Source organism: Acinetobacter sp. YH12041, from assembly GCF_013419975.1.
Classification (GTDB): domain Bacteria; phylum Pseudomonadota; class Gammaproteobacteria; order Pseudomonadales; family Moraxellaceae; genus Acinetobacter.
In genome coordinates this window covers 1-57,671 of record NZ_VOZC01000015.1, presented here as the reverse complement: position 1 = coordinate 57,671, position 57,671 = coordinate 1, and the positions used below count along the sequence as shown (strand labels likewise).

52 protein-coding genes and 1 rRNA gene (1 of these 53 running past the window's edge) are annotated in these 57,671 nt (G+C 44.7%); 22 read left to right on the top strand and 31 right to left on the bottom strand.

Translation table 11 applies throughout. The annotated features are described in order from the left end of the window. Nucleotides 1-534 carry the 3' portion of a tRNA glutamyl-Q(34) synthetase GluQRS gene (gene gluQRS, locus FTU00_RS11780; protein WP_180179755.1) on the top strand. It extends 387 nt beyond the left edge of the window, so only the last 534 of its 921 coding nucleotides appear in the window; the start codon falls outside the window, past its left edge; its stop codon occupies nucleotides 532-534. A gap of 56 nt (nucleotides 535-590) precedes the next feature. Continuing rightward, on the top strand, nucleotides 591-851 hold the full coding sequence (locus tag FTU00_RS11775) for a zinc ribbon domain-containing protein (protein WP_159124363.1): 261 nt from the start codon (nucleotides 591-593) through the stop codon (nucleotides 849-851). On the opposite strand, the gene ftsW is transcribed toward FTU00_RS11775, so the two are convergent. The 5 genes from ftsW to FTU00_RS11750 form a co-directional block, all read right to left on the bottom strand. Then, a complete protein-coding gene (gene ftsW / locus FTU00_RS11770; protein WP_004787257.1) occupies nucleotides 840-2,036 on the bottom strand; it encodes a putative lipid II flippase FtsW in 1,197 nt (398 codons plus the stop codon). The genes FTU00_RS11775 and ftsW overlap by 12 nt on opposite strands. 20 nt (nucleotides 2,037-2,056) lie before the next feature. Beyond that, complete coding sequence (gene murD / locus FTU00_RS11765; protein ID WP_180179754.1) at nucleotides 2,057-3,403, bottom strand: UDP-N-acetylmuramoyl-L-alanine--D-glutamate ligase; 1,347 nt, start codon at nucleotides 3,401-3,403, stop codon at nucleotides 2,057-2,059. A 378-nt stretch (nucleotides 3,404-3,781) separates the two neighbouring features. Further along, nucleotides 3,782-4,033 (bottom strand): DUF6587 family protein, encoded by a 252-nt coding sequence (locus FTU00_RS11760; protein WP_180179753.1) that lies wholly within the window; start codon nucleotides 4,031-4,033, stop codon nucleotides 3,782-3,784. 57 nt (nucleotides 4,034-4,090) lie between these two features. Further along, entirely contained in the window at nucleotides 4,091-5,947 is a 1,857-nt protein-coding gene (locus FTU00_RS11755; RefSeq protein ID WP_180003813.1) for a ferrous iron transporter B, read from the bottom strand. Continuing rightward, nucleotides 5,944-6,204, bottom strand: a complete 261-nt coding sequence (locus FTU00_RS11750) for a FeoA family protein (RefSeq protein ID WP_004787267.1) — start codon at nucleotides 6,202-6,204, stop codon at nucleotides 5,944-5,946. Before FTU00_RS11750 ends, FTU00_RS11755 begins: the two co-directional genes overlap by 4 nt. Before the next feature lie 176 nt (nucleotides 6,205-6,380). Here FTU00_RS11750 and xerD point away from each other — a divergent pair, with 176 nt between their 5' ends. From xerD to thrC, 4 genes are all read left to right on the top strand, one after another. Then, nucleotides 6,381-7,298 (top strand): site-specific tyrosine recombinase XerD, encoded by a 918-nt coding sequence (gene xerD, locus FTU00_RS11745; protein WP_159124366.1) that lies wholly within the window; start codon nucleotides 6,381-6,383, stop codon nucleotides 7,296-7,298. Between the two features lie 99 nt (nucleotides 7,299-7,397). Continuing rightward, nucleotides 7,398-8,210: a DsbC family protein gene (locus tag FTU00_RS11740; protein ID WP_180179752.1), complete on the top strand. Its 813-nt coding sequence runs from the start codon at nucleotides 7,398-7,400 to the stop codon at nucleotides 8,208-8,210. Nucleotides 8,211-8,337: 127 nt separating this feature from the next. Next, a complete protein-coding gene (locus FTU00_RS11735) occupies nucleotides 8,338-9,642 on the top strand; it encodes a homoserine dehydrogenase (RefSeq protein WP_005233480.1) in 1,305 nt (434 codons plus the stop codon). 57 nt (nucleotides 9,643-9,699) lie between these two features. Continuing rightward, nucleotides 9,700-10,839 carry a threonine synthase gene (gene thrC / locus FTU00_RS11730; RefSeq protein WP_180070115.1) on the top strand — a complete coding sequence of 380 codons (1,140 nt, stop codon included), beginning with the start codon at nucleotides 9,700-9,702 and terminating at the stop codon, nucleotides 10,837-10,839. A gap of 59 nt (nucleotides 10,840-10,898) precedes the next feature. On the opposite strand, the gene FTU00_RS11725 is transcribed toward thrC, so the two are convergent. Further along, the gene (locus tag FTU00_RS11725) at nucleotides 10,899-11,951 is read right to left on the bottom strand and encodes a serine hydrolase (protein WP_180179751.1); all 1,053 of its coding nucleotides are present in this window, start codon (nucleotides 11,949-11,951) and stop codon (nucleotides 10,899-10,901) included. Between the two features lie 216 nt (nucleotides 11,952-12,167). On the opposite strand from FTU00_RS11725, the gene FTU00_RS11720 reads away from it, so the two are divergent. From FTU00_RS11720 to FTU00_RS11710, 3 genes are read left to right on the top strand one after another with little or no spacing between them, the layout of a single operon-like run. Further along, on the top strand, nucleotides 12,168-12,803 hold the full coding sequence (locus FTU00_RS11720; RefSeq protein WP_005233474.1) for a response regulator: 636 nt from the start codon (nucleotides 12,168-12,170) through the stop codon (nucleotides 12,801-12,803). A 27-nt stretch (nucleotides 12,804-12,830) separates the two neighbouring features. Next, on the top strand, nucleotides 12,831-14,396 hold the full coding sequence (locus FTU00_RS11715) for a PAS domain-containing sensor histidine kinase (protein WP_180179750.1): 1,566 nt from the start codon (nucleotides 12,831-12,833) through the stop codon (nucleotides 14,394-14,396). Between the two features lie 17 nt (nucleotides 14,397-14,413). Next, nucleotides 14,414-15,835: a sigma-54-dependent transcriptional regulator gene (locus FTU00_RS11710; RefSeq protein ID WP_373684718.1), complete on the top strand. Its 1,422-nt coding sequence runs from the start codon at nucleotides 14,414-14,416 to the stop codon at nucleotides 15,833-15,835. Here the strand turns inward: FTU00_RS11710 and FTU00_RS11705 are convergent, their stop codons facing one another. From FTU00_RS11705 to lptF, 4 genes are all read right to left on the bottom strand, one after another. Continuing rightward, on the bottom strand, nucleotides 15,836-17,008 hold the full coding sequence (locus FTU00_RS11705) for a S41 family peptidase (RefSeq protein ID WP_180179749.1): 1,173 nt from the start codon (nucleotides 17,006-17,008) through the stop codon (nucleotides 15,836-15,838). A gap of 23 nt (nucleotides 17,009-17,031) precedes the next feature. Further along, nucleotides 17,032-18,579: a 2,3-bisphosphoglycerate-independent phosphoglycerate mutase gene (gene gpmI, locus FTU00_RS11700; protein WP_180015005.1), complete on the bottom strand. Its 1,548-nt coding sequence runs from the start codon at nucleotides 18,577-18,579 to the stop codon at nucleotides 17,032-17,034. Nucleotides 18,580-18,703: 124 nt separating this feature from the next. Beyond that, nucleotides 18,704-19,774 (bottom strand): LPS export ABC transporter permease LptG, encoded by a 1,071-nt coding sequence (gene lptG, locus FTU00_RS11695; RefSeq protein WP_180179748.1) that lies wholly within the window; start codon nucleotides 19,772-19,774, stop codon nucleotides 18,704-18,706. Nucleotides 19,775-19,776: 2 nt separating this feature from the next. After that, nucleotides 19,777-20,877 carry an LPS export ABC transporter permease LptF gene (gene lptF / locus FTU00_RS11690; protein WP_034703425.1) on the bottom strand — a complete coding sequence of 367 codons (1,101 nt, stop codon included), beginning with the start codon at nucleotides 20,875-20,877 and terminating at the stop codon, nucleotides 19,777-19,779. Nucleotides 20,878-21,033: 156 nt separating this feature from the next. Here lptF and FTU00_RS11685 point away from each other — a divergent pair, with 156 nt between their 5' ends. From FTU00_RS11685 to FTU00_RS11675, 3 genes are read left to right on the top strand one after another with little or no spacing between them, the layout of a single operon-like run. Further along, nucleotides 21,034-22,482 carry a leucyl aminopeptidase gene (locus FTU00_RS11685; RefSeq protein WP_180179747.1) on the top strand — a complete coding sequence of 483 codons (1,449 nt, stop codon included), beginning with the start codon at nucleotides 21,034-21,036 and terminating at the stop codon, nucleotides 22,480-22,482. Next, nucleotides 22,475-22,882: a DNA polymerase III subunit chi gene (locus FTU00_RS11680; RefSeq protein ID WP_004787296.1), complete on the top strand. Its 408-nt coding sequence runs from the start codon at nucleotides 22,475-22,477 to the stop codon at nucleotides 22,880-22,882. Before FTU00_RS11685 ends, FTU00_RS11680 begins: the two co-directional genes overlap by 8 nt. A gap of 26 nt (nucleotides 22,883-22,908) precedes the next feature. After that, nucleotides 22,909-23,523 (top strand): hypothetical protein, encoded by a 615-nt coding sequence (locus FTU00_RS11675; RefSeq protein WP_180179746.1) that lies wholly within the window; start codon nucleotides 22,909-22,911, stop codon nucleotides 23,521-23,523. A 102-nt stretch (nucleotides 23,524-23,625) separates the two neighbouring features. Here the strand turns inward: FTU00_RS11675 and FTU00_RS11670 are convergent, their stop codons facing one another. The 7 genes from FTU00_RS11670 to glnK form a co-directional block, all read right to left on the bottom strand. Beyond that, nucleotides 23,626-24,171: a VTT domain-containing protein gene (locus FTU00_RS11670; RefSeq protein ID WP_180179745.1), complete on the bottom strand. Its 546-nt coding sequence runs from the start codon at nucleotides 24,169-24,171 to the stop codon at nucleotides 23,626-23,628. 109 nt (nucleotides 24,172-24,280) lie between these two features. Then, nucleotides 24,281-24,940 (bottom strand): riboflavin synthase, encoded by a 660-nt coding sequence (locus tag FTU00_RS11665; RefSeq protein ID WP_180179744.1) that lies wholly within the window; start codon nucleotides 24,938-24,940, stop codon nucleotides 24,281-24,283. Between the two features lie 23 nt (nucleotides 24,941-24,963). Next, the gene (locus FTU00_RS11660; protein WP_004787305.1) at nucleotides 24,964-26,256 is read right to left on the bottom strand and encodes a DNA adenine methylase; all 1,293 of its coding nucleotides are present in this window, start codon (nucleotides 26,254-26,256) and stop codon (nucleotides 24,964-24,966) included. Next, complete coding sequence (ribD, locus tag FTU00_RS11655) at nucleotides 26,253-27,341, bottom strand: bifunctional diaminohydroxyphosphoribosylaminopyrimidine deaminase/5-amino-6-(5-phosphoribosylamino)uracil reductase RibD (protein ID WP_180179743.1); 1,089 nt, start codon at nucleotides 27,339-27,341, stop codon at nucleotides 26,253-26,255. Before ribD ends, FTU00_RS11660 begins: the two co-directional genes overlap by 4 nt. A 2-nt stretch (nucleotides 27,342-27,343) precedes the next feature. Continuing rightward, entirely contained in the window at nucleotides 27,344-27,811 is a 468-nt protein-coding gene (gene nrdR, locus FTU00_RS11650; RefSeq protein ID WP_004787309.1) for a transcriptional regulator NrdR, read from the bottom strand. A gap of 139 nt (nucleotides 27,812-27,950) precedes the next feature. Beyond that, nucleotides 27,951-29,366, bottom strand: a complete 1,416-nt coding sequence (locus FTU00_RS11645) for an ammonium transporter (RefSeq protein ID WP_180179742.1) — start codon at nucleotides 29,364-29,366, stop codon at nucleotides 27,951-27,953. Between the two features lie 60 nt (nucleotides 29,367-29,426). Further along, nucleotides 29,427-29,765 carry a P-II family nitrogen regulator gene (glnK, locus tag FTU00_RS11640; protein ID WP_004650081.1) on the bottom strand — a complete coding sequence of 113 codons (339 nt, stop codon included), beginning with the start codon at nucleotides 29,763-29,765 and terminating at the stop codon, nucleotides 29,427-29,429. Between the two features lie 278 nt (nucleotides 29,766-30,043). Here glnK and FTU00_RS11635 point away from each other — a divergent pair, with 278 nt between their 5' ends. After that, nucleotides 30,044-30,271 carry an accessory factor UbiK family protein gene (locus FTU00_RS11635; RefSeq protein ID WP_034703445.1) on the top strand — a complete coding sequence of 76 codons (228 nt, stop codon included), beginning with the start codon at nucleotides 30,044-30,046 and terminating at the stop codon, nucleotides 30,269-30,271. Between the two features lie 65 nt (nucleotides 30,272-30,336). Beyond that, nucleotides 30,337-31,827 (top strand): YifB family Mg chelatase-like AAA ATPase, encoded by a 1,491-nt coding sequence (locus FTU00_RS11630; protein ID WP_180179741.1) that lies wholly within the window; start codon nucleotides 30,337-30,339, stop codon nucleotides 31,825-31,827. Between the two features lie 47 nt (nucleotides 31,828-31,874). Here FTU00_RS11630 and FTU00_RS11625 read toward each other — a convergent pair whose 3' ends face one another. Further along, nucleotides 31,875-32,603: a TorF family putative porin gene (locus tag FTU00_RS11625; protein ID WP_180179740.1), complete on the bottom strand. Its 729-nt coding sequence runs from the start codon at nucleotides 32,601-32,603 to the stop codon at nucleotides 31,875-31,877. An 870-nt stretch (nucleotides 32,604-33,473) separates the two neighbouring features. Here FTU00_RS11625 and FTU00_RS11620 point away from each other — a divergent pair. Then, entirely contained in the window at nucleotides 33,474-34,826 is a 1,353-nt protein-coding gene (locus FTU00_RS11620) for an OprD family outer membrane porin (RefSeq protein ID WP_180011319.1), read from the top strand. A 101-nt stretch (nucleotides 34,827-34,927) separates the two neighbouring features. Here FTU00_RS11620 and ppa read toward each other — a convergent pair whose 3' ends face one another. After that, complete coding sequence (gene ppa, locus FTU00_RS11615) at nucleotides 34,928-35,464, bottom strand: inorganic diphosphatase (protein WP_005233448.1); 537 nt, start codon at nucleotides 35,462-35,464, stop codon at nucleotides 34,928-34,930. Nucleotides 35,465-35,584: 120 nt separating this feature from the next. Then, nucleotides 35,585-35,983, bottom strand: a complete 399-nt coding sequence (locus tag FTU00_RS11610) for an MAPEG family protein (RefSeq protein ID WP_004787362.1) — start codon at nucleotides 35,981-35,983, stop codon at nucleotides 35,585-35,587. 100 nt (nucleotides 35,984-36,083) lie between these two features. Between FTU00_RS11610 and FTU00_RS11605 the strand changes: the two genes are divergently transcribed. Next, nucleotides 36,084-36,470 carry a hypothetical protein gene (locus tag FTU00_RS11605; RefSeq protein ID WP_034703874.1) on the top strand — a complete coding sequence of 129 codons (387 nt, stop codon included), beginning with the start codon at nucleotides 36,084-36,086 and terminating at the stop codon, nucleotides 36,468-36,470. A 36-nt stretch (nucleotides 36,471-36,506) separates the two neighbouring features. Here the strand turns inward: FTU00_RS11605 and FTU00_RS11600 are convergent, their stop codons facing one another. From FTU00_RS11600 to FTU00_RS11575, 6 genes are all read right to left on the bottom strand, one after another. Beyond that, nucleotides 36,507-38,183 (bottom strand): AMP-binding protein, encoded by a 1,677-nt coding sequence (locus FTU00_RS11600; RefSeq protein ID WP_180003777.1) that lies wholly within the window; start codon nucleotides 38,181-38,183, stop codon nucleotides 36,507-36,509. 150 nt (nucleotides 38,184-38,333) lie between these two features. After that, complete coding sequence (gene parC / locus FTU00_RS11595; RefSeq protein WP_180179739.1) at nucleotides 38,334-40,553, bottom strand: DNA topoisomerase IV subunit A; 2,220 nt, start codon at nucleotides 40,551-40,553, stop codon at nucleotides 38,334-38,336. A gap of 163 nt (nucleotides 40,554-40,716) precedes the next feature. Continuing rightward, nucleotides 40,717-42,036 carry an MFS transporter gene (locus tag FTU00_RS11590; RefSeq protein ID WP_159123944.1) on the bottom strand — a complete coding sequence of 440 codons (1,320 nt, stop codon included), beginning with the start codon at nucleotides 42,034-42,036 and terminating at the stop codon, nucleotides 40,717-40,719. 131 nt (nucleotides 42,037-42,167) lie between these two features. Continuing rightward, nucleotides 42,168-42,812 (bottom strand): trimeric intracellular cation channel family protein, encoded by a 645-nt coding sequence (locus FTU00_RS11585; RefSeq protein ID WP_034169794.1) that lies wholly within the window; start codon nucleotides 42,810-42,812, stop codon nucleotides 42,168-42,170. A gap of 61 nt (nucleotides 42,813-42,873) precedes the next feature. Then, on the bottom strand, nucleotides 42,874-43,338 hold the full coding sequence (locus FTU00_RS11580; protein WP_180179738.1) for a YchJ family protein: 465 nt from the start codon (nucleotides 43,336-43,338) through the stop codon (nucleotides 42,874-42,876). Between the two features lie 75 nt (nucleotides 43,339-43,413). Further along, nucleotides 43,414-44,994 carry a TerC family protein gene (locus FTU00_RS11575; protein ID WP_159123942.1) on the bottom strand — a complete coding sequence of 527 codons (1,581 nt, stop codon included), beginning with the start codon at nucleotides 44,992-44,994 and terminating at the stop codon, nucleotides 43,414-43,416. Between the two features lie 323 nt (nucleotides 44,995-45,317). Here FTU00_RS11575 and FTU00_RS11570 point away from each other — a divergent pair, with 323 nt between their 5' ends. After that, entirely contained in the window at nucleotides 45,318-45,938 is a 621-nt protein-coding gene (locus FTU00_RS11570) for a TIGR00730 family Rossman fold protein (RefSeq protein WP_034703864.1), read from the top strand. Between the two features lie 87 nt (nucleotides 45,939-46,025). Here FTU00_RS11570 and FTU00_RS11565 read toward each other — a convergent pair whose 3' ends face one another. Then, entirely contained in the window at nucleotides 46,026-46,991 is a 966-nt protein-coding gene (locus tag FTU00_RS11565; protein ID WP_034169797.1) for a hypothetical protein, read from the bottom strand. A 353-nt stretch (nucleotides 46,992-47,344) separates the two neighbouring features. On the opposite strand from FTU00_RS11565, the gene mdtD reads away from it, so the two are divergent. The 5 genes from mdtD to FTU00_RS11540 all read left to right on the top strand — a co-directional run bounded on the left by mdtD (nucleotide 47,345) and on the right by FTU00_RS11540 (nucleotide 52,650). Continuing rightward, nucleotides 47,345-48,736 carry a multidrug transporter subunit MdtD gene (mdtD, locus tag FTU00_RS11560; RefSeq protein ID WP_179992221.1) on the top strand — a complete coding sequence of 464 codons (1,392 nt, stop codon included), beginning with the start codon at nucleotides 47,345-47,347 and terminating at the stop codon, nucleotides 48,734-48,736. Between the two features lie 50 nt (nucleotides 48,737-48,786). After that, nucleotides 48,787-49,572: a GH25 family lysozyme gene (locus tag FTU00_RS11555; protein WP_180179737.1), complete on the top strand. Its 786-nt coding sequence runs from the start codon at nucleotides 48,787-48,789 to the stop codon at nucleotides 49,570-49,572. Nucleotides 49,573-49,715: 143 nt separating this feature from the next. Then, nucleotides 49,716-50,771 carry a DNA polymerase IV gene (gene dinB / locus FTU00_RS11550; RefSeq protein ID WP_180179736.1) on the top strand — a complete coding sequence of 352 codons (1,056 nt, stop codon included), beginning with the start codon at nucleotides 49,716-49,718 and terminating at the stop codon, nucleotides 50,769-50,771. Between the two features lie 222 nt (nucleotides 50,772-50,993). After that, nucleotides 50,994-52,289: a shikimate transporter gene (gene shiA, locus FTU00_RS11545; protein WP_179992224.1), complete on the top strand. Its 1,296-nt coding sequence runs from the start codon at nucleotides 50,994-50,996 to the stop codon at nucleotides 52,287-52,289. A gap of 4 nt (nucleotides 52,290-52,293) precedes the next feature. Beyond that, entirely contained in the window at nucleotides 52,294-52,650 is a 357-nt protein-coding gene (locus FTU00_RS11540; RefSeq protein ID WP_180179735.1) for a RidA family protein, read from the top strand. Between the two features lie 77 nt (nucleotides 52,651-52,727). Here the strand turns inward: FTU00_RS11540 and FTU00_RS11535 are convergent, their stop codons facing one another. The 4 genes from FTU00_RS11535 to rrf all read right to left on the bottom strand — a co-directional run. Then, nucleotides 52,728-53,276, bottom strand: coding sequence for a DUF2726 domain-containing protein (locus FTU00_RS11535; RefSeq protein ID WP_166136543.1), 549 nt, complete (start codon nucleotides 53,274-53,276; stop codon nucleotides 52,728-52,730). A 398-nt stretch (nucleotides 53,277-53,674) separates the two neighbouring features. Continuing rightward, the gene (locus tag FTU00_RS11530) at nucleotides 53,675-56,065 is read right to left on the bottom strand and encodes a YgiQ family radical SAM protein (protein WP_180139989.1); all 2,391 of its coding nucleotides are present in this window, start codon (nucleotides 56,063-56,065) and stop codon (nucleotides 53,675-53,677) included. 143 nt (nucleotides 56,066-56,208) lie between these two features. Then, nucleotides 56,209-57,423 (bottom strand): MFS transporter, encoded by a 1,215-nt coding sequence (locus FTU00_RS11525; RefSeq protein ID WP_180179734.1) that lies wholly within the window; start codon nucleotides 57,421-57,423, stop codon nucleotides 56,209-56,211. Between the two features lie 147 nt (nucleotides 57,424-57,570). After that, nucleotides 57,571-57,671: ribosomal RNA gene (gene rrf, locus FTU00_RS11520) — 5S ribosomal RNA — on the bottom strand; the annotation flags it as partial.

Below are 57,671 nucleotides of genomic sequence, written 5' to 3'. Positions count from 1 at the left end.
TATCAGGACACCTGTCGTGACTTAGGTTTGTCTTTTGAACATCAGGCAATTCGGGTCAAGGTTGAAGATGTTGAAATCTGTTTTGAAGACCGTCTACAAGGCCGACACTGCTCACAACTGAAAAAGGACTTGGGCGATTTTGTCTTAAAACGCCGTGATGGCATCATCAATTATCAGTTGGCAGTTGTGGTCGATGACTATCTGCAAGGCATGACCCATGTAGTCCGTGGTGCAGACCTTTTGGACAACACTGAACGTCAGATTTACCTAGGTCAATTACTAGGTTATCCGCGTTTAAGCTATATGCATTTACCACTGGCAATGAATGATCAGGGCCAAAAACTGTCCAAGCAAAATCTGGCGCAAGCACTGGATCTTGATCAAGCTCCCCTGCTCTTGCAAAAAGCACTTCAAGCCCTATGTCAGGTGCCCGTAGAACTGGATCGCCCTGCTCATATGCTCGAACAAGCCGTCGCACAATGGGATATTTCCCGAATCCCGCATACAACTGAGCTACAAGGTCACTATTTATAAAAACAGGTTTTCACTTAAGCTAAAAGCAATAACAAAGGCGAGTGAGGACTATAAAAATGTTTTTTATTTTTGGTGTAGGACCGAAAACCAAAGTCATTGAGAAAAGTCAGTTTCTTTGTCCAGTCTGCCGAACCCGTTCTGGGTATGAACTAAAACAGCAGCGTAATTATTTTTCTTTATTTTTTATTCCGCTGATTCCACTTTCCAAGGCGAAAAGTGCTTTTGTGCGTTGCCTGAATTGTGGAACTGTCATGCCGAGCACAGTACTTGACCATGCTCAGCCTGATCCACAGCGTCCGTCTAATCTAGAAGCTTGATTCTTCCCGGCTTGGATTGACCTGCTGGGTCGTTGAATCAATTTTCAGAATCAAACTGATCATCACTGCACAAACAATAAGTGATGAACCGCCATAACTAATAAATGGCAGGGTCAACCCTTTGGTTGGCAATAGGCCCATATTCATCCCGGCGTTTACCAGAATCTGTAACAGGAAAATGATACTGATCCCATAAGCCAGATAACCTGCACGCAAGTACTGATGCTGCAAGGCACGATGCCCAATCCGGATACAGCAGACCATCACGGTGAAGGACAGAATCAGAATAGTAGAAATACCCAAGAAACCAAATTCTTCCCCTAAGATCGCCAACATGAAGTCAGTATGCGCTTCCGGTAGATAAGACATTTTCTGGATACTGTGGCCTAGCCCTACTCCCGTCCATTCGCCACGACCAAAGGCCATCAAGGCATTCGAAAGCTGATAACCGGTACCGAGCGGATCTTCCCAAGGATTCGAGAATGACAATAAACGTTGTAAACGATAAGGTTCCAGAGCAATCGCAGCAGCAAACGCACCTAATAAGGTTATAAAAGCAACACCGAACTGAATCCAGGGTGCACCAGCCAGGAAGAATACACCGAGCATGGTCAGGGTGATTACCACTGTGGCACCCAAGTCAGGTTCAAGAATAATCAGACCAACCGTTGCACCCATAATAGCACTTAAACGCACCAAGCCTTTGATATTATTACGAACCTCTTCAGCACGACGCACGACATAGTCAGCGGTAAAAATCGCCATCATGACCTTGGCGACTTCCGAAGCCTGCAAGGTAAAACCAGCCACCCGGATCCAGCGCTTGGAACCGTTTACCTCAGTCCCGACAAAGAGGACGGCGACTAGCAAAACAATAGTAATAATCCATAAAAAGAAGGTGTTATTGAACCAGACCTTTAATGGGACTTTATAAGCTAAAAAGGCTGCACCGGCCGCAACCAGAATCGAGATCGCATGTCGGGTCACATAATGGAAAGCATTCTCATGCATCCGTTCCGCATAAGGCATCGAAGCCGATGCCACCATGATCGAACCGATGCACAGCAAAGCCAGTACACAAAAAATCAGCACATTACGCGGATTAACTTCAGCGGGTAACTTAGGTACCCACTGCTGATAAAATTGATTAATTTTATTGATCGCAGTCTGAGCAAACTCAGCCATATCACGAATCCTTGTTATTCTTAATTGAGTTCATTCACATAGGCCACAAACTTGCGACCACGTTCCGGATAACCGGAGAACATGTCAAAACTTGCACATGCAGGAGACAATAACACGACATCATGTGCCTGAGTGCGCTTTTGGCAAACTTCTACTGCTTCCTGTAGGCTTTCTGCATGCACCAGCTCAGTTGTACCCGCAATGGCTTTTTCAATAATTGGACGGTCCACACCAATCAATACGGCTACTTTTGCATACTTAGATAATGAGTCACGTAAAGCAGTAAAGTCCTGGCCTTTACCCTGACCGCCAAGAATAATGGCAACTTTACCACCTTGGGCTTCGATCGCCATGCCTAGACCATCAAGTGCTGCCAGCGTTGCACCAATGTTGGTTCCTTTGGAGTCATTATAATAACGTACCCCATTGACTTCTTTAACAAATTCGCAGCGATGTTCCAAGCCTTTGAAGGTTTTTAACGTATCCAGCATAACGTTCATTGGCAAGCCAATTGCTTCACCTAAAGCTAAGCAAGCCAAGGCATTCGCCACATTATGGGTACCTTGAATATACATGTCAGAACTTTTGAGCAGACGTTCACGACCACGTGCCAGCCAGATTGTGCCATCCGTATCTTTGAGAATACCGTACTGGTTGATGTCTGGTGCATTCAAACCAAAGCTCTGCATCGGTGTTGCATCTGGAACCAGTGGACGGGTCAGTGAATCATCACGGTTAAACACCACTTTTTTCACACCTTGGAAAATACGGTGTTTGGCGGTGTGATAACCCATCATGTCGCCATGACGATCCAGATGGTCTTCACTCATATTCAGAACAACAGCCACTTCAGCCTGCAAGTTTGATGTGGTTTCTAACTGGAAGCTCGACAACTCCAAAATATACAGTTCAGGATCATCTTTGGTCAGATCCAGTGCTGGACGACCAAGATTTCCCCCAACTGCCACTTTTTTACCCGCATTCGCTGCCATCAGACCGATTAAAGTAGTGACTGTACTTTTGGCATTTGAACCGGTAATGGCCACAATCGGCTTATCAGTCGCGCGACGTAAAATCTGGATTTCACTTACTACAGGAATACCTTGAGCCAGTGCTGCTTGAATCTCAGGCAGTTTCGGATCAAGTCCCGGGCTGATGATAATTTCTTCGGCAGAGAGCAACAGATTCTGGTCAAACTTGCCAAAACTGGTCTGTACTTCCGCAGGAATCTGGTCATGTCCCGGAGGGGTGGCTCTTGAGTCCGTTACTGCAACGCGGTAGCCTTGGTCATGTAAGAAGTTGACCGCTGCAACACCTGAAATCCCGAGTCCTGCAACGACTTTTAATCCACCACGTTGTATTAACATTTTCGCCCCATTTTCTGGTCTATTTTAAAACTGACGAAATGGTAGCACTTTGCTGTTTTGAATGCTTTTTCTGTTTTGACTTTCTCTGGCATTTTTTGTGTCAGGGCGTAAAAAAATATCGTTAAATCTTCATCTTTAATCGGTTTAATAATTAATAAATTTTTATTGGAGCCATCATGGGAATAAAAGTTAAGACTATGCTATCCATAACTTGAAAGGAAAATCAGATAACGCTTCCATTCATAATATAGAAAAATAGTGGATTCTTTTCACCTAGATAAATTAATAAGTTTTTAAAAAATAAAAAATGAGGGAGCTTATTTCTAAGCTCCCTACTCATTTGCATGCTCAGTTTTTATTCTTAAACAGAATGAAAGTTTACTTCCATTTCACTGCCTGAGCTTTAGGTTTTGTACTTGAGCTTTGTTCCGATGCCGGACAGGCACAGTTACCACCACAGCCATTGGCCATAGCCGGTTTTAACCATTTCGCCAGCGTATGCCAGCCTTTGGCTGCACAGGTATCAGACAGCTTCTGGAAGACTGAGCGTGAGGTATTCGGAAATACCTTTTTAAATACCACGAGCGCACTCCAGACAACCAGTACCGCTACAATCAGAATTTCAATCATCTCAATCTCCCATTCACATGATCAGTCAGATCGAGCCAAGGTTTCCCTTCAGCCAGTTTAACCCAAATAATGTGATGCAATTTGATAAGTCAGGAATGACATGAAATATGCCAAACCAAACAGGTAGAAGGTCATAAAGCTGACCGTTTTCCATGAACCGGTTTCACGCTTCACAGTGGCTAAGGTCGCCAGACAATGTGGTGCATAAATAAACCATACCAGTAGAGACAAGCCGGTCGCGATCGACCAGCCCAAATCACCGCCGCCACTAATCAGTGCCGCCAGACCCTCAGACATGGCATCTTCATCGACTGCAGACAAGGCATAAACCGTACCTAGTGCTGCCACGACAACTTCACGCGCTGCCATCGCCGGAATCAGTGCAATACAGATCTGCCAGTTAAAGCCCAATGGTGCAAAAATAGGTTGCATCACATGGCCCAGCATCCCGGCAAAGGAATAATCGATATCCGGTAAAGTTGCACCTTCTGGTGGCTGCGGGAACGTACACAGGAACCATAGCAGAATAGATAATGCAAAGATGATGCCGCCGACACGCTTCAAGAAAATTTTGCCGCGATCCAGTAGGCCAATCCAGACGTTTTTCACATCCGGGAAACGGTAACTTGGCAGCTCCATCAACAGCATATGCTGTGACTTGTCCTTATGGAAAAATTTCAGGATAAAGGAAACAATCAGTGCACTTAGAATACCGGCCATATACAGACCAAATAACACCAAACCTTGCAGATTCATGAAGCCCCACACGGTTTGCTCAGGAATGAAGGCTGCAATCAGCAAAGCATATACTGGCAGACGTGCCGAACAGGTCATCAGTGGCGCCACAAAAATCGTGGTCAGACGGTCACGTGGGTCACTAATCGTTCTTGAAGCCATAATTCCCGGTACGGCACAGGCAAAGCTGGACAATAATGGAATAAAGGCTCGGCCCGAAAGACCCGCTTTAAACATCAATTTATCCAGCAGGAAGGCGGCACGTGGTAAATAGCCGGACTCTTCTAGTACCAGAATAAAGAAGAACAGAATCAGAATCTGCGGCAGAAAGACCACTACCCCACCCGCGCCGGCAATAATCCCGTCAACCACCAAGCTGTTTAATAAAGGATGAGCGATCAGTCCACCCATGTACTCGCCCAACCAGCCGAAGAAAGTTTCAATCCCATCCATGAATGGCGCAGCCCAAGCAAAGACCGCCTGAAACACCACAAACATCATAATGGCTAAGCTAAGCAGGCCCAATACCGGATGCAGGAATATCTTGTCCAGAAAATCAGTACGTTTATCTTCCTGATCGGCATAATTCACCACATCTTTCAGAATGCTGGTAATCTGATGATGGTGATCGCCACTCAAACCGCTGAGTTCAGTTTGCGGAGCAGAAAACTTGTTTTTATCCAGTGCATTTTTCAGGTTTTCAATGCCTGAAGTACGCACGGCTACTGTTTCAACCACAGGTACACCCAGACGTTCAGACAGTTTCTGAGTATTAATCTGCATGCCACGACGGCGTGCTTCATCCATCATGTTCAGCACCACCAGCATTGGACGACCCAGCTGAATCATTTCCAGTACCAGTCCCAGATGCAGTTTCAGGTTGGTTGCATCTACAACGCACAGGAAAGTATCCTGCTGGCCTTCTTCTGCAATTTTACCCTGAACCACATTACGGGTAATTTCTTCGTCCGGGCTAGTCGCATCCAGACTATAAGTACCTGGCAGATCCAGTACACGTACCGGTTTGCCTGAAGGAAGCGTAAAATTCCCGACTTTACGTTCAACCGTAACCCCGGCATAGTTGCCGACTTTTTGACGGGATCCAGTTAAATGGTTAAATAAAGAAGTTTTACCGCAGTTTGGGTTACCGACAAGGGCAATACGTAAGGTATCACTCATGCCGCGGCTCCCTGTTCAATTTCAATCTTGGCCGCTTCCGATTTTCGTAAAGCAAAACGCGTAAACCCTACCTGAATAAGAATCGGATCCCCACCAAAAATACCTTTGGTAATGACTTGTACCTGAGTCCCTGGTACAAAACCTAAAGTTTCCAAGCGACTGGCCACAACATCGTGGGAAGCGCCTTTACCATCAGTAGTTCGATTAACTTTTCGAATGATGGCAGTTTGTTTTGCTTTCAAATCAGACAAACGCACCGTGAAAATTCCTAAGACTTTTGTACAGTATACAAACAAATGAGAATAATTAACAAATAAGTATTAATTACATTTCTTCTTGGCTGTATAGCACATCGACATGTCAGTAAAATTAAACTAGAGTGGAGAATAGCAATCAGGCTTCTCGCTTTTAAAAATTATCTTCATTAAACATCATGCTGAATAAAAAACCTCGCATTCCTAGTCCAGTTCAGATTCCTGAAGCTTTCAGTTACTTACAGGGTTTTCGTGATTATCTGATTGCCCAGACAGTGAGCCCTCATACCCGAAATGCCTATTTGTCTGATCTGATCCAGTGTGCTGAATGTCTGGTTAAACCTTTACCAGAATGGAACCATGATGATATTTCCGATGTGCTGATTGAACTAACCAAACAGCAAAAAAGTCCACGTTCAATTGCACGATGTTTGTCCGCCTTACGTTCTTTTTATAAATTCCTGCGGGAACAAAAACTGCGTAGTGACAATCCGGTCGCTGCCCATAAAACACCAAAACTGGGCCGTGCCCTGCCCAAAGACCTGTCTGAAGCTGATGTCGAAGCGCTGATTCATGCACCTGATATTAATACTGCCCTTGGTTTACGTGATCGTGCCATGTTTGAAGTGCTTTATGCGTGCGGTTTACGGGTGACGGAACTGATTAATCTGCGTCTGGATCTGATTAATTTAAAACAGGGCTATTTGCGTATTGTCGGTAAAGGCAATAAAGAACGTCTAGTGCCGATGGGACAGATGGCCTGTGAATGGGTAGAAAAATATTTACAGGAAGCACGTCCGCAACTTTATAAGACAGCGACTGATTATCTGTTTCTCACCCAGCATGGTGGGATCATGAGCCGGCAGAATTTCTGGTATGCCATTAAACGCTACGCACTACAAGCCGGAATTCAGGCTGAACTGTCTCCACATACTTTGCGCCATGCCTTCGCCACGCATTTACTTAATCATGGCGCTGACTTACGGGTAGTACAAATGTTGCTAGGTCATAGTGATTTATCCACCACACAGATCTATACCCATGTGGCACAAGTTAGAATGCAGCAACTGCATGCAACCCATCATCCACGGGCTTAAGAGCTGATTTGAATAGAATAAACTGAGAAGTTTGACGTAGCTCTATCTTTTTTTGCTATGCTAATGCTCTGTTTTTAGTCCAAGAAAAAAAGGGTTATTATGACATTTGCCCGCACCAAAATTTTTATCGCTTGTCTGCTTGCTACCGGTCTGGGACTGAGCGCCTGTTCCAATTCCAATAATTCAGATAAAAAGCAAGATACGCTTACAGCAAGTGCACCGGCGACGGGTGAAGCCTCTAACCTTAGCGAACGTAATGCACAGCAACGCCTGATTTCAACGCTCGAAGGTCATTTCAAAAAAGCGGGGATTAACGCAAAAATCACAGGTATTAAAACCACTGAAGTACCCAACATGTCTTGGGTCAGCCTGGAAGGTATGGCACCTGTGTATGTAACAAATGATGGTAAATACCTGATTCAGGGCGATGTCATTCGCCTTGGAGATAAAGAGCTGCATAATGTCAGCGAAACACTGCAATCTGACGTGAACAAGAAAATCTTTGCAGGTCTTAAAGCTGAAGACCTGTTGATCTATCCAGCCAAAGGTAAAACCAAGCATGTGATCTATGTCTTTACCGATGTCAGCTGTCCGTATTGTCACAAATTCCATGAACAGATGGATGAAATGAACAGCAAAGGCATCGAAGTACGTTATATTGCCTGGCCACGTGGCGAGCAGCATATGCCTGCTATGGAAGCCATTTGGTGTAATTCCGATCGTCGCGCAGCCTTCGATCAGGCCATTGCCGGTGGATCTATCACCCCTACCACTTGTAAAAATCCTGTGAAAGATCAATATCAAATGGGTCTTAATATTGGTGTTAATGGTACCCCGGGTGTATACAGTTCTGAAGGACTTTATCTCGGTGGCTATATGAGTACCTCAGAATTATTGGATCGACTTAAATAACTCATTTTAATTAGTTATTTAACTTTATTTTATAGATGAAGATATTCTGAAATGACCCTAGAGTCAGGCCGCTTTTTTAGCTATGATCTAGGCTCTCGTAAAAAACTGTTTATATTTGGAGTGTGACGTGAAACCAGTTCGTCTGGCAATCCTCGGTCTTGGTACTGTGGGTGGTGGTGCCCTTAAACTATTAAAAGAAAATGCTGCTGAGATTAAACGTCGCACCGGTCGTGAAATTCAAATTACCCATGTTGGTACGCGTCGTCCGCGTCCTGATCTGGATCTACCTGAATCAGTTAAACAAAGTGCAGATCTGCTCGACATCGTACGTCAACCTGATGTAGATGTGGTGGTTGAAGTCATGGGCGGTATTCACCCTGCTTATGAAGTGATTAAAGAAGCCATTTTGCATGGCAAACAGGTCGTAACTGCCAACAAGGCCCTATTGGCTGAACATGGAAATGAACTGTTCAAACTTGCCGATGACAACGCTGTGCAAATTGCTTACGAGGCAGCGGTGGCTGGCGGCATTCCAATTATTAAAGTGATGCGTGAAGGTCTGGCAGCCAACAAGATTGACTGGCTGGCTGGCATCATCAACGGTACAGGCAACTTCATCCTGACTGAAATGCGAGATAAAGGCCGTGCCTTTGCTGATGTACTGAAAGAAGCACAAGAGCTGGGTTATGCAGAAGCAGATCCAACCTTCGACGTAGAAGGCATCGATGCAGCACACAAACTGACATTACTGGCCTCTATTGCTTTTGGTATTCCATTACAGTTTGATAAAGTCTTTACTGAAGGCATTAGCAAAATTACTGCACAAGACGTGAAATATGCTGAAGACTTGGGCTTCCGTATCAAACACCTCGGTATTGCCCGTCGTGCTGAAACTGGTATCGAACTCCGTGTACACCCTACCCTGATTCCTGAAGAGCAATTGATCGCTAATGTGAATGGTGTAAAAAATGCAGTTCTGGTTCAAGCCAATGCGGTTGGTCCTACACTGTATTACGGTGCAGGTGCGGGTGCAGGTCCTACAGCTTCTGCAGTAGTCGCAGATGTCGTGGATATCGTACGTGATATTTCTTATACTGAAGATGGTGCTGGTACAATTCCACAACTGGCTTTTGAAAGCTTAAGTGACCTGCCAATCCTGCCACGTGAAGAAATGACGACTGGATACTATATCCGGATCAATGCTGAAGATCAAACCGGAGTACTGGCTGAAGTAACCTCTATTTTAAGCCGTGAAGGCATCAGTATTGATGCGATTCTGCAGCAGTCACGTCTGAAAGATCTTATTCCTATCGTGATCCTGACTGATCCAGTCAAGGAAGCGAAAATGGATGAAGCGTTAAAACAAATTCAAGCTCTTCCTGTCATTCATGGCGAAATTGTACGAATTCGTTTAGAATCGCTTGATAATTAATCGGGTCGAGGGGACACTCTCCCCTTGCCAAGCTCTACACACAATTGGAACATCATCATGTCGAATGCCAATCGTTATACTGGTTTAGTTGACCGCTATCGCGACCGTTTACCAGTGTCTGCAACTACTAAAGCCGTTTCTCTGGGTGAAGGTAACACGCCACTGATTAAGCTTGCGAATATTCCGCGCATTATTGGCAAAAATGTTGAAATTTATGTGAAGTACGAGGGCTTAAACCCGACTGGTTCATTTAAAGACCGTGGTATGACCATGGCGGTAACAAAAGCGGTTGAAGAAGGCTCTAAAGCGATTATCTGTGCTTCTACAGGTAATACTTCAGCTGCTGCTGCAGCTTATGCAGCGCGTGCAGGTATCAAAGCGTTTGTTTTAATCCCAGAAGGCAAAATTGCGATGGGTAAAATGGCGCAAGCGATGATGTATGGTGCAATTACCATGCAAATCCGCGGTAACTTCGATGACGGTATGCGTCTGGTAAAAGAAATCGCTGATAAAGCACCTGTGACGATTGTTAACTCAATCAACCCGTACCGTCTGCAAGGTCAAAAAACCATTGCTTACGAAATCGTGGATGAATTGGGCCGTGCACCAGATTACCACTGCCTGCCTGTAGGTAATGCGGGTAACATTACTGCGCACTGGATGGGTTATACCGAAGCGGTTGCAAATCAGCCTACTGGCGAGTTTGAACAAGTGGTTTACGACGCTGCAACTGATGCCTTCACTGGTCCTAAACCTGAAGGTCTGCCAACAATGGTAGGTTACCAGGCTTCTGGTGCTGCACCTTTCCTTCGTGGTGCACCTGTTGAAAATCCTGAAACTGTTGCAACTGCAATCCGTATCGGTAATCCACAAAGCTGGAACCATGCGAAAGCGGTTGTTCGTGATTCTAAAGGCTGGTTCGATGAACTGACTGACGCCGAGATTCTGGAAGCTCAACGTCTTCTTTCTATGTATGAAGGCGTATTCGTAGAACCTGCATCTGCAGCTTCAATCGGTGGCGCAATCCGTGACATTAAAGCAGGTAAAATTGCTGAAGGTTCTGTGATCGTGTGTACTGTAACTGGTAACGGTCTGAAAGATCCGGATACTGCGATCAAACAATGTTCTGATGCCGTAATGCTTTCAATTGACGCAACTTTAGAACAGGTTCGTGAATCAATTCTTTCTAATATGTAATTTAGATTGAAATAAAAGGCCCTGCAATTGCAGGGCTTTTTATATGCGCTTAAAAAAGATTAAACACGTTGTTTAGGCAGGCTAGATACCCAAGTCATCAGACGAGTCGCATCATTGGTACGTGCAGCAGTTGAATCCGCACCTAATACCACGACCACCACAGGACGGTTATTCAAGGTGGTGTGCATGACGACACAACGTCCTGCTTCATTAATATAACCGGTTTTAGACAGATTGATATTCCAACCACCATTACGCACCAGTGAATTGGTGTTGTTGGATTTCAATACACGGTAACCCAGGTTGAAATCATAGCTGGCAGTGGTAGAGAATTGACGGATCAGGCCATACTGTGAAGCGGTATTGACCAGAATCCCCAAATCACGTGCAGAAGACACATTGCCAGGATGCAGGCCAGTAGATTCCATATAGTGGGTTGAATTCATGCCCAGCTCTTTAGCTTTGGCATTCATCTTCGCAATGAAGGCTGCACGACCGCCTGGATAAGTACGCGCCAATGCAGCTGCAGCCGGGTTCTCAGACTTCATCAAAGCAAATAATAAGGCTTCAGCACGATTCATGCTGTCCCCGGCTCTTAAGGTAGAACTTGAGCTCTTACAGCCTGCACAGGAAAAATCAGCCTGTTGCAGGGTAATTTTTTCAGACATATTCAAACGCGCATCTGAAATCACTACTGCAGTCATCAATTTAGTAATCGACGCAATCGGGTAAGCATTATTGGTATTTTTACTGAATAACACTTCACCCGTCTGTGAATCCATCACCAAAGCTGCACGCGCACTTACAGCAGGTTGATTACTAAAATGACTATTATCAATAATCTGTACAGGTTTTGTCGGTACTGGCGCTGGTGCACTGCCCTGACGAATCGTCGTCGTAACAGTTGCTGAACCTGGTGGTGAAGGTTCTGCAGCAGATACGCTCAAATTATCATTCATGAGCTGATTGACTTCATCAGAAGACCAGCTGATGCTGGATCCGCCCTCTGTTATGCCAGAATTCATAATGATTTCAGCAAAACTTGTCATGCTCATGCTGATTAACACGGACAGGCCGAGTAGATGCCTTAAAGACTTGTTTATTTTCTTCACTATTCCTTCACTCAACTAACAGAGGTAAGATTGATTTGCGTATTACCTCTAATATGCCTTACATTTAAACACAATGCCGAACATTTTTTGTTCTTGACACTATGTGATAAGTTTCAGATTTAATCTGCGAATAGGATTGCTAATTTTGTAGTTTCATTGCAAGCTTATTTTGCTTTATGTAACAAAAAAACGATTTTTTAATGAGGGAGAGTCTAGGTGATCACAGTTTTAGTTGTCGACGACCATGAATTAGTTCGTACTGGAATTTGCAGAATGCTGGAAGACCATGCGGATGTTCAGGTGATTGGACAGGCTGAATCTGGTGAAGAAGCAATTACCCTCGTCCGTCAGCATCATCCCAATGTGGTTCTGTTAGATGTCAACATGCCAGGTATCGGTGGTGTAGAAACCACACGCCGTTTGCTACAGACTGCTCCTGAAACCAAAGTTCTTGCGGTCAGTGGCCTGGCTGAAGAACCTTATCCTTCACTATTATTGAAAGCAGGTGCCAAAGGTTATATCACCAAAGGTGCACCTGTATCAGAGATGGTCCGTGCCATCAATAAAGTCATGCAGGGCGGTAAATATTTCAGTGCCGATATTGCTGAACAGCTGGCGAGTTCTTACCTGTCCGATACCCAGCAATCCCCTTTTGATGCACTGTCTGAACGTGAAATGCAGGTAGCCATGATGGTTGTGAACTGTATCAGTGCGCAGGAAATTGCCGACAAGCTGTTTGTGAGTGTTAAAACAGTCAATACTTACCGTTACCGGATCTTCGAAAAACTGAATATCGATAGTGATGTTAAACTAACCCATCTTGCAATGCGCTATGGCCTGATTAAACCTTAATTTAACCCTCTGCTTAATGCGGTTCCTATGGCGCAAACATCCAGTTATTCTGAACTAAATCAATATCATCTGGGCCTATGGTATAGCGCCTACCGCCTGATTATCAGCACGGGTCTGTTGCTGATTTTTCTGCTGAGTTATCCTGATATGACTACAGATTATCAGTATCCTAAACTCTATCACTATGCCTTAATGATTAGCGTCGCCGTCAATACTGTGCAGCTGTTTACGCTGAGATGGGTAAAGCGCCTGATTCAGCCGCAGTTCATTCTGATTTTTGCCAGCGATGTCTTTTTTCTCAGTTTATTGACCTTGGCCAGTCAGGGTCCAAATGTCCATCTCGGACTGATTTTTGTTATTACCATTTTTTCAGCCTCATTATTACTGGATGCCAAGAAAGCCCTGATCATCACCCTGATTGCGGTGATTAGTATCATCTACCAGCATTTTATCGGCAGTATTTTTGCCTTTTCCTCGCTTACCAATATCGGGAATAGTGCCCTGCTGGCCTTTCTATTTTTTGTCGTCTATGGCTCGGGACAAATTGCGGTACGGCGCTTTCAGATTCTGGAAAACCTGAATTTTTCTCAATCGCTGGAACTATATCGCTTACAGAATATTAACCGCTATATTCTGGAACAGATTGAAACCGGCTATCTGGTCTTAGATGAGAATTACCATGTGGTGCTCAGCAATCCGGCTGCCTGTCATCTGCTGGGTATTGAGCCAATGTATGCCCATGAAAGATTTTCGTTATACCAATCTCAAAATGATTTGTTTGAACTGATCCGTTTTGAGAATCTGGAAAATGGTGAGCGGTTTCAATTTGAATCCCAGCAGAGTCGTTATAATATTCACGTGCAGGTACAAAAGCTGATTGTGCCGCACCAGACTCTGACTCTCCTCGTGCTGCAAGATGCCCGCAAACTTAATCAGCAGGTGCAACAGTTAAAGCTTGCTGCTCTAGGCCAGCTTTCCGCCAGTATTGCCCATGAAATTCGCAATCCTCTGGCTGCCATTGTACAGGCCAATGATCTTTATCTCGATTCTGAACCTGAACAGCAACAGGTTCTGCATCAGATGATCAGCCGACAGGCTACCCGTATTGACCGGATTATTCAGGACACCCTGAATATGGTGAAAAACAAGGAAACCCATCCGGTCGTAATTCAGCTGAATGAATTTATCCTACTGTTTATTCAGGAGGATTTAGCAGATGTGGCGGACCAGATTCAATTTAATATTGATGTACCACTGGCAATTCAGTTCGATGAAGCCCAGTTACGTCAGATTCTAATTAACCTGATTCGTAATGCCATCCGGCATAATTCACCGGATTCGTCCCATATTCAATTGAATATTCACCCATATGAACATAAGGTATGGATAGATGTCCGGGATTTTGGCTCTGGTGTTGCCACCCATGATCAGGAATTATTATTTAAACCTTTTTTCAGCACGTCTATCCATGGAACGGGACTCGGACTATATTTATCACACAGTTTTTGTGAAGCCAATCAGGCACAACTCAACTACATTTCACAAGAACAGGGCGCATGCTTTCGGATTAGCTGTCAACGTGTGACAGCATAAAAGGAATAAGGGGAAATATTGTGGAACAACAACCACTGGTTTTATTGGTGGATGATGAGGAAGATCTATGTACCCTCATGCAAATGTCATTGATGCGCATGGGAATCCGTACGCATATTGCCCATCGTCTGGAAGATGCAAAAAAATGTCTTAGGGATCATCAATATGATGCCTGTCTGACAGATCTAAATCTTCCTGATGGCAATGGTCTACAATTACTGGACTGGATTAACCAGCATTCCCCTCACCTTCCGGTAGCTGTTCTAACGGCCTATGGTAATATGGAAATTGCCATTGCTGCACTCAAGGCAGGTGCATTTGACTTTGTCAGCAAACCGATTAATCAAAAGCATCTGGAACAACTGCTGCAAAAAGCGCTAAATAAACCAGTAGACTATTATCAGAATAATTCCAATGATTCATTAGAACATAAATTGCTGATTGGACAATCTCTGCCTATTCAGCAATTGCGGGTCACCTTGAAAAAAATTGCCCGTTCTCAAGCTCCGGTATTTATTACTGGTGAATCAGGGACCGGGAAAGAAGTGGTGGCCAATCTGGTCCATCGTCTTAGTAACCGCAATGAAGGACCTTTTATCGCGATTAACTGCGGTGCAATCCCGACTGAATTAATGGAAAGTGAACTGTTTGGCCACAAGAAAGGCAGCTTTACTGGCGCGACTCAGGACAAACAAGGACTAATTCAGTCTGCCCATGGAGGTAGTTTGTTCTTAGATGAAATCGCCGAATTACCGCTATCTATGCAGGTTAAACTGTTACGTGCCGTCCAGGAAAAACGCATTCGTCCCGTCGGTTCTGACACTGAAATTGATGTCGATTTCCGTGTCATCAGTGCCAGCCATCAGGATCTCGATGCATTGGTACAACAAGGCAAATTCCGTCAGGACTTGTTCTTTCGTATTCATGTGATGGATCTGGTCTTACCACCCCTGCGTGAGCGCGGCCAGGATATTCTGCTCCTCGCTGAGCATTTTATTCAAAAGATCTGCCAGGAATGGGAGATTCCTGCGAAAAAACTGACGGAACGGAGCAAGGAATTTTTACTGGAGCAATACTATCCGGGCAATGTACGCGAACTGCGTAACATTATTGAACGAGCTATTACTTTGAGTGATGAAGACAAGATTGATCTTCAGCATCTGCAAACTGCTCCACTGCGTCATCTGGCACCTGTCTTATCAGAAACGGCAAATCTGGCAGAGCCGACCTCATCTACGGATCAGATCATTATTCCCAAGAAACTCCCCGAGGAAGGTCTGGAACTGTATTTAGAAAAGATTGAAAAAGAAATTCTGCTGAATGCTTTGAATCTGACGCATTGGAATCGTACATTGGCCGCCAAAAAACTCGGTATGTCGTTTCGCTCTTTACGTTATCGTCTGAAAAAATTCGGACTGGATACCGAAGAAGAGGAATAATTATTTCTGCAGGAGCAGCAAGTCTGTGACGTGATCCAGATAGCTCTCCTCACGCGCATCCTGACCGAGAGGATAGGTGAAATGTGGCTGAATCCCCTGTCCTTCAATCATATTGCCGCTCGGGCTAAAGTATTGCGATACAGTCATCTGCAAAGCAGAGCCATTGCTCAAAGGAAACAGTTTCTGCACCACCCCTTTGCCATAGCTCTTTTCCCCTACCACCCAGGCACGATTATGTTCTTTCAGAGCAGCAGTAAATACTTCTGCAGCGGAAGCCGAACGGTTATTGATCAGAATACCAACTTTCAGGTTCTGGAACTCAATTCCTGGTAGTGCCTGAAATTGCTGATTGCCTTCAGAACGGCTCTTGGTCGAGACAATAATGCCCTGATTCAGGAACAAATCTGCTGATTCAACAGCCGCAGACAATAAACCACCCGGATTATTACGTAAGTCAAACAGCACTGCTTTCAGGCGATTGGTTGAATAACTTTCAATAATTCGCTTGATTTCATTAGCAGTATCTTGCTGGAAAACTTTGACCTGCAGCACCAGAACCTGATTACTGTGTAAAGTCGATTTAATCTCGGTATCCACTTTGGTATTGCGGACCAGTGTAATCGGTACACTTTGCGCAGAAAGCTGAAGCGTTAAAGTAGAGCCAATGGCACCAGTCAATAAATCTCGCACCTGCTCACGTTTCAGCGCACTCAAGACCTGATCATCAATCTTATAAACTGTGACACCATTGCGAAGGCCTTGTTTGGCAGAGTCAGCATCCGGACTTAGGCCTTGTATCATCCATTGTTTTAGCTGTGGATTAAAATGCAGATCAAAATCAATACTGGCCAGATCACCTTCAGTATATTCACGCAGCTGTTTATAATCTTCAGGAGATAAATAGCGGGAATAGCGGTCCAGGCCGCTCACCAAACCTTGAATGGCTTGCTGGAAAAGCACATCGTCATTTTTGTCTTGAATATAATTATCTTTGACGATGCCATAAATCTGAACAAATTCCTGGATGGATGTAACAGGAATTTCATTATAGACCTGTTCATCCATTTCCAGTTCATCGAGTGCCATCTCGGTCGAAACAGCACTCCAGGCGGAATGACTCAAACACATCAGTAAGCAGGATAAGACTACAGACTTGCCATGTGTTTTTATCATTCTTAGACCTGTTTTATAAAAGATTAAGCGTGCAGCTCAATAAGATTGCGACCCTGCATTTCAGCTGGTACCGGAATTTGCATCAAGTTCAGCAGGGTTGGTGCGACATCAGCCAATACGCCACCTTCTGCGATTGTTGCAGAGCTTGGACCCACATAGATAAATGGAACCAGTTCAGTGGTATGCTGGGTATGCACTTGACCGCTCTGATAATCCTGCATCTGCTCCACATTACCATGGTCTGCAGTAATAATCATATGACCTTTTTTCGCCATCACAGCTTCATAAACTCGGCCTAAGCAAGTATCCACGGCTTCAACGGCTTTCACTGCTGCATCAAATACACCAGTATGGCCGACCATATCACCATTGGCATAGTTCACAACCAGTAGGTCAAACTCGCCTGAATTGATCGCTGCCACCAGTTCATCTGTTACTTCATAGGCACTCATTTCCGGTTTCAGGTCATAAGTCGCAACATTTGGAGATGGGATCAGGATACGTTTTTCACCTGGATATTCATCTTCACGGCCACCGCTAAAGAAGAAGGTTACATGCGCATATTTCTCGGTTTCTGCAATACGTAGCTGAGTTTTACCCAGGTTCGACAGATACTCACCTAAAGAATTTACCAGCGCTTCTGGCATATAGGCTACTGGTGCATCAATGGTCGCCTGATAACGGGTCAACATTACGAATTTCGCCAGATTCGGTACAACCTTACGTTCAAAACCGGCAAAATCTTTTTCAACAAAGGCACGAGTCAATTCACGGGCACGGTCAGCACGGAAGTTCATGAATACGACGCTGTCGCCATCCTGAATCTTCACAGTGTCGCCAATGCGAGTCGCTTTTACGAATTCATCTGATTCCTCTGCAGCATAAGCCTGTTCCAGACCTTCAACTGCAGTAGCTGCAGTACGCATTGCTTCACCTTCAGTCAGCAGACGATACGCTTGCTCTACACGATCCCAACGGTTGTCACGGTCCATGGCAAAATAACGACCGATCATGCTGACAATACGACCCTGGCCCGGATATTGAGCAAATAATGCATCCAGTTTTTCTAAAGAGGGTTGCGCACTTTTTGGTGGTGTATCACGGCCATCCAGGAACGCATGCAGATAAACCTGAGCACCGCGTTTTAAAGCCAGTTCCGCCATGGCCACAATATGGTCTTCATGTGAGTGCACACCGCCTTCAGAAAGAAGGCCCATAATGTGGACTGCGCCATTTGCTGCTTTGGCTTTCTCAACAGCATCAACCAGCACTTCATGCTCAAAGAAAGCACCAGTACGGATATCTTTGGTAATACGGGTAAAGTCCTGATACAGCACACGGCCAGCACCAAGGTTCATATGACCGACTTCAGAGTTCCCCATCTGACCATCAGGCAGGCCGACATCTTCACCTGAACCTGAGATCAAACCATGCGGATGCTTTTCCTGCATAGCAGTTAAATTTGGTCGTTTAGCCGCTAAAAACGCATTGTCTTCGACCGCTTCGCGATGACCCACACCATCCATAATCACCAAAACGTGAGGGATTTTGCCAGCAGTTGCATCCGTCATAATGAAATACTCTTTTCGTCTACGAATTAATCGCTCTAGTTTACCGAATTTTGCAAAAAGAGGCCATGACCAGACGATGGTTTAAGTCTCTTGTTGCGATTGATTTCTTCTATTTTCCTGTGGCTTAGCGGGCCCGATGGAGCAAGTAGCCGCCAATAGCAAACATCAGCAAAATAGGAATAAATACGAACCATGCCGGTGACGGCGCATAGACCAGACTGGCATAGCCGAGAAAATCCTGCAGGTAGAAGAAGCCTAACCCTGCGAATAACGCAATCACCAAACGGAAGCCCATCGATTGCTGACGCAATGGCCCAAAGATAAATGAACAGGCAATCACTACCAGCGCAATCAGGGCAAATGGCGAACCGACTTTCTGCCAGAAGGCCAGCTGATAGGTTTTAGGTACCTGACTATATTCATGCATATAGCTCATAAAGCTCACTAACTGACTTGGTGATAAATCTTCCGGATCAATCGTGACCATATGCACATATTTCGGCTGCAAGGCCAAAGCCAGTGGTTGCTCATCATGCTGTACCAGTGTCGCATTGCCGTTTTGTAAAATATCAAACTGTTCAGTGCTATCTAGTTTCCAGGCCCCATCTTTGACGAATTCACCCTGCTTGGCATCCAGAGTGCCCCGCAGACGGTAATTGTCATCAAAGTCCAGCATCTGTACATTTTTCAGCTGGCCTTTGGCGTTGGCATAATCAATATAGATAAAGCGATTGCCCTCACGCGTCCAGTAACCTTTAACTTCACCAATTTTGACCGGCTTGTTATAGCTTTTGACCGCTTTGGCCTGTTCATTGGTATATGGAATCACCCACTCGCTCAGGGCAAATGACAATACGACTAATAGCAATGCTGAACGGATCACCCAGCCGACAATTCGCCAAAGACTAACCCCCACCGAACGCATCACGATCAGTTCACTATTGGAAGCCAATGTACCCAAACCGAGTACCGCGCCAATCAGTGCCGAAATTGGCAGGATTTCATAAAGATAATTGGGTGCACCCCAGAGTACATATTTCAAGACATCCCAGGCACCATAGCCTTCTTTCAGGGAACCCAATTCACCTAAATACGTAAATAAGACCTGCAGACCTGAAAGAACAGCTGTTGCCCCAAGCATCGCCAGCGCAGTGGTTCCGGTCACATGTTTGGCAACTATACGACGTGCTAACATTGTTAAGACCTCACTCGCTGAATCCGTTTTTTAATTTTTGGTGCCAAATTCTGTTTACGTGAGAACAATGCACCGGCTATGGCATATATGATCAGGACTAATGGATAAGCCCAAATGCCCATTTCTGCTTTACTGACCCGGGTTTTGATCGCCATCAGGGCGACAATCAGGCTGGCAAAGATCATCAGTGCCGGGAATAATTTGAGATAGCGCCCCTGACGCGGACTGACTTCAGACAAGGCTACAGACAAAATCAGGGCAATCACAATGGCAAATGGTACAAAGACACGCCAGCCAAGTTCACTGGCTACGACAGGATCTTGACGGTTTTTCCAAAGCTGTCCGGTCGGCAAGGCTTCAACTTCATCACTGGCCAATTCTGCTTCTTTATCACTTTCGATCCGTAAACGATAGCTTTCAAATTCAGCTTGAGTATATTGCGGCGTGCCTGGATAAATTTCATAGCGGCGACCATTGACCAGGTCGACCACATTGGCCGCATCATTCGGCATTTCAATTCGGGTCGCTTCCTGCGCCAGAATCATCACATCCGGCTTGCCTTCTTTTTCCGCACGCTGATAGAAGAAAATATCTTTCAAGTTTTTGCGATCTTCGGATAGATCTCCGGCATAAATCGTATAAGGTCCGGAAGAAATAAATTCTTTGGGTCGAACCAGATCAAAGCCGGTTCGTACTGCTTGCTCACTGGTCAAGGCTTCAAACTGACGAATCCCCCACGGCGAAGCCCACAGCATGAGAAAGCCTTGTGCAAGGAGATACACTAGAGTCATCGGAATCAAAAGACGTGCCAGCTGATGCCGGCTAATTCCGCTACCGTTTAAGACCGCCATCTCATGATCAACATAGAGACGGCCAAAGACCAGCATTAAGCCAATAAAAAACCCAAGTGGAAGAATCAGGGTCAGGAATTCAGGCAGACGATAACCAATGATGCTGAACAGGATTCCAGCATCCAGACGCCCCTGTGCGGCCACACCAAAATACTTGATCAAACGACCGCCCATCATGATAAGGGTCAGTAAGGCAATCACCACCAAGGAGGTCGATACCACTTGCTTGACCAGATAACGCCGAATAATCAAATTAGTTCTTCCAAAATGAGCTCCATAAAACGAGTGCTAGTTTACCCGAATAGCAAAAATATAAAACCTAGGTGGCTCTGCCCATTGAAAATCTATTCGGATAAATGTTTCAATGCTTGAATGATTTGCAAATCTAAACAGGCGTGAAAACAAGATATGAACCTTACAATTAATACGTCATTCCCAGAGAATGGATCAAGTCAATCTTTGTTGATTTTAGTCGACTCAGAGCAAATTCAGAGCGCTGCATCAACATACCAAATCAACAACCTAGACACATTAATTGAAGCATCTCAATTCAAGGCTGGTCTGGCAGAAAGTTTAAGCCTGATTGGACAGGTCAGCCAGTCTCAGCATGCGGCCCTGATCGGCCTCGGCAAAACTGCCGAATTACAAGCGGGAAAACTGGCGAAAATTGCCCAGGCCATTATTAAAGCCTCTCAAAAAAAATTCAAACAGATTTCTGTTGATCTGACACAACTTCCACAAGAATTGCACTATCTGTTTGCATTGGCTTTAACTCAAGCCAGCTACGGCTATGACGAATACAAATCAAAAAAGAACGAATTTATTCTGCAGCAAATTGATTTCATCGCTGCCGAAACTCCGCTAACGGATGAACAGTTGCAATTGATTCAGGCGGTTCAGACTGGCCAAAATCTGACACGTGATCTGGGTAATCGTCCTGGTAATATCTGTTTCCCGGAATATCTGGCAGAACAGGCGCAAGCGCTGGCGGCTCAATATCCGGACCTGCTTAAAGTAACTGTACTCAATGAACAGCAAATGGCTGACCTTGGTATGGGTGCTTTCCTTGCAGTCAGCAAAGGTTCAGACCGTCCAGGCCGTATTATCACGATTGAATATCTGGCTCACCGTGAAGAAGCACCAGTGGTATTACTGGGTAAAGGCATTACTTTTGATACTGGTGGTATTTCATTAAAACCAGGCGCTGGCATGGACGAAATGAAATACGATATGTGCGGTGCAGCTTCAGTTCTGGGCACGCTGCGTGCACTATGCGAATCTCGTTTACCAATTCACGTTGTAGGTGCGATTGCTGCAGCGGAAAATATGCCATCGGGCAAAGCAACACGTCCAGGTGACATCGTAACGACTATGAGTGGTCAAACCGTTGAAATTTTAAATACTGATGCTGAAGGCCGTCTGGTACTCTGCGATGCATTAACTTATGTAAAACGCTTTAATCCTGCTCTGGTGATTGATATTGCAACTCTAACCGGTGCTTGTGTAGTGGCCTTAGGTTCAGTCTTGACCGGTATGTTTACGCCAGACAATGAGCTGGCTGCAGAACTTGAAACCGCTGGCCAAAATGCATTTGACCGTGTATGGCGCATGCCAGTACTGGACGACTATCAGGAACAACTGGATTCCCCATTTGCGGATATTGCCAATATTGGTGGTCCTAAAGCCGGTTCTGTAACGGCTGCATGCTTCCTGCAACGTTTTACGCGTGACTATCGTTGGGCTCACCTGGATATTGCAGGCACTGCATGGAATTCAGGTCCAAATAAAGGCGCAACTGGCCGTCCAGTACCTCTATTAATGCAATTCCTGGCTAATCGCGTTCAAAAGCATGGCTAAGGTCAGCTTTTATTTATTTGAAAAAAGCCCTGAACGACAAGTGGACAGCACTTGTCGTTTATGCCGTAAAATTTTGCGTCAGCCAGAGCGTATCTGGCTGCTGTGTGCCGATCCTGCCTTACAGCAGGAACTGGATGAAAAGCTGTGGAACTTTGATCCCGCCAGCTTTATTCCGCATGGAATCGATCAGCCAGATGCGACCGTTTGTATATCGGCTCAATTACCAGAGCAGTCGGGCTGGATTATTTTTAATTTTAATCCAGAAGCACTTGAACCTGATGCGAAATTTAGTCACATTATTGAGATTATTGAAAACAATGAACCGGCCAAACAGCTGGGACGTGAAAAATATAAACAATATCGTCGCTTTGGCATTCAGCCAAATACCTTTAAGCTCTAAGTAATCACGTGAACAAGGAGATGCAAGTGGCATTAAATGTAGGTCCAGATTTTAAACAGCGCTGGTTAAACACGCCTGAGGCTGTACGTCAGACCTTTATCGATGACCTCTCGCGCATTTGTGAAGTACTTAAGCCTGAAACCGCTGTAGAAGAATGGCTCGTCCGCGACCAGCAGTTACAGAAAGAGTCTGAGCGTAAAATTGAAGCAGCATATGCACAGCGCAAGGCTGAACTGATTGAAGAAGCACGCATTCGTAGACAACGGGCACTCGAAAAAGCCTTAGCCGAAAAACGTGCTGAAGAACAGGCTTATGCCGAACAACTACGCCGTGATGAAGAGCGAAAATTTGCCGAGCAGACCCGGAAGCTGGCTGAAATGCGTCATATACTGGATACTGAAGTTCAGGATTATGCCGCGCGCTATCAGAAAAATCCGGATCAGGTGCTCGACTTTGCCAGAGGTCGCTTAAATATCGACGATACCCAGATTTTGTCTGAGCTAGAAAGCTTACGGTTACGTCTGGAACTCGAAGCAGAAACTGTGATTGAACAAACCGTCAATGCACTGCGTGAGAAATTACGCGCTGCAGCCAAAGAAGAAATTGACTATATTCTGAAAAATTCTGATCTGACTGAGTAAAGTTGATAGTCAGTTGGCTGAAAGAGTCTTTTTATTTTTCAGCCTTAACCCCTTGCTTGCCTTATTTAAACTTATTCTATCTAGCTAAAATCTACTTTAAAATTAAAACAAGTCAGCCAGTAAAAATGCGGTATTGCCAAGCAAATAGCCTGCTCCCAATAGCGTACTGATCCAGAGAAGACCACCGGTCACATTATAAAAACTGAAAGTCGCAAAGCTCATATGGCCTGAACCTGCCGCAAAAGGGCCGAAGGAACGTACAAAGGGAATAAAACGCGCAATTAAGATCGTCTTGCCACCATGTTTCATAAAATAATGATTGGTTTTGACCATATATTCGGGTTTGAAAAACCGTGAATGCTCATTGAAATACTTTAATCCGAGCACCCTGCCCGAATAATAATTCACGGTATAGCCCAGAATCGAAGCAATTAGTAGCAATAAACCCATGGAGTGCAAGGTAATCAGGTCAGAGCTGGAACACAGCGCACCGACAGCAATCAACAGACTGTCACCGGGCAAAAAAAAGAAAAATGGCGAACCTGTTTCTGCAAAAATCACCAGGAACAAAATTGCATAGATCCACACCCCATACTGCTCCAGCAATAAGGGTAAAGACTGTTCAAGATGAAGTAAAAAATCGAGCATTCGACCTGTCCACTGGGGCTAAAATCGCGAGTTGAGCTACGTATTATCCCGAAAAATAAAAAGACAGTCTAATTTTTCAATTAGACTGTCTGGTAATTGCTCAGCGGATTTATTTCAAAAAACCATTTTCGGCTAAGAATTCCATGCTGATTTTAGACTGTTCTGTATTTTCTGCGGCCTTGTCACCCAGTAATAACCGCTCGATATAACGCGCCAACACATCTACTTCCAGATTGACTTTAGTACCTAATTTCCAAGTGCTAATATTGGTACGTTCGGCTGTATGCGGAATCAGATTCAGACTAAGGATATTTCCACGTAAGTGATTGATGGTCAGGCTGATACCATCTACTGTTATAGAGCCCTTCTCTGCCAGATATTTGGCAATTTCTTTTGGTGCAGTCACTTCAAAGTAGATGGAACGGGCATCGGAACGTACTACCGTGATTTCACCAACCGCATCGACATGACCAGAGACAATATGTCCGCCAAAGCGTGTAGTTGGCAGCATTGCCTTTTCGACATTTACAGGTTGGCCGACTTTCCAGTTAGCCAGTGTAGTCCGGTCCAGGCTTTCACGTGATACGTCTGCAGCATACCAGTTCTCACCCCAGTCAATTACGGTCAGACAGATGCCATTGGTGGCAATCGAGTCACCCAGATGTACATCGGACATATCCAGATCCGTCTGGATGCGTAAGCGTACATCACCGCCAACGCTTTGCAAGCTCTCGACCTTGCCCAGACTTTCAATAATACCTGTAAACATCTTTATTTCCTTTTTCTCTGCGCTTACCACAAGGCCAATTGGGTGCTCACGCCGGTCGTATCCACACCGCCCAGCTCAGCATAATGATGCAACTGGCTCAGTAACTGACGAATTGGCGGACCTGACTTGGCATGCGTGTCGGTAATTACAATAAATTCCAATACGCGTGCACGTTCAGACTGGCGCTGCTTACTGACACGATAACGTGGCACATCCTGAGTGAGCAAGGTTACACGGCCACGTTTCAGGTTGGCCTGCAGCAAATCTGTGGCACTGATATTACCATCGGTTGAATAACTGGTCAGGATAAAACGCGCATTAATGGTCGCCAACAAAGTTTCATAGGCTTCTTTGGCATGCTTGGATGAGTTGTACTGACTTGGACGTTCTTTACGCCATGCACGGTCAATCCCGCTCTTGAAGCCTTTAGTGTCTGGAGTCGGCAGATCCACCTGATCCCACAGTGTTAAAGCATTCAGCACATGATAGTTACTGCTATAAGCATGCTGGTTATACGGTGGATCAAGATAAGCCACATCGACTTCAAATCCACTCATCTGATTGGCCAGATGTTGGGCATCTACACACCACATTTCTGCAGCAGGTCCTTGATGCTTGGCATCTTCACAGAAACGGCTTGGCGTTAACCAAAGTAAAGATTCAATACGTTCTAGTGCAGTCTGGGTTTTTCCACCCCAACCATGATGAAAACTTTTAAATACACCAGAAGTATTGCTGACAAAACTGGCTGAATATAGCAGCGGTGCTAACAAAGCACTCATCTCGACATCATCGATTGCACCTTGCGCCTGCCAGGTCGCAATCTGCTGACGAATGGCATCAATACGCATGCCATTACGGCGCTTGAAGAACAAACGGTCACGGGTCGGATCATAGATTTCGTCATTGCGTGGACACAGGTTATGCGTCACCCAGCCTTTGACTTCAGGCAGACGGTTTAGATAGTCGATCGCTTTCTGATAGCCACCCAGTTCTTTAAATGCAGGTGCATCAGTGCATGCCAGAACTGCATGATTCAGCGCATGGCTATAGGGTTCCCAGTCATTGGCAATGACACGATAGCCATTTTGACGTGCCAAACGTGATACCACACCAGAACCGGCAAAGAAATCGGCAAATATCGGCGCACGGCCATCTTCACGTTTTAAGGTTCCCGTGCTCTCAAGTGCTTCCAGAATTAAATGTAGTAAACGGCGTTTGTTCCCCAAATAAGGAACCAACTGATGGAAAAGATATTCATCGGTAGTACGTGCCGCATGGCGGCGTTTGTGATAAACCGTAGACTCTGAATTCATAGTGTCTCTTGAGAAGGAATTAACCTGAAGCGCACGTCGTCACCCAAACGGGTCACGTCCTGCAACTTAAATCGAAGTTGTTCTGCCATTCGGCTAAATTCTGCATTGAACATACTACGCGCAGTTTGCCCCAATAAGGTTGGTGCAACATAACTGATGAGTTCATCCACCAGTCCTGCCTGTAAAAATACGGTAGATAAGGTCGCCCCTGCTTCTACCAGCACATCATAAATCTGATGCTGCTGAACCAGTTGCTGTAATAATTCTTTTAAAGGCTGAATCTCAAGTTGAATCACGCCGAGGTCGGCTAGTTCCGGACAATAAGGCCCCATCACCATTACCGTTTCTGGATTTTTCAAGAGCTTGGCAGTGAGTGGCAAACGCCCCTGACGATCCAGAATAATCCGTTTTGGCTGAACAATGCTGCTGATGTCATCCACACCGTTTAAGCTACGGACATTGAGCTGACAATCATCGGCTAATACGGTTTCAATACCGGTAATCACCGCGCCAGAAATCGCACGCCAATGCTGTACATCCTGACGCGCTTCAGGCCCAGTAATCCATTTCGATTCACCCGATGCCATTGCCGTACGGCCATCCAGACTCGATGCAATTTTCAAACGGACATAAGGCATCCCAGTCGCCATCGCTTTTAGAAAGCCATCATTCAGTGGATGTGCTTCATCTTCACAAATGCCGACTTCAACGTCGATTCCGGCATCTTTCAGGATTTGCACACCTTTGCCAGCGACCAGTGGATTCGGATCAGGACAAGCCACAATCACTTTGGCTACGCCAGCTTCAACCAGACCTTTGGCACATGGAGGTGTACGGCCATAATGCGCACAGGGTTCCAAAGTTACATAAGCGGTTGCACCATAGGCCTGCTCACCGGCCTCACGCATTGCAAAGACTTCAGCATGTGGCTGACCCGCTTTGGGATGAAAACCTTCGCCCACTACTACGCCATCTTTGACAATGACACAGCCAACGTTTGGATTCGGTTTAGTGGAATACTGTCCCTGACGTGCCAGTTCGATGGCACGGCGCATCCAGACTTGATCTTGAGTGAATTCAGTCATGCTTATTCTTGAAATTCGCCACGTTGCTGCATCTGTTCAATTTGACGACGAAAAGCCTCGACATCCTGAAAATCCTGATAGACCGAAGCAAAACGGACATAAGCCACATGATCAAGTGCAAATAGAGATTGCATGACAATTTCACCAATAGTGCGTGATTTCACATCACGCTCACCCAGACGGCGAATCTGTAATTGAATATCACTGAGTACCGTTTCAATCTGTTCTTGCGTCACAGGACGTTTCTGCAAGGCATGCATCAGGGAACGGCGTAATTTGGCTTCATCAAAGGGTTCATTCTTGCCATCAGATTTGATGACACGCGGCATCACCACTTCATAACTTTCAAAGGTGGTAAAGCGTTCATTACAACTGACGCATTCACGACGGCGGCGAATCTGGCAACCTTCAGCGGCCAGGCGTGAATCAATCACTTTACTGTCTGGTGTATTGCAAAATGGGCAATGCATAGCGGTTTAATTGAACAAATCCTGATGATTTCCGAGTGTAGCAAAAATTCCAAACTTTGTAGAGTTTTACGCAACATATAGAAAAAAAACAGCCCAGATGGGCTGTTTTACACAATATATTGATTATTGTTTTAGCAGATTATTCTACACGTTCGCCATGTTGACTTAAGTCCAGACCCATGCGTTCATCATCAGAAGAAACACGGATACCGATGATCAGATCAATCACTTTAAGAATCACGAAAGTTAATACTGCAGAGTAAGCGATGGTTGCAAGTACACCTTCAACTTGAACCCAAAGTTGGCTCATTACATTTGCTGGAGCAGCATCACCCATGATGAATTCGCTTGCGAAGAATGCTGTCAGAATCGCACCAACGATACCACCCACACCGTGCAAACCAAAGGCATCTAGAGAATCGTCGGCTTTTAGTGCGCGTTTCAGAGCAGTAATACCCCAGAAACATACCACACCACCGATCAAACCCATTGCCAGTGCACCACCGACAGTAACGAAACCAGCCGCTGGAGTAATCACCACCAGACCTGCTACCGCACCAGAAGCCCCACCTAATACAGAGGCTTTACCACGTACTACTTTTTCAGTAATTAACCAAGAGATCGCTGCTGCCGCTGCTGCAACTTGAGTTACGATCAGCGCATAACCTGCAGAACCATTCGCACCCAATGCTGAACCACCATTGAAGCCAAACCAACCTACCCAAAGTAAGCTTGCACCGACTACAGTTAAAGTCAGATTATGTGGCGCCATTGATTCACGGCCAAGGCCCATACGTTTACCAAGCATGTAGGCTGCAACCAGACCCGCTACACCTGAGTTGATGTGAACGACTGTACCACCAGCAAAGTCAAGCGCACCGTCGTTGCCTAACCAGCCGCCACCCCATACCCAGTGAGTAATTGGTGCATACACCAGAATCACCCAGAGTGCAATGAATGCCACAAAAGCACCAAACTTCATACGCTCAGCAATCGAACCGCTGATGATGGCAACCGTAATAATGGCAAACGTCATTTGGAAGATCACGAACAGGATTTCAGGAATTGTGCCTGAAAGCGCATCGGTGGTTATTCCAGCCAGCATGAGCTTGTCCAAACTGCCGATAAAGGCATTTCCTTCACCAAAGGCCAATGTATAGCCAATCACGACCCAGGCAATACTGACTACGGCTGCAGCAACAAAGCTGTGTGCCATGGTTCCCAATACGTTTTTCTTACGGACCATACCGCCATAGAACAGGGCTAAACCTGGAATGGTCATCAGTAATACAAGGGCTGTTGAAGTGAGAATCCAGGCTGTATCGCCAGTATCGAGAGTAGCTTCTTCTTCTGCAGGCACTGCTGGTTCAGCTGGCGCCACTTCAGCAATCTCTGCTGTAGTTGTGTCTGTTGTTGTAAGTGAAGTATCACCAGTCTCTGCAACAAGTGCGACTTCTTCAGTAGGTGTTGGTGCTGTTACGGCCTCTTCAGCCCACGCAACAGAACCACCTAAAAGAGCGCTGGACAAGCCGAACGCCATTAGCATTTTTTTCATTCGTATCCCCCAACCATGTTTTTTGTGAGTTATTAGGTACTCAGCAAACTTCGTGCCAAATTAAACAGCGTCTGCACCTGTTTCACCGGTACGAATACGGATGACTTGTTCTAAGTTAGTTACGAAAATTTTTCCGTCACCGATTTTGCCAGTGCTTGCAACACGAGTAATTGATTCAATTACCGAATCAACCATTTCGTCGCTGATTGCGATTTCAATTTTGACTTTCGGTAGGAAATCTACAACGTATTCAGCACCACGATAAAGTTCAGTATGGCCTTTTTGACGACCAAAGCCTTTGACTTCAGTCACAGTGATGCCTTGAACACCAATTTCAGATAATGCTTCACGCACATCATCCAATTTGAAAGGTTTTACAATTGCAGTTACGAGCTTCATGTTTGTTTTCCTTCGGCTTATTTCACCAGTAAGGTTTTATGTTCAAATTTCATGCCAAGATTCCTAAGGTCGGGGGAAATTAGAAAGCCCGGCACGATGTTTCTTGCTCTTTTATTTTATACTTATAACGTATTGGAATCTGCATAAATTGGATATTTTTTATGTGGATTTTTACAATATTACTAATCGAAGCAGCCTATATTTTATCTGAAATACTGTAAGTCACTCTTGCAGCAATGCTACACTGTCCGCGCATTTATATGGCGATGGATCAGATTATGATTGAAACCCTGTTACAAGCAATTTTGCAGCAAGTTGAACACCCTAAAAAGGACCTGGAGCACAATCTGCGTGCCCTACTCAATGAAGCCGTCAGTAAAATGGATTTAGTGTCTAAAGAAGAGCTCGAACGTCAACGCACTGCCCTAAATAATGCCAATCAGCGTTTAAATGTTTTACTAAAACAAGTCGAAGAGCTAGAAGAAAAAGTCTCGATTAAAAAATAAGCACAACTACAGTGCACAAAAGACACGAGAACAATAAAAATAATGCACTATATTGGAACAACAATATGTCTTTTGCCAAAATTTATACGCGAGGCCTGTTAGGCTTGCATGCACCTTTAATTGAAGTCGAAGTTCATGTGAGTTCTGGCATGCCTTCCCTCACCATTGTGGGGCTTCCTGAAGCCGCAGTCAGGGAAAGTAAGGATCGGGTTCGATCAGCTATTCTGAATAGCGGCTTTCAGTTTCCGACCAAACGCCTGACCATTAATCTGGCACCTGCCGATCTACCTAAAGATGGCTCACGTTTGGACTTGCCGATTGCGCTAGGAATTTTAGTGGCCTCAGGGCAGCTTCCAGAAAATTGCACAGATGACCTTGAATTTATTGGTGAACTGGCCCTAGATGGTCAATTGCGGCCAGTAACAGGAATCCTGAGTATTGCAATCGCCTGCCAGCAGGCACAGCATCAACTGATCTTGCCTAGTCCGAATGCTCAGGAAGCCTCTCAGCTTCCGGATTTTCAGGTATTTGCTGCCAATCATTTACAGGAAGTCTGTGCACATCTGGCTCAAGCAGAAACCTTGCCCCCGTTTAAGACCAGTCCATTAGATCAGCACTCTTTTTATAAATTTGATCTTGCGGATGTGAAAGGACAATTGCGACCACGACGTGCCTTGGAAATTGCAGCTGCAGGTGGCCATTCCCTGCTGTTCCGCGGCCCACCTGGTACAGGTAAAACCTTATTAGCATCGCGCCTCGCCAGTATTTTACCGCCCTTAAATACTCAGGAAAATCTGGAAGTTGCCAGTATTTACTCGATTGCGAATACCAATCATCCTTTTGGCCAACGGCCATTTCGGGCACCGCATCATACTGCGTCTGCCATTGCACTGGTCGGCGGTGGCTCACATCCTAAACCTGGAGAGATCACACTGGCGCATTTGGGGGTGTTATTTCTAGACGAATTGCCTGAGTTTGACCGCAAGGTTTTAGAAGTATTACGTCAGCCGCTTGAGTCCAAAGAAATTGTGATTTCGCGTGCTTCCCGGCAAATTACTTTTCCAGCTAATTTTCAGCTGGTGGCAGCCATGAATCCCTGTCCATGCGGTTATGCATTTAATCAGGACAGCCGCTGTCAATGTTCACCTGAAAGCATTAAGCGTTATCAGAGCCGGATTTCTGGCCCATTACTGGATCGGATTGACCTGCATATTGACGTACCACCTTTACAGGCACAGGAATTACAGGACAATAAACCTGTCGAAAACTCTGAAACGGTCAGACAGCGCGTGATCACCGCCTATAATATTCAGATCGAACGGCAAAATGCCTTGAACATGAGTCTTAGTCCAAAGCAACTAGAACAATACGCCTCTCTCGATCCACCAGCTCAGAAAATGATTGAACTGGCTCAGCAGAAACTGAATTTGTCAGCACGAGGCTATCATCGGATTTTGCGTGTTGCCAGAACCATTGCCGATCTTAACCAAAGTCCAGATATTCAGACTGGGCACTTATCGGAAGCCTTGTCTTATCGCGGGCAGCAGCAGATTTAGAATATTAAAAAAGGCGACCTGAGATCGCCTTTTTTAAACCCCAAAGATTAGAAGCTGTAGCCTAGTCCTAATACCACTTTATTTTTCTGTTTATCTTCAAAACGGTTATAACCACCAAAAATATAATTCATGCTGGCGGTGATGCCTGTATCAGCAAGTGGCTTGCTTAGACCGATATCGAAATGACGGAAACCGAAACTGTTTTCTGTTCCTTTTATGTCGCCATCTTTGGCATAAATATATAGGCCAAGTGCAGTATCCAGACTAAAATCTTTTGGCAGTGCATAGCTATAGGTGCCTTTTAGATAGGTATCCCCTGCATTACCCCAATCAAGATCTTCAAGCAATGTTTGAGCAGTCACACCAAAATCTTTGTACGTCAGACCCAGCATGGTTTCAAAACCATTTGAGCCTGTATTGCCAATATCATAATAGTAATAATAAGTTAAACCCGCTGTATAACCCCAGTCTTCATTGATTGAACCGTTATAGCCCGCATAAAAATCATTTTCAAAGGCATTGGGCAAATCATCACCATAGTCTAATGTCGAACCCCACCAGCCTGCATAGAAGCCAGAGGCGTGATTATAGTCAAGTCCGCCTTGTAAAGTAGCTCCGCTATTTTCAGGTGTGTTGGTAATCCCACGCAGGTTATAGCTTGAAAGTACACTGATATTTCCAGAAACTGAATGTTCAGCAGCTGGTTCATCCGCAAAAGTGAAAGAAGATGCAGCGCCCAATAAAGCAAGAGATAATACTTTTAATGTTGATTTCATTGTGTGACTCCCCCAGATCGTCTGAGACGTTTTTTATGGTCATTGATTAAACTCAAGCTCGAAACTGCAAGAGCTATGCCAATCTGGAATAAAACAACTAAAATCTGATGAATAAAAATAAAATAAAGCACTAGGTGTTTGTTTTTAAATTATATTTAAATTTTTAAAAAAAGCACTTTAATAGATTCTTTTTAACCTTGGTCCTTTTTCAAAGATTTATTTTCTTTTTTCGGTCTTATACATAATCATTTACAAGTTGCGCCATTTTGAGTCTATTTTCTCTTTGATTAAATTTTGTGCTAAAAAAAGGTGCAGAAATAAAAAGTAGAGAAACACATTGCTCTATTCGAGTTTTCGATTCTTGCTCAAACTCAGAAAATTTCTGGATTAAAAAGTTCAAAATAGTGCTAAGCAAGAAAAAGTGATGCTCATGGAATGACTTTTTATTATTCAGAAATCTATGCGCATTTTTGGATTTATAAATATTTAAATTAAATATTTATATATTAAAATTCAATAATTTATAATCAATTCTCACTTTTAAGAAATTATTAATGAAGAGTCTGATACAGAAAATGAAGATTTTGAACACTCAACTTTTTCATTCTAAGAATTTTAATTTTAAATATTATTGATGCACTCATGAGTCATACCCTTCAGAGAATTTATATTTAAAAAATATCTTTGTTTTTATTTGTTTTTTTACTATATGGTCAGGATTTAGACTGTTAGATCTCTTACCATTATTCACTTTAGATTAAAAAAAATCCATCGACTTTAGTGGAATATCGTAAATAAAAATGACATTTATTCAGCGAATCTTATACAATTCCTAAAAATTTCCATCAATTTGTATAAGGCTCTCTCCCAATGCAAAACACAAAAAAATTAACATTGGCAGTTTTGATTCAGGCTGCATTGATCTCAACCGCTTTTGCTAGCGAGCAGAGTGAGTCTAAAGGTTTTGTAGAAGACGCAGAAGGATCTGTACTTTTCCGTACTGGTTATTTATCTCGTGATAAGAAAAATGGCGTAGCAGATACAAGTTCAGCTGCACAGACTGCAATCGTAAAACTGGATTCAGGTTTTACTCAAGGTGTCGTCGGCTTTGGTGCCGGGATCATCGGTGATGCTTCTTTCAAACTAGGAAACAACAAAAATGCCGGTAATGGTATGATTCCTCGTGAAAATGGTTTCAACGCTAAAGGTGAATACGTTAAAGGTGCTGGCGATACTTATGATCATTGGGCTCGTGGTGGGGCTTATGTGAAAGCTCGTGTATCTAATACCACTGCTGTATATGGTACCCAAGTTTTAGATCTTCCTGTATTGGCATCAAATACTGCACGTCTCGTTCCTGAATACTTTGAAGGCGTATTAGTGACTAGCAATGAAATTGATAACCTGTCATTAACAGCTGGTAAATTTACTAAAAACCAATATTCAGACCAAATCGACTCTGATGGTAACGAGCTTGATCGTGCTGTTGTTTGGGGCGCGAAATATAAATTTAGTGATGCGCTAAACGCTTCTTACTATGGTACAGATATTAAAGACCGTTTAGACCGTCATTATGTGAATGCGAACTATAGCTATGCAGTAGCCAATGGCGGCACTTTAACTCACGATTTTAGTGGCTATCATACTGAGTGGGATAAAAAAGCTGACGGTGGTGCATATACTTATTCTCATACCACAAATGACTTGAGTAACTTAAGCAACAATATTTGGGCTATTTCTACCACTTACAATACTGGTCCGCACAATGTCATGGTGGCTTACCAACAGAATACTGGTAACACAGGCTATGACTATGGTTTGGGTCGCGGTGTAGGTGATGGTCATCAAACGATTTATCTACCAAACTCATACCTGTCTGACTTCATTGGTAATAATGAAAAATCAGCACAACTTCAATACACATTTGACTTCGGTGCTGTAAATGTTCCTGGTCTATCTTGGACTTCAGCATTTGTATATGGTTGGGATATTGATGTACCAGCAGACCCTGAAGGCGATCGTTCAGTGTTAGCGACTAGCGATGCTCATGAACGTGAATTCTTTAACCAAGTGAAATACACTGTTCAATCTGGTTTTGCTAAAGATGCAAGCTTGCGTTTACGTCACTCTTACTACCGTGCAAGCAATGATTACCAATCTAACTACATTGGTGACACCAACGAATGGCGTATTTGGTTAGACATTCCTGTGAAATTATTCTAATTCACCCGAATTTCAAACCATAATAAAAAACCTGCACATTGTGCAGGTTTTTTTTGTTTAAGCTTTAAAAAGTTAAAGACTTAAACTGAAAAGCAAATGAATTATTTATTTGCTTCTGCATAAGCTGCAATTGAGCTAAGTACTTCTTGTTTAGCAACATCAGCACCTTCCCAACCACTTAACTTAACCCATTTGCCTGGTTCCAAGTCTTTGTAATGCTGGAAGAAGTGTTCGATTTGGCTGATCAGTAATGGAGGAAGATCAGTATATTCTTGAACATCTTTGTAGATCGGAGTCAGTTTGTCGTGTGGAACTGCAACCAGTTTCGCATCAACACCACCGTCATCTTCCATGTTCAGTTTACCCACAGGACGGCAACGAATAACTGAACCTGGCTCTACTGGATGTGGAGTTACCACCAATACGTCTAGAGGGTCGCCATCTAGAGAAAGTGTATTTGGTACATAACCATAGTTTGCTGGGTAGAACATTGCTGTACCCATGAAACGGTCTACAAATAATGCATCAGAATCTTTATCGATTTCATATTTGATTGGTGCTGCATTTGCAGGAATTTCGATAATGACATAGATGTCGTTTGGCGCATCTTTACCCGCTGGGATATTGCTGTAGCTCATAGCATCACTCTTTAACAAGTTATATCTTTTAAAAACCGCGATAATTATAACGGTTTTTACAGATTTTTTTTGATTTTAAAATATCGAACTGTAAATATCTCGACCTGCTTTATTTTTGGCTTAAGAGATTTTGATAATTAACAGCAGTAAGGTTATTGGACATAATAAGGATAACAGCCAGACAATTGAACGTAAGGTCGACCAGTTCGCCAGATAACAGATCCCATAGATGACCCGAAAAACCAGATAGGCAATCCCAAAGGTCATCACCAGACTTTGCGACACGACCATATATTCTGCCATCAGAATCGAGGCGATAAAGAGCGGTAAGCTTTCAAAGCTATTTTGCTGAGCGGCATTGGCGCGACTGGCCAGGCCTGTAGACTTTTCTAAAAATGCCCGCGGATTCTGATTGTCTTTTGCACGAAACCCTGCCGATTTTTTCGCAATCAAGGTAAAAACATAGGGTAAAAGACAAGCTGCCAAAATGAGATAGATAACCCCACTAATGCTATGCATCTGATTTTTCTCTTGAGAATTTTTATGTCTATCATAGCATGGCGTTTCGTGAATAAATTTTGTTAAATAGAGTGTTTTTATAAATGATTAAGGATTCACTATGGTCAGCCCTGATCAAAATGAAATGTTCGATGTCCTCGAGAAACAGCGCCAGCATCAACGTCAAGTGGATCGCGTATTAAAAATCGTATTGCCGATTGTTGCATTTCTGATAGCGGTCATTTGTGCCAATATGAATATCTGGTCTCCCCTCTTTACCTTTGCCATCTTATGGATTGCCTTCTATGCCGTGGGCATCAAGCGTATGCCGATCTGGCACTGGGTAGTCGCGATCATCATTTATTGCTTGATAGATAATATTCTCAGTTATGGCAGTTTTAATTTGAGAGGATTTAACCGCCAGTTTGGTACCATGTTTATTTTTTTGGGTGTGATCGGGGTAGGACGTCCTTACTTCGACCGCTGGCTAATGAAAAAAGAGAATTAAAAAAAGCGCCCTTAGGCGCTTTTTTTATTGCAGGATTTATGCAGTCTTACGTAGGTCTTTACGCAGGATTTTGCCTACGTTAGATTTCGGTAATTCATCCATAAATTCAACATAACGTGGGCGTTTATAACCGGTCAGGTTTTCTTTCGCAAATGCCAGAACTTCTTCAGTCGTCAATGAAGGGTCTTTCTTCACCACAAACAGTTTTGGCACTTCACCTGATTTTTCATCTGGTACACCAATTGCAGCCACTTCCAGTACTTTTGGATGTTTCGCAACGACTTCTTCAATTTCAGAAGGATAAACGTTGAAGCCAGAGACCAGAATCATGTCTTTCTTACGGTCAACGATTTTGATGTAACCACGTGAATCCATAACACCGATATCACCGGTACGGAAGAAGCCATTTACCATCACTTTATCGGTTTCATCCGGACGGTTCCAATAGCCTTTCATCACCTGTGGACCACGGATTGAGATTTCACCCTGCTCACCGAGTGCAACTTCATTACCGTCATCATCCAGAATTGCAACTTCAGTCGAAGGTAACGGAATACCAATCGTACCGCTAAATGCTTCAGATGCCGGTGGGTTCGCAGTTGCTACTGGAGAAGTTTCAGACAGGCCATAACCTTCAATGATGTTAGTGCCAGTAATTTTCTTCCAAGCTTCTGCAGTAGAAGGCAGAACAGCCATACCACCGCCCATCGCCATTTTTAAACGGCTATGATCCAGTTGCTTGAACTCTTCGTTGTTTACAAGCGCATTAAACAGCGTGTTCACAGCAGGGAAGAATGTTGGCTGGTATTTACGTAATTCTTTCATCACCGCAGGCAGGTCACGCGGGTTAGGAATCAGAACGTTCGCCTGACCTTTATACATGCCGTAAAGTGCACAGACCATGAAAGCAAAGATGTGATAAAGCGGTAAAGCACAGAAAATACGGTCATCTGGCTGGCCATCTTGCGCACCGAATTTGCTCTGGAAGATACCGTCACACTGCAACAGGTTAGCAACCAGGTTACGATGAGTCAGTTCAGCACCTTTAGAAACACCGGTAGTACCACCTGTGTACTGAAGTACAGCAGTATCACTTAAAGTCAATTCAGGGCGTTTATAGTTGCTTGGATTTACCTTGTTCAGTGCAGCATTGAACTTGATGTGACCTGGAATATCCCATGCCGGAATCTGCTTACGTACTGAACGCAATACGAAGTTCACCAAAGTACCTTTTAAAGCACCCAGCATGTCACCCACAGAAGCAACCACGACGTGCTTCACAGGTGTTTTGCCAATAATTGACTGATAAACGCTTGCAAAGTTCTCAATAATGACCAGAACTTCAGCGCCAGAATCTTTTAACTGATGCTCAAGCTCACGTGATGTATACAGTGGATTTACATTCACCAGTACTAAACCAGCGCGGAACACCCCCAATGCTACGACCGGATACTGAAGAACGTTTGGCATCATTACGGCAACACGTGTGCCTTTTGCCAGACCCAAACTTTGTAAATATGCTGCGAATTTACGACTAGCTTCTTCCAACTCATTGAACGTTAAAGTCTTATCCATAAAGATAAAGGCATCACGTGAGCCAAATTTTTGGAAATTGCGTTCAAAAATATCAACCAGAGATGTATTTTCTGCTGGTAATTCTACAGTTTCTGGAATCCCTGTTTTTTGGTATTCAGCGAACCAAATTTTTTCCATAATGCCAATCTCTCCAATCATAATCCTTAGTAGTTCAACTGTTTTTTTCAATGCTGCACGTCATTTTTTAGACTTGTATATGTGCAACATTGCATCCATTTGTCGAATCGTTACTCATATATAACGTATTTCGATTCATGGATGCTAGTATTATCTTTGAATCAACAGTTTATTTGCTTTTTGATATCCACGTGGTAACAGGGTTCCTTTAGAGCCTCGTTTCCCAATATATTTTTGCAGGTCATCCCCTTTAAGTTTTAATTGTTGCTGTCCTGCAAGCACTTGAATTATTTCATCAAGTTTTAATATTGTCATGGATAAAATTTGATCTTTATCTTCAAGTTGTATCAATTTATTACCTTTACCTTTATTCAGTACAGGTAATTCCGACAGATCAACAATCAGCAGACGGCCAGCTGAACTGAGTAGTGCAACATGAGTTGCGTCTTCCAGCGGCTGCAGGTTCATGACCTGCGCGCCTTCAGATAGATTCAAGAAAGCCTTACCTGCTTTGGCATTGGTATCCAGCTGCTTGGCCTGAGTTTTAAATCCATAGCCTTTACTGCTGACTGCCAGGATTTCCGCATCATCTTCAGCGACCAATACCTGCTTGAAACCAACTCCACTTGCCGGAGACAGTTTTGAACTCAACGGTTCACCGAGTCCTCGTGCGGATGGCAGGCTATTGATTGGCAAGCCATAGCTACGGCCACTATCATCTAATACATAGACGCGTTGATTAGATTTACCTTGGGCATGACTGAGATACTGATCGCCCGCACGGAAATTCAGATTTTCAGCATCCACTTCATGCCCTTTGGCACAGCGAATCCAGCCCGCTTCAGACAATACTACCGTTACAGGATCCGCTGGCAGCATTTCAGTTTCATCAATTGCAGCGGCTTCGGCACGTTGTACGATTGGAGAACGGCGATCATCCCCAAATTTCTTTGCATCCTCTTTGAGTTCATTGATGATCAAAGTTTTTAAAGACTCAGGATTCGCCAGCTGTTCACGAATCACGGCAGCTTTAGCTTCCAGCTCTTCCTGTTCGCGGCGCAGTTCCATTTCTTCAAGCTTGGCCAGATGACGTAGCTTGAGTTCTAAAATGGCTTCGGCCTGAATCTCATCAATACCAAAACGTTCCATCAACACTGGTTTAGGCTGATCTTCCTCACGAATAATCCGAATCACTTCATCAATATTCAAGTAGGCAATGATCAAACCGCCGAGAATATGCAGGCGTTTTTCGATCTTGTTCAGATGATATTGCAGACGGCGAGTGACTGTAGTTTTACGGATTTCGATCCATTCCAGCAGAATACGACGAATCGATTTCACCTGTGGACGGCCATCCGCGCCAATCATGTTCATATTGACACGATAGCTAGACTCAAGATCTGTAGTCGCAAACAGGTGGCTCATTACCGCTTCAGCATCAATACGGTTCGAACGCAATACCACCACTAAACGTGTTGGATTCTCATGATCCGATTCATCACGAACATCAGTGACCAATGGCAGTTTTTTCGCCTGCATCTGGTCCGCGATCTGACTGATAATTTTTGAACCGGATACCTGATACGGTAATTCAGTGATCACGATTTCATTTTTATCAATGGTATATACCGCACGCATGCGGTAACTGCCACGACCTGTCGTCTGAATTTTAAGCAGTTCGGAGGGTGGCGTAATGATTTCCGCTTTGGTCGGTAAATCCGGTCCCGGAATGTATTCTGCCATTTTAGCATCGGTCAGGTTCGGATTACGGATCAGAGCGATAGTACCTTTTACCACTTCGCGCAAGTTGTGCGGTGGAATATCAGTCGCCATCCCTACAGCAATCCCGGTGGTACCATTTAACAGGATATTCGGAACACATGCCGGTAAGTTAATCGGTTCTTTCATCGAACCATCAAAGTTATCCTGCCAGTCACAAGTGCCCTGTCCCAGCTCCGATAAAAGCAGTTCACTATATTGCGACAGTTTGGCTTCAGTATAACGCATCGCCGCGAAAGATTTAGGATCATCCGGTGAACCCCAGTTGCCCTGTCCTTCAATAAACGGATAGCGATAACTGAATGGCTGCGCCATTAAGACCATGGCTTCATAACAGGCCGAGTCACCATGTGGATGGTATTTACCCAGTACATCCCCGACAGTACGTGCCGATTTTTTCGGTTTGCTGGTCCATTTCAGACCCAGTTCACTCATGGCATAGACAATACGGCGCTGTACCGGTTTCAAACCGTCACTGATATGTGGCAATGCACGATCCATAATCACGTACATGGCATAATTTAAATAAGCTTGTTCGGTAAATTCGGCTACGGAACGGTTTTCTGTCGCATGATGCGCAAGGCTTGTCATAACAACCTATAATCCTAAAATTCGTTTTTGTATCAATGTTTCTTATGCTAAGACGCAGCTGTGTGCTGCACAAGGGCAGTAAACTACACAGCGCGACAAATCGTGTCTTATGGGCTAAAAATATCCACTTTATAGCAGCTGAGCAACTAAAAAATCACCAACCTTATAAACCCATAGATTCTAGCGTCTTGCCCTTGGTCTCTTCACCCAGGACTAAAATGACCACAGCTACTGCGATTAATACTGCAGTAAACATGGTAAAGACGTAACTGAAACCATTTGGCATCCCCATCAAATGGGTTACGGCAAAAGGTGCAGCAATCCCGCCAATACGACCAATTGCACCGGCCCAGCCTGAACCAAAAGCACGGATATTGGTTGGATACTGTTCTGGTGTATAGGTATAAAGAACGCCCCATGCCCCCAGATTAAAGAAGGACATCAGACAACCCCAGATTACGATCTCGGTGACACTACCGGACTGGCCAAAGAAATAGGCTGAAATCGCACACATGCCGATAAATCCAGCCAGAGTCGCCTTACGACCGAGTTTTTCGACTAGCCATGCTGCCGCAATATAACCTGGCAATTGCGCTAGAATCATAACCAGGACATATTCAAAAGACTGCACGATGGTATAGCCTTCCTTGACCAGAAGGCTTGGTAACCAGGTAAAAATACCATAGTAGGAGAAAACGATCCCAAACCAGATTAGCCACAGCATCAAGGTGCGGCGGGCAAAAATACCACTCCAGAGCTGGATAAACGAGATATTCTGCTTGGCAGCCACGGGTTTAACTTCAAAGATTTCCATGACTTCGACGCCGCATTTGCGCTCAATCTTTTTGACCAGAGCTTGCGCTTCATCTACCCGGCCACGATTGATCAGATACGGCACCGACTCAGGCACCAGTTTCCAGATTACGATGGCATACAGTGCCGGTATCCCGCCAATCATGAATGCAGCTTGCCAGCCAAAATCAGGAATCACAAAACGCGAAACCAGCGCAGCCACCAGCCAGCCCAAGCCCCAGAAACTTTCCAGCAGCACAATGAAACGACCACGTACCCGTGCCGGGATATATTCACTGACCAGTGTCACCGCAACCGGCAACTGACCCCCTAATCCCAGACCGACAATAAAACGGAATACCAGTAACCAGGTCAGATTCGGCGCAAAGGCACAGGCAGCAGTCGCCAGACTATAAATCACCAGCGTACTGGCAAATACCGTTTTACGTCCCCAGCGATCTGCCAGTCCACCTGAGAAAATCGCTCCAATCGCCATACCGATAAAACCGATCGAAACCACCCAGCTTTTCTGGTCAGCGGTCATCTGCCAGTCTTCAGCCATTTTCGCCAGAATAAAGGAAATCAATCCCGTATCCATGGCATCAAACATCCAGCCAAGACCAATCACCCATAAAAGAGTGTAGTGGAACTTGCCGATCGGCAAGCGCTGTATCCGAGAAACTAAATCCATAACAAAAATCTCTGATCAGGTGAAACGGGAGGTGCTGCTGTCCCAACAGGAGGTTTGATTTTTTATTTTTTTATACTACGAATACGTACGCCTGCGGGAAGTTTTCCCTCCCGCAGTTACCATAATTCATATCAAGATTCGTCTTTGGATGAAGCGGACTGTTCGTCATCATCCTTATAGATAAACTTCGGCATTTCCAGACCGAAATAGATCGCAATCAAACGCAAACTAAAGCCAAAAATCAGGGTGGAAATAATGGTCAGTTCGAGTGACAGACCGAAATTGCTGCAGAGCCAGTAGAAGATGACTGCAACAAAGGAAATACTGGCATACAGTTCACGGCGGAAGACTAAAGGCACATCATTACATAAAATGTCACGTAAAATACCGCCCGATACTCCGGTCAGAACCCCGGCGACCGCACTGACTACAAAACCATGCCCCATTTCCAGCGCAATCTGGCAGCCAATGATGGTAAAGCCAATCAGGCCCAAGGCATCCAGTACCAGGAAGATATTGCGTAAATGGCGCATCCATTTGGCAATCAGGATGGTGACAAAGGCGGCACAGCAAGTCAGCACCAGATATTCCGGGTGTTTGACCCAGGTCAAAGGATAATGGCCAAGTAGTACATCACGTACCGAACCACCACCGAGCGCCGTAACACAGGCAATAATCGTGACCCCAAACCAGTCCATACTACGCCGACCGGCAGACAAGGCTCCGGTCATGGCTTCAGCGGTAATTGCAATAATATAGATGACGGTCAGTAACATCGCCCTGCTTCCACCTGAGGCTATGAGATGGCGGCTATTCTAAGCTAAATCTATGTGAAAATTATAAAAAATGCGCACAACATTGCTTAAATTTTTTCCCGGAGCCACAGATGCACGGCTGTTTCATTGTAAACTGTTGATCTGTCGTTGGATCCAGAAAGTACCAGCGATTCTCGAACTTCACAAAATGTGAAATTTCATGATGAATCTGGGCCTGCTTGCCATCGTGATAATATGCTTTGAACTCGACCAGCGCATGGGTCTTGTCCAGTTTTTCATTGGCTTGCACGATTTCCAGCTTCAGCCATTGATTGGTTCTACTCCATTCAGCAATGGCTGGCATGTCCAAAGCCTGCTGCTGTCCACGGGCAGTAGTCTGCTGGATATAATCAATTTCATGCTTGGCAAAGGCACTATACCGCGAGCGCATTAATTGCTCGGCGTTTTGAGCCAATTGCTGGCCCTGATGTAGTGGCTGGCAACAGCTTGCGTATTCACCTCGTCCACATGGACATGCTTCTGACATCTCAATTCCATAAAAAATAGCCCGACAGTGCGGGCTATTTTAGCAAACTTTTAGCTTCGTCCTTCGGGCGCTGAACTAGTCTTTCCGGTTCGCTGGGGCAATGATATGCACCTTATCAATCTTGTGGCCGTCCATCGTGACCACCTCAAAGATATAATCATCTGCTTCGAGCTTTTCGCCATTTTCTGGCAAGCGCCCCAGATGGAACAGAATATAACCCGACAATGTCGAATATTCTTCCGTTTCATTGACCAGATCACGATCCAGAAGCAGTGACACATGGCGAATATCGGTTGAACCATCCAGAATCAGGCTGCCATCTTCCAGGCTTTCTACAGCTGCTTCTAGCTGGTCTTCATCCGGGAATTCACCGGCAATCGCTTCCAGCACATCAATCGGTGTCGCCACCCCTTCAATTGAACCATATTCATTCAATACCAGTGCCATTTGTAGCGGTGCCTGACGTAGCTGATCCATCACCATCAAGACCTGAGCATTTTCATGCACAATCACAGGTTCACGCAGATGTTTTTCGAAGTCCAAAATACCTGTTTCGATGTATTCATTCAGGACTTTATGGGTTAGCACGACCCCAGCAATATTGTCCAGTTCACCACGCGCCACAATCAGGCGTGAATGGCTCATATGCAATAACTGCTCTTTGATACTGGCATGATCATTTTCCAGATCAATCCATTCCAGTTCAGGACGCGGTGTCATCACCGATTTCACCGGACGTTCTGACAGGCCAAGTACGCCCTGCACCATAACGCTATGGTAGACTCCACTTTCGTCGTCATCAAAGACTTCATCAGCAAAGGCACGAGTCGCCAGTACATCTTCCGGTTCAGAAGAATCATTGTCCTGAGCCGGTTTACCGCCCAGCATACGCATTACGGCAGACGCAGTACGGTAACGCATATCAGTTGTCGTCACCATTTTTTCCTGATTGCGTTTCATGGTCTGGTTAATGAACTCGACAATCACCGAGAAACCAATCGCGGCATACAGATAGCCTTTTGGAATATGGAAACCGAAGCCTTCAACCACCAGCGAGAAACCAATCATCATCAGGAAGCCCAGACAGAGAATCACTACTGTCGGGTGCTTGTTGACGAAATCCATGAGGGCTTTAGAGGCCCACAACATGATACCGACCGCAATAATCACCGCGATCATCATCACAGACAGATCTTTGACCATACCAACCGCAGTAATCACGCTGTCGAGCGAGAACACGGCGTCCAGTACCACGATCTGCACAATCACCATCCAGAACACCGCCTGAACCGGATTTTCTTCCTTGGTCACAGGTTTGGCTTCCAGACGCTCATGCAGCTCCATAGTGCCTTTAAACAGCAGGAATACACCACCGAATAATAAGATCAGGTCGCGTCCTGAAAATGGATGCTCAAAGATATGGAATAGCGGTTCAGTAAGCGTTACGACCCAGGCAATCGATGCCAGCAACACCAGTCGCATTAACAGCGCCAAGCCCAGACCGGTAATACGCGCTGCATTACGCTGTTCGGGTGGAAGCTTTTCCGCCAGAATTGCAATAAAGACCAGGTTATCGATCCCGAGTACAATTTCAAGAACAATCAGTGTGAGTAAGCCAATCCAGGCAGAGGGATCTGACATCCATTCAAAAATCATTGCATCTGCTCCTCTAACCGAGGAGAAAAGCAAGTATTTGCATGATGAGATACAGGTTGATACCCGACTTGAATTAAAGACTTGATAATGTGACGTTTTACTGAATTAAAGCGCCAACTTCGACTACCCATGTGAGTTCTATTGTAGTAAGACAGACTTTCAGTATATCAAGAACAGCATGAAATTCACCTGTTTTCATCCGGGATTATGGATGAATTTGAATGAAAGATTTTGTCCTAAAATGAGGTCTGCTCATGGAATTGTCATATTTGTTAACTAAGTTATAGTAAGTAGATAAAAAAATGATAAGGTGAAAAAAATAAATGCAAAGTGTAATGGAAATGACCGATTATTTTAATGATAACTCCCCAAAAACAACACGCCCGCTAGTAGCTTTATATTGTGGCTCTCGTGCCGGCAACAAACCGATTTATCTGGAAAAAGCGATTCAACTGTCACAAGGTCTGGCCGAACATGGTTTTGGTCTGGTCTATGGCGGCGCCAGTATTGGTCTGATGGGCCAGGTGGCAGACACCATGATTCAGCATGGTGGTGAAGCGGTGGGCGTGATTCCGGAATTTATGCTGGATTATGAGATTGCCCATCCTCAACTCACAGAACTGCATATCGTCACCAGCATGCATCAGCGTAAGGCCATGATGGCAGATCGTGCCTGTGCCTTTGTCGCCTTGCCGGGTGGATTGGGAACCTTTGAAGAAATTCTGGAAATTGCGACCTGGGGTCAGCTGAACCAGCATCAAAAACCGATGATGCTGTATAACGTCAATGGCTTTTATAATCCCCTGATTGCCCAGCTTGATCTTGCGGTGCAGGAAGGCTTCTTGCCGCCCCAACATCGGGCTAAACTGATTATCTGTGAACATGCAGATCAGATTTATACCACCTTGCTGAATCTGGATGCTCCGCAACGTTTTGTGGTTTAAATTTTTCATCTGCTTTAAATAGCAATGATTTAAAGCCATAAAAAAGCGAGCTTGATGCTCGCTTTTTCATTTATACATGCAAAGACATTAACCAGAAATCGTGTGATAGAACCAAGGCAAGGTCGTCGCTAGGAACACACTAATGGCTAGGCCGAACATCAGTTTCATGGCATCTTTGCTGACATTCCGGGAAGTACGGTGTTTATTGACTTCAGTCACCAGCATTGAAATCGCAAATTCACGACCGGCCAGTAACCCCAAGAATACCCAAGTGGTACTCATCGGGATGTTACTCCACTCTTTGAACACCAGCAGAATCAGCGCATAAATGAAGTCGATAATCGTAGCAGAACGGACATCGGTCACCCCAGTCTTGGTATCGACAATATTCTGGATAGCTCCACCACGCTGGTAAAGAATCATGCCCAGTAGTATCACAAAGACAGAAATGGCAAAGATCAGGAACTCAAACGGCACCTGACGTGGCACATAAACAAAGATATTGGCCAGATCCTGGATCAGCCACTGGCTCCACAGAAATGCCGTAGATAGCCATTGCAAGGCCATCCACATTGGGGAGTGTTGCTGATCACGGGTTTCACTGAAATAGACCGCGAGTTTTTTCATGACCAGACGATAGATTACAATCGCCACAAAGAAAGCGACGGCGTAACCCATCATTGACTTGGTCAGCATGGAACCCAGACTGCTCGGGGAGAAAATCGTGAGCACCAAGAAAGTAGTACTGACCGGAATGCCATATTTGGTCAAAATGATCAGTAAAAGAGGCGGTACCACATATAGCCAGGTGACCCCATCTTCAGGGAAAGGAATGGTTTCCAGACGTCCATAAGAGGCATCCCCTACCCCAGAAGCAAACCAGCCATAAATTAACACCACAACCAGAATAGTACTGATGTAAATCCAGAGTACCCACCATGGGCGATGTGAGTTCGATGAAATAAATGTTCCTAATGTTTGCGGAACATCATTCCCCACGATGGAATAGGCGGCCAGACAGAAGCCAACTACCATCAGAATCTCGATGGTCATAAGTACAAAACCTTTTACTAGACAGTTCCCAGTACAGCAGTTCTGGAAGTTTGCCCCAGATTATGACGGTTTTATTTCATTTTCATGACATTTCCGTCATATTTTTTTGTAGCCTGCTCCTTAAAAAGAAGCTTGAAGTGTTCCAAAAATGACGTATTTATGAATCTGTATCAATTTGAGAGGTTCGCAGTATAGAAATATATCTTTTACCCTTTCCTCTTCAATAACTGAAATCAGGCTGTGAATTCATTAGCATTTTGTCTACACGACTCCTATTCACAATCGTTTTTATTTCAGTCACACTGCTGCATAGATTTCTTTAAACTATTCAAAATAGATGATTTTTTAAATCCATGAATGTCACTCCTACGCATCAATCCCTACAACCTGAATTCAGACTGCTGGTCTTGCTGGTATCGATTGGCTTTTTCATGCAAGGCCTGGATACCACGATTATCAATACCGCCTTGCCTGCGATTGCCAGTAACCTGCAGGAAGATCCGTTACGGATGCATAGTGTGGTGGTGGCCTATGTGCTTTCTGTGGCAGCCTGCATTCCCTTAAGTGGCTGGCTGGCAGATCGCTTTGGGGTTCGGAATATCTATTTTGCAGCGATCATTATTTTTGCTCTGGCCTCACTCGGCTGTGCCTGGTCTGAGAATCTGAATGAACTACTGGTTTATCGGGTATTTCAGGGCATTGGAGGTGCTTTGCTGCTTCCAGTCGGACGACTGGCCATGCTGAAAATTATTCCTCGTACCCAGTTTCTGTCCGCCATGAGCCTGATGAGTCTGGCAGGACTGATGGGTCCTCTGATCGGTCCGACCTTAGGTGGCTGGATGGTAGAATACCTGTCCTGGCACTGGATTTTCCTGATCAATCTGCCGATTGGTCTGCTCGGTGCATTGATTACCTTTAAAGCTATGCCGAATATCACTGAACCGACGGTACAGCGTTTTGATTTTGGCGGTTTTATTTTACTGGTCATCGCGATGATCGGCTTGTGTCTAGGGATTGAAAACTTTGCCAATCCACAATATCCACTCTGGTGGAGCTTAAGCCTGGTCGGAAGTGGTCTGATTGCCTCACTCATCTACGCCTACCACTCGCATACTCATCTGAACGCGCTTTTTCGCAGTAAATTATTTAAAAACAAAATTTATTCGATTGGCATTCTAGGTAATTTCTTTGCCCGACTCGGCGGCAACTCGATTCCGTTTTTGCTACCTTTAATGTTGCAGGTCGCTTTTGGTTTTGAACCTTTTATTACCGGTTTACTGATGATTCCAACCGTACTCGGTTCTTTAGCATCTAAACCGATTATCCGCAAAATCATTCAACGTTTCGGTTATCGTAGAGTCTTGTTGATCAACACCTTGCTGGTCGGTCTATGTATTGCCAGTTTTGCCTTGACTACGGCGGAAACCCCTATCTGGCTAAGAGCCATTCATTTCTTTGTGTTCGGGATTCTGAATTCGCTGCAATTTGTCTCGATGAATACGCTGACTTTAAAAGATTTAAGCCAGCAGGATGCCAGCAGTGGTAACAGTTTTCTGTCGATGATCATGATGCTGTCAATGAGTATCGGGGTGGCACTGGCAGGTACGCTAGTGAATATGTTTAGTGCCTACTTCGGCCCTGAGCAGCTGGATAATGCCTTCCACGTTTCGCTGCTCTGTCTAGGCTGTATTAACATTATTGCTGCCTATATTTTCTGGCATATCCCCAAAAACACACCAGTCTAGGGCAGAATATAAACTCGATATGAATATCTCTAGATTAGGCCACCGTGCACATGAAAGCAGCTCCTACTTCTAGCAACTGGAAAAAATACTCAGTGATTGCAGTCGGGCTGCTGATTACGCTTGTGGTAACCACTGTGCTTTATCTGCTGGTTTTCAAACAGCCATCAGCGCATGCAGCAGATTATTCGATTCATGGTTTTGATGTTTCCCATCATCAGAAAGAAATAGACTGGAAGAAAATCCCAAAACAGAAATATAAATTTGTCTATTTAAAATCCACAGAAGGCGGTGATTTTAAAGATACCAAGTTTCAGGAATACTGGCTGCAGGCCCGCGAACAGGGCTTTCTGGTCGGTGCTTATCATTTTTACCGGCTTTGCCGTGATGGCAGCATTCAGGCTCAGAATTTTATAGAGTCGGTTCCGCGTAAAAGTGATGCCCTGCCACCCGTAATGGATCTGGAATATGACAGCAAATGCATCAATCACTATTCCAAAGAGCAGATGCTCAAGGAAATCCGGATCATGCATGATGCCTTAAAACACCATTATGGCAAGCAGCCGATCTTCTATGTGTCCAAATCTTTTTATAACATCGTGCTGGCGGGAGAGTTTGCTGACGTACCGCTCTGGGTACGTGAGTACCAAGGTTTGCCAGATTTAAAGGGTCAGCCTAAATGGACCTTCTGGCAGCATAGCAGTCAGGGTGAAATTCCCGGCATTGCCCGTACTGTGGACCTGAATGTGTTTTATGGCTCGGAGCAGGACTGGATCAAATTTTTACAGCAGAACAGTATTCCCACCCCAGATCAGTCCCAGCCTCCGGCCAAGAAATAAACTCAATTTCTCCCTGATTCAACCATGAAATGGATATTGAATTATTTAGGCAGGATATGCTTCGTCTTGAATAATGCTTTAGCCTGTTTACTTGTCAATCCGGTCTCTTCCCAATCCAGCTAAAGCCACTTAAGATACTGGATATGCGCAAAATTATTCATATCGATATGGATGCCTTCTACGCCTCAGTCGAGCTGCGTGAGCGTCCGGAGCTGAACGCTCTGCCTGTGGTGATTGCCTCGCATCATCCGCGGGCAGTGGTCGCGGCTGCCTCCTATCCGGCCCGCGAATTCGGACTGCGCTCTGCCATGCCGATGACTCAAGCACGTAAGCTCTGCCCTCAGGTCATCGTGATTGAACCGGATTTTGCCAAATACCGTCAGGTCTCTGGTCAGATTCATCAAATATTTCAAACTTATACCAAGGTCATCGAACCGTTGTCTCTGGATGAAGCTTATCTGGATGTCACCGAAAATTTGCAGCAGATTCCAAGTGCCACTGAAGTGGCAATGCGCATTCGTGAAGATATTTTTCAAACTACTGGACTAACCGCTTCTGCCGGCGTGGCCCCGAATAAATTTCTCGCTAAAATCGCCTCTGACTGGCATAAGCCGAATGGAATCTGTGTTATCAAACCTTCACAAGTACAGCGTTTTATTCAGGATCTTCCACTGAAGAAAATTCCCGGTGTAGGCAAAGTCACTCAAGAAAAACTAAAAAGTTTGAATCTGGAAACCTTGGGAGATTTACAGCAGACTGAAGAAGCGATCCTGATTCAACATTTTGGCAAATATGGACGGCGTCTTTTTCTTTATGCTCAAGGCATTGATGATCGGCCAGTTGAAGCTGAACGGGAACGCCAACAGATTTCCAAGGAAACGACTTTCGATGATGATCTGTATTTACCGCAATGCCAGCCTTACTGGCAGCCATTAATTGCCCAGCTCTGGCAGAGTCTGGAAAAAAAACAGCTCTCTGCCCGCGGGGTTACTGTAAAACTGAGAATGAAAAATTTTCAGACCATGCAGCATAGTAAAAGCTTCAGCCAGCTGCTGCGTAGCCCGCAAGAACTGGAGCAGGCTTTACACTTATTGCTTCAAGAGATGCATATTACTCCTCAACTGCAGTTTCGGCTGATTGGGCTTGGCGTCTATCAGCTCGCTGCACGTGAAACAGAAACGCAATTGCTGCTGCTTTAGGCCTATTTTGTACAAGTATTAGACGTTAGTTTAAAAATACGGCAACTTTGTTTTTACATTTTGAATTTTTGGAGTACTCTATCTGCGCAATGCATTATCCATGTATGTGCTGAGATGCTGAAAATCACCTTTACTTTCAGCATACTGTCCTGTGATTGGCGTGACGATCAAATCCGAATATTACAGGGCAACTCTGATGTATCTCATGGAATCCCTCCCTGCATGTCCTCTGTAAATTCTTCTGTTATTCAAGAACGACGCGCGCGTAAAGCGGCGTTATCCAGTTTTGTTGGTGCTGTTGTCGATTGGTATGATTTTCTCCTTTACGGCATTGTTGCAGCCTTAATTTTTAAAGACCAGTTTTTCCCAAGCATTGGTGCCAATATGGGTACCTTGGCGGCTTTAGCCACCTTTGGGGTAGGCTTCCTGTTTCGTCCTCTAGGCGGTGTGGTATTTGGTCATTTCGGCGACAAGCTCGGCCGCAAGAAAATGCTGGTTCTGACTGTGGTCCTGATGGGGATTTCCACCGTCGGGATTGGTTTTTTACCTAATTTCGAAGCTATTGGCTGGTGGGCACCGGTTTTACTGGTGACCCTGCGTGCCATTCAAGGCTTTGCAGTCGGTGGGGAATGGGGTGGTGCTGCCCTGATGGCGGTGGAAAATGCCCCTAAAGGCAAAAAGGCCTTTTATAGCAGTGGCGTTCAGGTCGGCTATGGCGTAGGTCTGGTACTGGCAACGGGTGCGGTATCCGTTATTATTGCCACACTGGGTGAAGAGGCTTTTGCTGAATGGGCTTGGCGCATTCCGTTTATTGCCAGTATCGTGCTGATCGGGATTGCGATGTGGATTCGCCGTGATCAGGATGAATCTCAAGAATTCGTAGAGAAAGTGATTAAGGCAGATCATCATCCAGAAAAACTGCCAATCTTGCAGGCCATCAGCAAACATCCTAAAGCTTTCTTTTATATTATTGCCTTACGTTTGACCGAACTGCTGACCATGTATCTGGTCACCAACTTTGCCCTAAACTATTCCACCAATAATCTGGGCATGGACAAACAGTTCTTCCTGAATATTACCCTGATGGTCGGTGCGATCAGCTGTTTCAGTATTCCTTTCTTTGCCTGGCTATCGGATAAAATCCAGCATAAAACCATGTGCGTCTGGGGTGGTCTGATCGGTGCACTGTCTGCCTTTCCGTTTTTTATGGCACTGGATGCACAAAATACCTGGATGATTATTGTTGGCGCCATTCTACTGGCCAATGTCGCGCATGACATGGTGGTCAGCGTGCATCAACCGATTTTTACCTCGCTATTTGGTACGGAATATCGCTATAGCGGTGCCGGAGTCGGTTATCAGGTCGCCAGTATTATTGGTGGTGGTTTTACCCCAATGATTGCAGCCTCCTTAGTGATTTGGGGTGATGGTTCATGGCATTATGTAGCCATCTATCTTGCGATAGGCTGCCTATTGACTGCATTAGTCGCAGCCTTGATGCCAAAAACCAAGGATTAAGCTGATGTCTGTTCAACGTTTGCATGTTTCACAACGCTTTTCTGAGATCGCCATTGCCGGCAATCTGGTTCATCTCGCCGGTCAGTTGGCGACAGACCTGGATCTGGATATCAAAGGTCAAACCCAGCAGACACTGGATATTATCGACCAGTTCCTGGCGGATGCCGGTACCGATAAAAGCCAGATCATGTCGGTGACGATTTATCTCAAAGATATTGAAAAAGATTATGCAGCATTTAATGAAGTCTGGGATGCTTGGGTAGCGGATATTCAAGCCCTGCCCCGCACTTGTGTCGAAGCTAAACTGTATGATCCACGCGTGTTAGTGGAACTGACTGTCATAGCCGTCAAACCTGAATAGACTTCTTAGGCCTAATTGCTACTCATCTAAAATAGAAAAAAGTATGCGCTTGGCATACTTTTTTCGTTTAGGTTCTATCAGTTTAATGCTTTGACTTTACGTCGTTCCAGATCTGAATAGAGATGATATTTTTTGAGATCATTCACAGCGGTAAATCTCTGGTCTTTACTGGAATGCTCCTGCTCACGCAGGAAATCTCCTCGTAACTGATAATATTCCGGTACATCTTCATAGCGAATGACCCGATAACCGGCCATAGTCAACAAGGCATCCTGAAATTGCGCCTGCTGTGGACGTTTTAAAATCACCGGATCATCGACGGCTACAATGGCAACAATCTGATATTGCTGATCCAGAATCACAAAATCTGCAATCAGATCACGATACTTGTGCCGGGTACGACCAAATTTGGTAGTAAGTAGTGCATCATAAGAAACATGGGCCAGTACAATATAATCAGGCAATACTTCTTTCAGGCGTGTAAACGTCAGTTGTTCATTTGGATTAAAAATAGCGCGCTGTTTTAAGGCGCTGTCTTGTGGTTTTGGGCTATTCCTTAGCTGCTTCCATGCCATGAGCACGACACAGAACACCAAGAAACTCCCTATAATCATATAGGTGGTCATGACTCAATCCTTGCATTCTTATAATCATTCTTGTTTTATTGTTATCCAGTATAAACCCATACTATTTTTAAAATTGCCCTGCTACCATTCTGTGTAGAGACCAATACAATTCTTAGCAAAACTTGATTGCCAGTTACTTAAAAACCGCTTTTTGCTATTTCAATAGAAATTAGGGTTAAATCCTTATATGCGACTGTAAAATAGTCTCCTGATAGATCGCAATATAAATCGGTTGAACTGTAAGACAATTCCGACAAAGTGTTATTTTTATATCATTTTTCAAAAATTTAAATCGACTAAAAATAAAATATTTTACATTTTAATTGAGAACCTGAAAGCCGCATCAATAAAGTCTGAACATAAAAAAGACACCCGAAGTGTCTTTTTTATCAGCTTAATCAAGCACGTGATTTTGGCTTTGATTTTGCTTTAGGTTTAGGGCCGCCGAATGGCTTTTTCGCATCACCCGTTTCACGCGGTGGCAGACCAGTATGCTGGGTCAGAATCTGGCCTTTTTTCGGACGGTTATTTTGAGCCTGACCACGATTACCTGGGTTAGCAGTACGTTTCTGTGAATCACCCGCTACAGTCGAATTCTTCTTACGTGCAGACTGGTATTGCCCATCTGTACCAGCAGGTTGATAGGTTGGAATCAGATGCTGTTTCGAGTTACCAATCAGATCCTGACGCCCCATTTCCTTTAAAGCTTCACGCAATAAAGGCCAGTTGTTTGGATCATGATAACGCAAGAAGGCTTTATGCAGACGACGACGTTTCTCACCTTTCACGATGTCCACATCTTCAGTATAACGCGCGACTTTCGCCAGCGGGTTTTTACCGGTGTAGTACATGGTGGTTGCAGTGGCCATTGGTGATGGATAGAAGGTTTGTACCTGATCGGCACGGAAACCATTCTTTTTCAACCAGATTGCCAGATTCATCATGTCGTAATCAGTGGTACCCGGATGCGCTGCAATGAAATAAGGAATCAGATACTGTTCCTTACCGGCTTCTTTACTGAAACGGTCAAACATCTGCTTGAAGCGGTCATACGTCCCGATCCCCGGTTTCATCATCTTGGATAATGGACCTTTCTCGGTATGCTCTGGTGCAATCTTCAGATAACCACCCACATGATGGGTGACCAGCTCTCTGACATATTCCGGGTTCAATACGGCAAGGTCATAACGCAGACCAGAACCGATCAGAATCTTTTTAATACCCGGTAAAGCACGTGCCTTACGATACAACTGAGTCAACGGTGCATGGTCGGTATGCAGATTTTGACACACACCCGGGAACACACAAGATGGTTTACGACAGTTCTTCTCAATCTCAGGATCTTTACATGCCAAACGGTACATGTTGGCTGTTGGGCCACCTAAATCCGAGATAATGCCGGTAAAGCCGGGTGCGGTATCACGAATTTTTTCTACTTCACGCAGGATTGATTCTTCAGAACGGTTCTGGATGATACGGCCTTCATGCTCGGTGATCGAACAGAAAGTACAGCCACCGAAACAGCCACGCATGATGTTCACCGAGAACTTGATCATGTCAAAGGCCGGAAAGCGTGCATTACCATAGGATGGATGCGGCAGACGTGCATAAGGCAGGTCGAACACATAATCCATTTCTTCGGTAGTTAATGGAATCGGTGGCGGATTGATCCACACATCACGTTCACCATGTTTTTGTACCAAGGCACGCGCGTTCCCTGGATTGGTTTCCAGATGTAGAATACGGTTCGCATGCGCATACAGCACAGGATCATTCGCGACTTCTTCAAAAGAAGGCAAACGAATCACTGCTAATTCACGTGGTGGTAATTTATGTTTAATCGCTTTAGATGCCGGTTGTAGCTGCACGATTTGCGTATCTGGATCTAAATCATCCCCTTCACGCACGATTGGATTCGCTACGACTTCTTTCTGGAAATTCTGGTATTGGCTTAAGCTGTTGCCTTTATCTTTTTCAATTTCACAGCCATCAATATCTTCGCTCATCACATACGGGTTGATGATCGGATCGACACGGCCAATGGTGTCGACATCATTGGATGCAATTTCCACAAACTGGGCTTTCGCAGCACGGTTATGTTTATTGATAATGAATGCGGTACCACGAACATCAGTAATCTGATGAATCTTTTCACCCTTAGCCAGGCGATGCATGATTTCAATGATCGAGCGTTCGCCATTACCGTACATCAACAAGTCCGCTTTAGAATCCATTAAGATCGAACGACGGACTTTATCTGACCAGTAGTCATAATGTGCGATACGACGTAATGAACCTTCAATACCACCGAGTAATACCGGCACATCCGGGAAAGCTTCACGACAACGTTGGCAATAGACGGTTGCTGCGCGGTCTGGACGTTTATTCGGCTGGTTATCTGGAGAATAAGCATCATCTGAACGAATCTTACGATCCGCCGTATAACGGTTAATCATCGAGTCCATATTACCGGCAGAAACGCCCCAGGCAATATTCGGCTTACCGAGTACACGGAAGGCTTCTACATTGGTCCAGTCTGGCTGGGCAATAATCCCCACGCGGAAACCTTGTGCTTCGAGCACACGTCCAATGATCCCGGTCACAAATGACGGGTGGTCAATATAGGCATCACCGCAGACAAAAATAAAGTCACAACTGTCCCAACCGAGTTGGTCCATTTCCTCGCGTGACATCGGCAAAAAAGGCGCGGGTTCAAAACATGACGCCCAATATTTGTCGTAATCAAACAACGCTTTAGGCGCAGTCTGAGCGGTATAAGCAGTAGACATGGCTAGCAATTCTCGGCTGGCAGATGGAAGATCAGAAAAGTGATCAAAGATGAAAGCCGAGTATTTTAGCATGAATTCGGCTTAGGTTGCTTGATTATAATTTATACAAAAACAGCTTTAAGACCTTTATTAGGAATATATACTCATCCTGATTTTGAAGAATCATTTATAGGTTTTAAACGCTGTGCCATCAGCAAGCCTAATCCTAAAATAATAGCGATAAATACACTTAGTCCTAACCATCCGGAATTTTCCCAGACCAGTCCACTCGAACTTCCAAGTAAGCTTGAACCCAGGTAGTAACAGAACAAATAAAGGGACGAACCTACCGCACGATACTGTAAGGATTGCACCGATACCCAGCTACTGGCAGTTGAATGAGCCGCAAAAAAGGAAAAGGTAAAAATCAGCAAACCAATAAAGACTAAAGCCAAGTTATTAATCAACATTAAGGCTAAGCCAAACAGCATGGTACAAAGCATGGCGGCAAGTACCCTATAACGTCCAAACTTCCTGCTCCAAGCTGCGGCTCGTGGCGAGCTATAAATTCCAGCCAGATAAGTAATCGAAATCAGACCAATCCAGACATGAGACAATTCAAATGGCGCTTGAATCAAACGATAACTCAGATAGTTAAATACCGAGACAAATCCCCCCATCAGGATAAAGCCCTGTAAAAACAGAATTCTTAATTTAGGATCACTCAGATTCTGCTGAAATGCTCTGATAAAACGGCTGAATTGAATTGGATAAGCCTGAAAGTGTCTGGACTTAGGTAATAGAAAATAGAAGGTTATAGCGATACATAGGTTCAGTAACCCAATGATCAGAGTCGCGGATTGCCAGGAAATAAAATCGACCAATGTCCCTGCGATCAACCGTCCGCTCATGCCCCCAATCGCAGTTCCGGAAATATACAGCCCCATGGCAAAGCCCACATCCTGCTCTACCACTTCCTCTCCAATATAAGTCATCGTCACGGCTGCCACACCACTGACCGTTAAACCAATCAGTACTCGTGTGGCTAGAAATATCGACCAGATTGGCAGTAAAGCACTGAGTAACAGTAAGACTGAAACTGAAAATAAAGACCAGACCATAATCGGCTTACGGCCAAAACGGTCTGAAATCAGACCAGTAAAGATCAAGCCAACAGCTAGTGCAATCGTAGAGAATGAAAGCGGAAAACTGCTTTGTGTCGGAGAAATATGAAAATAGTCTGCCAGAATCGGCATCATGGGCTGGACACAATACAGCGATGAGAAAATCGCAAAACCCGCCAGAAATAAGGAGAATAAAATAGCTTTAAAAGCAGATGAACCATATGCGATATAGCTTGAAGATGAATTTGAGGACATATCCGCTCCATGAACCTGCTCAGTATACGCCTCTCAATTCGCCTTTTATATGATGATTCAGTTTAAATAACCATCGAATAATTAATTTTCTTAAACCCCACGCATAAAAAAAGCCCCCTGTATGAGCAGAGGGCTTTTGGAATAATGAGCTGGCGATGACTTACTCTCACATGGGAGACCCCACACTACCATCAGCGCTAAGAGGTTTCACTTCTGAGTTCGGGAAGGGATCAGGTGGTTCACTCTTG

Bases quoted from the DNA above. Each gene is read 5' to 3' on its own strand.
- FTU00_RS11775 (WP_159124363.1), top strand. From the start codon at position 591: ATGTTTTTTATTTTTGGTGTAGGACCGAAAACCAAAGTCATTGAGAAA.
- ftsW (WP_004787257.1), bottom strand. From the start codon at position 2,036: ATGGCTGAGTTTGCTCAGACTGCGATCAATAAAATTAATCAATTTTAT.
- murD (WP_180179754.1), bottom strand. From the start codon at position 3,403: ATGTTAATACAACGTGGTGGATTAAAAGTCGTTGCAGGACTCGGGATT.
- FTU00_RS11760 (WP_180179753.1), bottom strand. From the start codon at position 4,033: ATGATTGAAATTCTGATTGTAGCGGTACTGGTTGTCTGGAGTGCGCTC.
- FTU00_RS11755 (WP_180003813.1), bottom strand. From the start codon at position 5,947: ATGAGTGATACCTTACGTATTGCCCTTGTCGGTAACCCAAACTGCGGT.
- xerD (WP_159124366.1), top strand. From the start codon at position 6,381: ATGCTGAATAAAAAACCTCGCATTCCTAGTCCAGTTCAGATTCCTGAA.
- FTU00_RS11740 (WP_180179752.1), top strand. From the start codon at position 7,398: ATGACATTTGCCCGCACCAAAATTTTTATCGCTTGTCTGCTTGCTACC.
- thrC (WP_180070115.1), top strand. From the start codon at position 9,700: ATGTCGAATGCCAATCGTTATACTGGTTTAGTTGACCGCTATCGCGAC.
- FTU00_RS11715 (WP_180179750.1), top strand. From the start codon at position 12,831: ATGGCGCAAACATCCAGTTATTCTGAACTAAATCAATATCATCTGGGC.
- FTU00_RS11705 (WP_180179749.1), bottom strand. From the start codon at position 17,008: ATGATAAAAACACATGGCAAGTCTGTAGTCTTATCCTGCTTACTGATG.
- gpmI (WP_180015005.1), bottom strand. From the start codon at position 18,579: ATGACGGATGCAACTGCTGGCAAAATCCCTCACGTTTTGGTGATTATG.
- lptG (WP_180179748.1), bottom strand. From the start codon at position 19,774: ATGTTAGCACGTCGTATAGTTGCCAAACATGTGACCGGAACCACTGCG.
- FTU00_RS11685 (WP_180179747.1), top strand. From the start codon at position 21,034: ATGAACCTTACAATTAATACGTCATTCCCAGAGAATGGATCAAGTCAA.
- FTU00_RS11680 (WP_004787296.1), top strand. From the start codon at position 22,475: ATGGCTAAGGTCAGCTTTTATTTATTTGAAAAAAGCCCTGAACGACAA.
- FTU00_RS11670 (WP_180179745.1), bottom strand. From the start codon at position 24,171: ATGCTCGATTTTTTACTTCATCTTGAACAGTCTTTACCCTTATTGCTG.
- FTU00_RS11665 (WP_180179744.1), bottom strand. From the start codon at position 24,940: ATGTTTACAGGTATTATTGAAAGTCTGGGCAAGGTCGAGAGCTTGCAA.
- FTU00_RS11660 (WP_004787305.1), bottom strand. From the start codon at position 26,256: ATGAATTCAGAGTCTACGGTTTATCACAAACGCCGCCATGCGGCACGT.
- ribD (WP_180179743.1), bottom strand. From the start codon at position 27,341: ATGACTGAATTCACTCAAGATCAAGTCTGGATGCGCCGTGCCATCGAA.
- nrdR (WP_004787309.1), bottom strand. From the start codon at position 27,811: ATGCATTGCCCATTTTGCAATACACCAGACAGTAAAGTGATTGATTCA.
- FTU00_RS11645 (WP_180179742.1), bottom strand. From the start codon at position 29,366: ATGAAAAAAATGCTAATGGCGTTCGGCTTGTCCAGCGCTCTTTTAGGT.
- glnK (WP_004650081.1), bottom strand. From the start codon at position 29,765: ATGAAGCTCGTAACTGCAATTGTAAAACCTTTCAAATTGGATGATGTG.
- FTU00_RS11635 (WP_034703445.1), top strand. From the start codon at position 30,044: ATGATTGAAACCCTGTTACAAGCAATTTTGCAGCAAGTTGAACACCCT.
- FTU00_RS11630 (WP_180179741.1), top strand. From the start codon at position 30,337: ATGTCTTTTGCCAAAATTTATACGCGAGGCCTGTTAGGCTTGCATGCA.
- FTU00_RS11625 (WP_180179740.1), bottom strand. From the start codon at position 32,603: ATGAAATCAACATTAAAAGTATTATCTCTTGCTTTATTGGGCGCTGCA.
- FTU00_RS11620 (WP_180011319.1), top strand. From the start codon at position 33,474: ATGCAAAACACAAAAAAATTAACATTGGCAGTTTTGATTCAGGCTGCA.
- ppa (WP_005233448.1), bottom strand. From the start codon at position 35,464: ATGAGCTACAGCAATATCCCAGCGGGTAAAGATGCGCCAAACGACATC.
- FTU00_RS11610 (WP_004787362.1), bottom strand. From the start codon at position 35,983: ATGCATAGCATTAGTGGGGTTATCTATCTCATTTTGGCAGCTTGTCTT.
- FTU00_RS11605 (WP_034703874.1), top strand. From the start codon at position 36,084: ATGGTCAGCCCTGATCAAAATGAAATGTTCGATGTCCTCGAGAAACAG.
- FTU00_RS11600 (WP_180003777.1), bottom strand. From the start codon at position 38,183: ATGGAAAAAATTTGGTTCGCTGAATACCAAAAAACAGGGATTCCAGAA.
- parC (WP_180179739.1), bottom strand. From the start codon at position 40,553: ATGACAAGCCTTGCGCATCATGCGACAGAAAACCGTTCCGTAGCCGAA.
- FTU00_RS11590 (WP_159123944.1), bottom strand. From the start codon at position 42,036: ATGGATTTAGTTTCTCGGATACAGCGCTTGCCGATCGGCAAGTTCCAC.
- FTU00_RS11585 (WP_034169794.1), bottom strand. From the start codon at position 42,812: ATGTTACTGACCGTCATCTATATTATTGCAATTACCGCTGAAGCCATG.
- FTU00_RS11580 (WP_180179738.1), bottom strand. From the start codon at position 43,338: ATGTCAGAAGCATGTCCATGTGGACGAGGTGAATACGCAAGCTGTTGC.
- FTU00_RS11575 (WP_159123942.1), bottom strand. From the start codon at position 44,994: ATGATTTTTGAATGGATGTCAGATCCCTCTGCCTGGATTGGCTTACTC.
- FTU00_RS11570 (WP_034703864.1), top strand. From the start codon at position 45,318: ATGCAAAGTGTAATGGAAATGACCGATTATTTTAATGATAACTCCCCA.
- FTU00_RS11565 (WP_034169797.1), bottom strand. From the start codon at position 46,991: ATGACCATCGAGATTCTGATGGTAGTTGGCTTCTGTCTGGCCGCCTAT.
- mdtD (WP_179992221.1), top strand. From the start codon at position 47,345: ATGAATGTCACTCCTACGCATCAATCCCTACAACCTGAATTCAGACTG.
- FTU00_RS11555 (WP_180179737.1), top strand. From the start codon at position 48,787: ATGAAAGCAGCTCCTACTTCTAGCAACTGGAAAAAATACTCAGTGATT.
- dinB (WP_180179736.1), top strand. From the start codon at position 49,716: ATGCGCAAAATTATTCATATCGATATGGATGCCTTCTACGCCTCAGTC.
- shiA (WP_179992224.1), top strand. From the start codon at position 50,994: ATGTCCTCTGTAAATTCTTCTGTTATTCAAGAACGACGCGCGCGTAAA.
- FTU00_RS11540 (WP_180179735.1), top strand. From the start codon at position 52,294: ATGTCTGTTCAACGTTTGCATGTTTCACAACGCTTTTCTGAGATCGCC.
- FTU00_RS11535 (WP_166136543.1), bottom strand. From the start codon at position 53,276: ATGACCACCTATATGATTATAGGGAGTTTCTTGGTGTTCTGTGTCGTG.
- FTU00_RS11530 (WP_180139989.1), bottom strand. From the start codon at position 56,065: ATGTCTACTGCTTATACCGCTCAGACTGCGCCTAAAGCGTTGTTTGAT.
- FTU00_RS11525 (WP_180179734.1), bottom strand. From the start codon at position 57,423: ATGTCCTCAAATTCATCTTCAAGCTATATCGCATATGGTTCATCTGCT.